The following is a 57,671-nucleotide window of genomic DNA, read 5'->3' as shown; positions in this document are numbered from 1 at the left end:
TCGCTCTGGGTCAGTGACAGTGGATGGTCCCCCAGGGACTCGGCATGCTGGTTGGTGTAGGCCACCACCGATCCCTCGCGGTAGGCCCCCAACAGCTGGATGCTGTAATGGCTGGCATTCCGCTCGGCCACCCAGCTGGCGTCTTCGATGGTCAGCACCGGGGTGGCCGGCAGGTCGGCCTCGGGCGGGCCATACACGCTCAGTTCCAGGGCGGCCACCTTGTTGGCAATGTCTTCCAGGCTGTCCGGTACTGTGCCCGCCGCCTTCAGCTCCTTCTCCAGGGTGCTGACCTGGGCCTCCAGGCCGGTCACCTTGGAGTCGAGGTCACCCACTTCGGTGGACACACTCTCCGCCGCCGCAACCCGCGGCTCAAGCGCCTCAACTTGGGACTCGATGCCCGCCACCTGGGTCTCGATGCCACCGACCTGGGCCTGCAATTGCTCGCTGGAGGCCGAAGGGGCCAGCTCCAGGTAGCTCACGGCCGCCACCAGCAGCAGAACCACCACCGCAGACACCACGGCAAAGAGGCGGTGCTGGCGCCGGTTTTCCACATGGTGGTCAGCGACCGTGGTGCCCAGTTCCGCCAGGCCTTCGCCCTGTTGATCCGCCTGCTCCTGCAGACACTCCAGATGGGTGGCCATAGCCTCCTGCCGGGTCTGATGCACCTGCTGGGTGGCAAAGAGGGTCTCACGCTCGCTCTTGCTGTGTTCGAAACCACGCTCGGTTTCCTTGGCCAGGGCGGTCAGTTCCTGTTCCAGCACCTCATCCTGGCGGGACAGCTGGTCGATGTTGCGTTGGGTGTCGGTCTCCAGGCTTTGCAGTCGATCCGCCAGGCGGGCCTGGGATTCGTCCAGTTCCGTTTTCAGGCGCCCGATGTCGTCCTGGTGTGCGTGCAACTGCTCATCCACCCCGCCAAGGCGACGGGTCAGTTCGGCCACGGAGGCCTGCAGGCGTTGATCGAGCGCAGAGAGCCGCTCGCGCTGCTCGGCGTCGGCCGTCTGCATCAGCCCGGTGACACGCTCGATCTCGCTGGTCACCAACGCGGTCTGGGATTTCACGTCGCCCATGACCCCTCTCAAGGCCTGCTGGGAACGGGTAAAGGCGTCCACCAGGAACTGGACCTGCCCCTCCACCTCGTCAATCTTGGCGTTGATGTCGCGGGCAAACCGCTTGTCTGCCACACTCTCCGAGAACGGCACCAAGGCCGCGCTTTCCGTCTTCGCCTCTTCCACCACCGACTCAAGCAGCGGGGGCTCGGCGGATGCAGAAGCCTCCTGATGGCCCATTGGCTCTTGGCCTTGCTGTTGATCGGGAACATTCGGTTGCCGGTCTTGATTCGACATTGCAGTGTCCTTCCCTAAGTTAACCGTGAAATCCTGTGACCCGCCCAGATGCGCCCGTGCGCGCCATCCGCCAGACGTCGCTCCGTCAGGGGCCCTCGCCGATTAGCGCCTTGATTCCGTGCCTGGCATTCACTCAAGTCGTAAGGGCGCTGTTACAACACGAAGCAACCCCCAAGCCAGGAAGATACGTCTTGGATATGAAGCCCCTGCGACAAAGCCGTGTCACGCACCAGGCCCTGGCGTTCACTCCAGCCCAGCCACGCCAACTTCCTTTACAATATCAATGCCTTGTGCACCCGCCTTCGGGGATGGCGCGGCGCGAAACGGGAGCGAACTTTGGCCTGAACGGCAGCGCCAGCGGCCGTGGCTGGCGGGCCCAACCGTCTGGGAAAGGGAACTGGCAAGCCGACCATAACCGCTTGGCAGCACCGTGAAGGTGCGACTCGGGTGCCCCCTTCCAGCCTGCGGGGCATAGTCGCCGGGATGACGACGGGGGTCCACGGCAAGGCGGGCCACCTTGAGATCGCGGCACAATTTTTTGCGCCGGGTCGGTTCAGGCGCGGCGCCAGCCACCCCTGCGGATGGCCCGCAAGTCGTTGATGGCGCCGTTGTAGATATAAACCCAGGCCAGGCCGACCGGCGTTTCCAATTGAACCCGACCGTACTCGCCGGCGGCGGGATTGGCCGGACGGTAGTCCTCCAGCCGGTCCAGTTGTTGCAGCGTCTCAGGGCTGACGCGATAGATCTCCACCTCCACCCCCTCGCTGGGCTCGAGCCTGGCGCCGGGATAGGGGCCCAGGTCGTACAGGGTGATCCCCCTCAGGAGACAGCGGGCAAGCCTTGGCGAGCCGGCCAGCCAGCGGTGGTTGCCCTCGCCCTGCTTGAGGGTGCCGTAGACGGCCACCAGGGTATCGCCGGCTCCGCCCATGCTAGCGTCCCGGATCAGCCTTCTGCCCGGTCGGCACCAGGCCACCCCAGAGTTTTCGGCCGATCACCGCGAAGGGCCGGAACACCAGGCTGCGCAGGGTTTGATAGCGCCGGTTCTCGGCGTCACCCACCCCAAAGGTGATCGGTTCGGGCTGGTAACTGGTGACGTAGAGGGTGCCGAACATCCAGTCCCAGATCGACAGATTGGTGCCGAAGTTCTTGTTGAAGTGCTTGGAGGCATCGCTGTGGTGAATCTGGTGCTGGGCCGGGCTGTTGATGATGTGCTCCAGGCGGGGCCCGAACGACAGCCAGATGTGGCTGTGCCGCAGGTTGGCGGCGAAGGTGTTGAAGATAAACACCAGGTAGGTGACGCCAAACAGTTTGTATCGACTGACCTCACCGCCGCACAGGTAGTAGAAGGTGCCCGCGTAGAGGCCGATCAGCACCGCGTCGGCCAGGCGTTCGACGATCTTCTCGACAAAGTGGATACGGCTGGCCGTCGGTGGCACCAGCACCGCGGCGGAATGATGGACCTTGTGGAACTCCCAGAACCAGCGGGAGTGGAACAGGCGGTGTACCCAGTAGTGGGCGAAGTCCCCCACCAGGAAGACCCCCAGGCCGTACAGCAGCATCAACCCCAAGTCTTGCCCCAACCTGGGCCGCTCGCCCCACAGGTTGGTAAAGAAACCGACCCAGTCCCCGGAGCTGAACACATAGGGGTCGACGATGGCCACCACCGGCAGCACGCACACCACCTTGAGCACGGCCCGCAGGAAATAGTACTGGTAATCCACCAGCGCCGAGCGGTGGAAGTGAACCCGGTTGCCGCCAAGAAACTGCCAGTAACTGGAAGCGTGGGTGGTGCCATCCCGTTTGCGCCGCAGGTACAACGCCAGGGCTACCAGGTAGGAAATGGCCAGGAACAGCACGCCGAAACGGCCGTTGAGATCGAAGATGCCGAGAAACTTCTTGCTGACCGGTTCGATGACCGTGGCATCCAGCACCGCGAATATTTCAACCATCAGGTCCATGACCCACACCTAACGCTGTCGCACATGAGCGGCGCCGACCGCCGGCCCCGAACTGAAATTCGCGCCAGTGTAAATAAAAATTGCTCGCACTACTATTGCTCGTTGGCCAACGTATCCGGGTTGTCAGGGCCGGCTCACCAGCCACAGGCGTGCCCTGAAATCGCTGCGCCGCCACAACACGGCCACCCACAGCGCATGGAGGTTGATCAGCAGGGCGAAGGTCCACTCAAAGGCATTCTCGATGTCGTCGTAGAGAGCGGGGACCACGCCCTGCAGGATCACCGACAGGATGCCAATGGCCAGGGTCAGCTCGCACAGCCACAGCAGCCGCTGGCCCTGGGGGTACCAATGGGCAATCGAGCGCAAGCGGCTGCTGATCAGCAACTGGGCAATGTAGGTCAGCGAGAAATACAGAATCACCCCCACACGGCGGATGGCGAAATAGGTTTCGCCGATATGCCCCAGCACCAGGGTGTAGATCACCAACCCGACGCAGGCACCGAAGCCCAGCCAGGTGAGCCAGGCCACACTCGCTCCCTGGGCCCCCAACTGGCGCAGCCAACGGCCGTTGAGCAACCAGAACAGGGCGCCGGCCACCGCCGCCGGGATCATCGCCCCCTTGAAGATAAAGTAGGACGTGCCCTGGCGGCCGGTCCGGCTGATGCTGGTGCAGCTGTCCCAATAGGGGATGCACCAGGACACATGGCCTTCCAGGGCGGAGACCAGGTAGGTGGTGTGGGTGGTCACCAGGGGAATCAGCGCTGCCGCCAACGCCACCCACCACAGGGCAATGCTGTTGGCGGCGGCTTCCCTATGCCTGTCCATCATGACGCTCGGGCCCATCGGTTCCGGGAGTTAGAAAAGAACTTCCCGAAGCTTAGCGCCTTTCACGCCAACATGCCGCTCCACGGCTAACGCGGCGGGTCCACCCGTCCGGAATGGGACGTATTGACCCGAAACCAGCCGGCAATGGAGTAACGGTCGCGGGCGGCCGGGAGCACCTCATGGGGAAACTCTTCGCTGAGAAACGCCACCACCGTGCCGAACCCCGGTGTCACCCGGATCGACGCGTCGCCCTCCTCGCCGGTGTACAACACCAGCTCGCCACCGTCATCCGGCCGCCAGCCAGGATTGAGGTAAACCACCAGCGACAGCATTCGGTTGGCCTGCCCCTTGAAGGCATCCATGTGTTTCTTGTAGAAGTCGCCGGGGGCGTAATGGGCAAAATGACTCTCGAAGGAAAACAGGCCCAGCAACAGGCGGCGGTTCAGGTAGGCCTGGAGATCGGTGCTCCATTGCAACCACTGGCGGCACGGTTCGGTCTCACCGGTGATCCAGCAGATCTCGTCGCTACGGACAAAATGGTTGAGCATATGGTCCTGCTCACGGCCAATGCCGGCCGGATCGAACGCCTGGTTGGACATCGCCTGTACATACTGCCAAAGGGACTTGGCCAGATCCTGTGGTAACGCACCCACGTTGATGCTGTAGCCGGTTTCCCGCAGATCGTTGGCAATGGTTTCGTAGAGGTGAGTACGACTTCCCTCACCGTTATCGCGTTGCGCGATGCTCAGAGCTGTCAAGGGGCCACCCTCTTCTGACCGATAGCCGCTGGCGACCGGATAGGACCTCAATAACCCGCAACCGCGGGCCTTACCGGGTGTTTAATAAGCCCATTGCGGCCGGCTGGCAAGTGTTATTTATGCTCAGCTACAATTTAACCCCAAAAAAAGGGGCGCCTTTGGCGCCCCCGTGCCGTGATTTCGCCAGACCTCAGTCCAGGTGATCCAGGGTCAGCACCAGGTCTTCCGTGGCAATGTCCAGATCCCAGATGGTGTAGGTATCACCGTCTTCATCTTCGGCACGGATATCGAAGACCGAGGAGTCCTGGTTGTTCACTGTCACGCGGACGGTCTCGCCGTTGGCAAGGATGTCGTCACCCAGGACATCTTCCTCCCAGTCGCTGCTTTCCTCATTGCTGACGTACAGGTAGAAGATGTCGTAACCGGTGTTGTTGGTGACATCCACATAGCCGTCAAAATCGCCCTGATCGTTTCCGGCGTCGAGGTGATCCAGGGTCAGCACCAGGTCTTCGGTGGCGATATCCAGTTCCCAGACGGTGTAGGTATCGCCGTCCTCGTCTTCGGCCCTGATATCGAAGACGGAGGTTTTCTGCTTATGCACTTTCACCCGTACCGTCTCACCATCCTCGAGGATGTCGTCGCCCAGCACGTCCTCTTCCCAGCTGTCGCTGCGGGCGTTACTGACATACAGGTAGTAAATGTCGTAGCCGGTGTTGTTGGTGACATCCACATAGCCATCGAAGGCGGCAGCACTGGTACTGAACAGGAATAGCACCGAGAACAGGGCCAATACTCGTTTCATGACATAACTCTCCTTTTTGTATCCGGCGATATAGAGATTCCCTATTGAGCCGTATTCATTGATTGCCTTGCCCCAGACGTGTCGACAGGGGGCCTGTCGGGTGCGGAGCGACAACCCGACGGTCAAGGCAGCGCGGAAGCGGCCCCGACGGTGCGGCGACGGAGACCGACCGTAAGATCGGTTCGATCCGATAATAATAAGATGACGTAATTGTAATCAAGTCGCGCCGGCCGATTCAGCGCTTATGGCCAGGGCTACACATTTCCTGGCCATTGCAACCAGGCCACATTATCGCAGCTCGCCAAGATTCACCCCCGGGACAGCAGTTCCCGCAAATCGATGATGGCGGCATTGGCCCGGGACAGGTAGGCCGCCATGGTCAGGGAATGGTTGGCCAACACGCCAAAGCCGCTGCCGTTCAGGATAATCGGGCTCCACATGGCGCCCTGGCTGCCTTCCAGCTCAATGATGACCTGTCGCACGCTGGCGCTGGCGTTCTTGTCGTTTAACACCTTGCGGAAGTCCACCTCGATGGCGCGGAAGATGTGTAGCAGGGCCCAGGCGGTGCCCCGTGCCTCGTAGAACGCATCGTCCAGCTGGGTCCAGGGAGTCTTGATCTGCTCGCCGTTTTCGGTGTCGGTGAGAGGGTCCTGTTCATTGTCCGTGGCCAGGGACTCGGACACCGAGGCCTTGCCGACGCTCTCGCCCAACACCCGCGACAGGCTGCCCAGCCGGGTTTCCAGATCCGCCAGCCAGTTGTTGAGGTTATCGGCACGGGCGAAGAACTGCGCTTCGGGCTGGCTGGGGTTCGACAAGCGGTCCAGGTAACGGTAGAGCGCGGTCACCCCCCGGCGGTATTCGGCCTCGGTGGAGGGGATGGCCCAACTGCCGCTGTCGAAATGGAACTGGGGCTCGGCCACCACCAGGTCCGGGTCCTCCGCGGACTGGCTCTGGGAGCGGCTGATGTCCTTGCGCATGGCCCGGGACAGGTCCCGCAACTGGACCAGGGCGCCGTATTCCCAGGCCGGCATATTGTCCAGCCACAGCCCGGGCGGGAACACGTCGTTGGAGAGGTACCCCCCAGGCTTGTCCAGCAGGGTTTCGGCGATGCGAATCATGGTGACGGTGGTGGCGAAGCCGGTCACCGGCTCCCGATTCATCTCCGCGGCCACGGTACGGGTATGCTCGCGCACCGAGAAGGTGTCCGGCTCACTGCTCCAGATCATCCCCAGCACCAGGGTGACCAACAGGTAAATCGCGATCAGCACCAGGATCCATTTGCCGAACCCGCCGGCGTAATCCTGCACATCGTCCCTACGATCCTGTAAATACTCTTTCGCTCGACTTAGCATGCCGCCCTGTTCCTTATCTTCTGTGCTTGCCGATGGCCAACCTCCCCGATAGAGGCGCCGTTGTGCATCAGTCGGTTACGATGACGGAATCCCCTCGGATCTGCAATGCTACTGTGGCCTCTGTTGCTCCGAACCGCTTGCCCGTTCCGGCCGCCCCAGATGGTAACCCATGGCGCCGTCCACGCCGATGGCCTGAAGCACCCGCCACTCGTCGGCGGTTTCCACGCCGGTGGCAAACACCTGCACTCCCAGGCTGTGGGCGATGGAGATCACCGATTCCAGGTAGAAACGGTTGTCGTCATGGGTATCCACGCCGTGGACAAAGCTGTTATCGATGCGCAGGGCGCGAATGGGGAGCCCCTGCAAATAATTGAACGGTACCCCACCCACACCGAAATGGTCCACCACCATACCAACCTTGAGCTTGCGCAGAGCCAGCGCCAGGGCCGTCGCCGGTTTGCGGTGATGATGGATGGTCTGTTCCGAGACCCCCACCAGCAGCCGCTGACGCACGTCGCTTGCCCGGCCCAGGGCGTCGATGAAGGCCTCCCGGAAGGTGGTGTCCGCCACCGAGGAATGCCCGATGGTCAGCGCCAGCTGCCGCTGGGGGTCGGCCCGTAGCCACTCCACGGCCTTGTCGGTGACCAGCAGGTCCACCTCGGACATCAATCCGAACCGTTCCGCCATGGGCACGTAGACGCCCGCCTTGACCCACTCGCCTTCACAGCGAATGCGGGAGAACACCTGATGGAACGCCGGGCCGCCGTCCCCTGGACGCATCACCGGCTGCTGCCACAGCTCCACCGCCCGGCTGTCCACGGCCTCGGTGATGAGTTCCCGCCAGGTCTCAATGCCGTGGTGACCAGCCCGGCTGGGCTCGGTGCCCTGGCACCCGGTGACGCCCTCGTCCTGGGCCCGTCGCATGGCCGCATCGGCGGCCGACAGCAGATCGTCGATGGTCATGTCCTCCACCGCCTGCGCCACGCCACCGTAGACCGCCACGTCCAGGGGGATGGCTGCGTCCGAATAGGTGCTGTCGACCGAATTCACCAGTTCCTTGGCCCAGTGCAGCATGTCCGCCATCGACACCCCGGGAATGTAGATGGCAAACTCCGCACCGATCCGCCGGCCGGCAAAGGCACCGGCGTGCTCCAGCACAAAGCCCTTGACCGCATCGGCCACCCGGGCCAGCAACCGGTCCCCGGCCTCACGGCCAAAGCGCTGGTTGAAATGTGAAAAATCCCCCAGCTGCATCAGCAGCAGCCCGCCAGGGGAGGCCCGCTCCTCCGACTCCACCTCCACCCGCAGGCGCTGATCGAAGGCCAGACGACTGGCCAGGCCGGTGATGGGATCTTCGTTGTTGATCTGGCGCAGGTGCTGGATCAGCTTGCCCTGCCCCTCGAACAGCACGCCCAGGTCGTCCGCCATCTGGTTCATGGCATGGGTCACCCGATTCAGTTCCCGGGTGGATGACAGCGGCACACGACGGCTGAAATCCCGGCGGCGCACGGCCTGGGCCTGTGCCTCCAGTTGCCTGAGCGGGCCCAGGGTCCGGGTCAGGATCAGGTACAGCACCACCAACCCCAGACCGCCCACGATGGCGTTGAGGGCGATAATTGCCAGCGTGATGTTCCACAGGTCCTGATAGGCCGCCCGGGGGTTGCTGATCACCCGGATGGTGCCAAGCAGGTTCCAGCCCCGGGTCACCTCCGCCCGTCCTTCGGTGAGCGGGATATTGGCCAGGCGGACAAACCAGCCAGGCACCCCCATGTTGCGCAACGGTACCGCCCGGCCGGCAATGATGTTCTCCTGGTTGTCGAGGTACTGAACACTGAGGTAGCGACTGCTGTCGAAGGCGGCATCGATGAGGGACGACGACGCGACCGGATCGCGGCCGTCGATGGCGTGGGACAGGGACATGCCCAGGGCTGTGGCGCCGTCCTGGGCGTGGTCGGCCAACTGGCCCGAGATGTAGTCCCGGAAGCTGTTCAGGCTCAAGGCAATGCTGGCCAGCAGCAACAGCAGGATCAGGCTGCCCGTGAAGACCAGCAACACCGCACGCAGGGTAACCGCGCCGGATTGCCGCTGAAGATCAAAGCACGTCCGCTCCATGTTTCGCTGCACCTGATCGGCAATCGTCGTTCACCGCCATTAAGGAGCTTCTGATTAACCGATGATAATAAATGACAAACGTTTACATAGCGTGACCTACGCCGACAACATTAAACACTATAGACTCTGTTATCAGACTAGTGTGCAAAAAGCGGTTCAGAATCCGGGAATTCCGTGCTCCCCGGTCGCCCATCGGCTCACCAGCAGGGCCAGATACCGGTGCCTCCAGGAGTTCCCCCGCTGGTCCTGAACCCAATAATGAAAAAAAGACAGGCCGGACCGACATGAACGATGACACCCAGAAGGAAAAGCTGCGGCAGCACTTTGCCCGGCGAGTGACCACCCAGGCCCGCGTTGTCCTGGACACCTGGCAGAAGATCCAGGCGTCCCCGGATGACGCCGGCGCCTGGTACCAGGATTTCCATACCGCCATCGACAAGTTAACCCGCTACGCCCAGCGCTTTGACATGCAAAAGCACGCCGAAGCCGGTCGGCGGCTCGCCGAGCAACTGACCCGGTGGCCCGAAGGCGCAGCGATACCGGCGGACCTCGTGCCCCAGCTCCAGGAGACCCTGGACCGGCTGTCCCAAAGCACCCTGCGCCGTACCGACCAGGACCTGGACGAACCGCCCCGCACCTTCCGCCGCACACCGGTGTACATTGCGCTGGGCAACGGCGACATCGCCAACCGGCTGATCAAGCAACTGGAGTTCTTCGGCTTCCGTGCCTCGGCGTTCGATGACGCCGCTTCCCTGCTGGAAGCCTGCGCCATGCACAAGCCGGAAACCATCCTGATGGATGTCAGCTTCGGCGGCGCCCCCTGTCAGGGTCTGGACACCATTGAGCAACTTCAGGAACGGCACGAAACCCCAATCCCGGTCATCTTCATGAGCGACGAGGACGGCAGCATCGAGACCCGGCTGCGCGCCTCCCGGTGTGGAGGCGAGGAGTATTTCTATCCAGCGGTCGATCCGGGGCAACTGATCGAGAAGATCGAAGCCTACACCCATGGCAATACCGTGGAGCCCTACAGGGTGCTGGTGCTGGACGATTCCCGGGCCCAGGCCAAGTTCATGGAAACGGTGCTGAAGAAAGCCGGCATGAAGGCCCACATCATCACCGACCCGATGCAGATCATCCACGCCCTGGAGCAGTTCTCGCCGGAGATCATCATCCTGGACATGTACATGCCCGGCTGCACCGGCATGGAGATCGCCCGGGTGATCCGCCAGCAGGACCGCTTCCACAGCGTACCGATCATCTACCTCTCCGCCGAGGACGATGTGGGCAAGCAGCTGCATGCCATGAGCCTGGGCGGTGACGACTTCCTCACCAAGCCCATCGACCCCAAGCACCTGGTGGCCACCATCCACAACCGGGGCCGTCGCGCCCGCTCGCTGCTGGCGCTGATGATCCGCGACAGCCTGACCGGGCTGTTCAACCACACCCACACCCTGCACCTGCTGGAGCAGGAAATCGTCAAGGCCCGACAGAAAGAGCAGCCACTGTGCTTCGCGATGCTCGACATCGATTACTTCAAGAAGGTCAACGACAGCTTCGGCCACCCCATCGGCGACCGCGTCTTGCGCAGCCTGTCCATGTTCCTCAAGCAACGGCTGCGCAAGACGGATCACATCGGCCGGTATGGCGGTGAGGAGTTTGCGGTGATTTTCCCCGGCACCCGCGAGAGCGACGCCCGTGCGGTACTCAATGAGATTCGTGAGCGGTTCTCGGAGCTGGGCCAGCCCGCCGGCGACCGGGAATTCCACGTCACCTTCAGTTGCGGCATCGCCAGTTGGACCGGCGACTCGGCCCAGGAGCTGTGCGAACGGGCCGACCGGGCCCTGTACCGGGCCAAGGCGGACGGCCGCAACTGTGTGCTACCGGCCCAGGACTGACCCCCTCAGAGCGGAGCCAGTCCGGCCCGGGCCTGCTTCAAGGCCTCTCCACAATGACCTCTCAATGCCCCCCGCTACCCGGGGGGGCCAGCAGCGCCCTTCATCTCCCGCCCCTCAGGACACGCCCAGTCCGGCCCTGAAGACCGCCTGCCACCGAAACCTGTCGTCCACTAGCCATCCGGTTATGAAACCAACGTCTTATGGACGCCCCGAGCCGGGCTTCCCACAATAGACACGCTGGCAGCACTGCCGGAATGGCGTGATCAAGGCATTTGGGCCTGATTGGACGGAGGGTGTCTTGGAATTGTCACAACCAGAAAGTCAAAATGTATTGAATTTAATGGTGTAGATACGCAGTATTGCTGGAAAATGTCGCGAAGTTCGGCAATCCTGTCAGAAAGCAACGGCAAGGCACGATAGATTTATGTCCACAATTCTGGTTCTCCACGGCCCCAACCTGAACATGCTCGGAACCCGGGAACCGGAGGTATACGGCCACGAAACCCTGGCCGACATCAACGACCGCCTCCACCAGCAAGCCGCGGACCAGGGCCATCACCTGATGCACCTGCAGTCCAACGCCGAGTATGAACTGATTGAACGCCTGCACGAGGCACGAACGGAAGGGGTGGATTTTGTCATCTTCAACCCCGCGGCCTTCACCCACACCAGCGTGGCGCTGCGGGATGCCATCCTGGCTTCCGGCATTCCGTTCATCGAAGTGCATCTGTCAAACGTGCATGCCCGGGAAGCCTTCCGGCATCACTCCTATTTCTCCGATATCGCCGTGGGCGTTATCTGTGGACTCGGCAGCCTGGGCTACGACCTGGCGCTCCAGGCCGCCATTCGCCGAATTCAACAATAGACCACCGAACCTAGAACGGGACTGGACTGACTATGGATATTCGCAAAATCAAAAAGTTGATTGAGCTGCTGGAAGAATCAGACGTCGAAGAGCTGGAGATTCACGAAGGCGACGACTCGGTACGGATTTCCCGCCGACGGGAGCAGCTCGGCGGCAACCCGGTGGCTCATTATGCCGCTCCGGCACCGCAACCGGCCGCTCCGGCCCCGGTGGCCAGCGAGCCCGCCGAGCCGGCCGAGAAGCCCGCCGCGCTGAACGGTCACGCCGTCAAGTCGCCCATGGTCGGCACCTTCTACCGGGCACCGTCGCCCACCGCCAAGGCCTTTGTCGAAGTCGGCCAGAGCGTCAGCGCCGGTGAGGTGATCTGCATTGTCGAAGCCATGAAGATGATGAACCAGATCGAAGCCGACAAGAGCGGGACGGTGACTGAAATCCTGGTTGAGAACGGCCAGCCGGTCGAGTTTGATCAGCCCCTGATTATCATTTCCTGATAGCGGCGAGGCGACACCATGGCCATGATTGAAAAAGTTCTGATTGCCAACCGGGGCGAGATTGCCCTTCGGATCCTCCGCGCCTGCAAGGAGCTGGACATCCGCACCGTGGCAGTCCACTCCCAGGTTGACCGGGACCTTATGCACGTTCGCCTGGCGGACGAATCGGTGTGCATCGGTCCCAACAGCCCGGTGGACAGCTACCTGAATATTCCCGCCATCATCAGCGCCGCTGAGGTGACCGATTCCGTGGGCATTCACCCCGGCTACGGTTTCCTCGCCGAGAACGCGGACTTCGCCGAGCAGGTGGAGAAGAGCGGATTCCGCTTCATCGGCCCCAACGCCGACACCATCCGCCTGATGGGCAACAAGGTCTCGGCCATCAACGCCATGACCCGTGCCGGCGTCCCCACAGTCCCCGGCTCCGACGGCCCGATCACCGATGACGACGAACGCACCCTGCAGATTGCCCGGGATATCGGCTACCCGGTCATCATCAAGGCAGCCTCCGGCGGCGGCGGCCGCGGCATGCAGGTGGTGCATTCGGAAGCCTCCCTGCTCAAAAGCATCCAGATCACCCAGTCGGAAGCCCGTAACGCCTTCGGTGACCCCACCGTGTACCTGGAAAAATACCTGGAGCGGCCCCGCCATGTGGAAGTGCAGGTACTGGCGGACACCCACGGCAACGTGATTCACCTGGGCGACCGGGACTGCTCCATGCAGCGCCGGCACCAAAAAGTGCTCGAAGAGGCGCCGGCGCCCAACATCGACCCCGAAGCCCGCGAAGTGACCCTGGCGGCCTGTGTCCAGGCCTGCAAGGAAATTGGCTACGTCGGTGCCGGCACCTTCGAGTTCCTGTACCAGGACGGCAATTTCTACTTCATCGAGATGAACACCCGGGTTCAGGTGGAGCATCCGGTGTCGGAGATGGTCACCGGGGTCGACATCGTGCGGGAACAGCTGCGCATTGCCAGCGGGCTACCGCTGCAGTATGCCCAGAGCGACATCCGGGTGTCCGGCCATGCCCTTGAGTGCCGCATCAACGCGGAGGACCCCAGGACCTTCGTCCCCAGCCCGGGCAAGGTCAAGCACTACCATGCCCCGGGAGGCAACGGCGTGCGGGTCGACTCCCATCTGTACAGCGGCTACACGGTACCACCGTTCTACGATTCGCTGGTCAGCAAGATCATCACCTGGGGGGACGATCGCGACATCGCCCGCCGGCGGATGAAGAACGCGCTGGACGAACTGGTGGTCGAGGGCATCAAGACCAATCAGCCCCTGCACCGAAAACTGGTGCGCGATGCCGGCTTTAAAAAGGTAGACTTCACCATTCACTACCTGGAGAAGCTGATTAAGAACTGAGGCTCCAATGAGCCGCTCCAGGGCCAAGCCAGAATCACAAGGGACACCACTATGCCCTGGATACAACTCCAGATCCCCGCTGACCCGGACAACGCGGATCAGTTGGAGGATCTGCTGATGGAAATGGGGGCGGATGCGGTCTCCATGGAAGACGCCGCCGACCAGCCACTCTACGAGCCGGACCCCGGGACCACGCCGCTGTGGCAACAGACCCGGGTTACCGGCCTGTTCGGCGCCGATACCGAAATCGAACAACTGCTGGCAGCCATTCGCAATGCCTGGCACCAGCAAACCCAGCAATCCCTCGCCGAGATCGAGGTCACCCTGGTGGAAGACAAGGACTGGGAGCGAGCCTGGATGGACGACTTCAAGCCCATGCAGTTCGGCCACCGGCTCTGGATTGTTCCCAGCTGGCACGACGCACCGGATCCCGCGGCGGCCAACCTGCTGCTGGACCCCGGCCTGGCCTTTGGCACCGGCACCCATCCCACCACCGCCCTGTGCCTGGAGTGGCTGGACGGCCAGGACGTCTCCGGCCAGCAGGTGATCGATTACGGCTGCGGCTCCGGCATTCTCGGCCTGGCGGCCCTGCTGCTGGGCGCCCGTCACGTCATTGGCGTGGACACCGATGCCCAGGCCCTGGAAGCCAGTCGCGACAACGCCCGGCGCAACCGGGTTGCCGACGACCGGCTGGACCTGTACGTGCCGGAGAACGAACCCGCCACCCAGGCCGACGTGCTGCTGGCCAACATTCTCGCGCAACCGCTGATCACCCTGGCGGCCCACCTGGCCAGCCGGGTCAAACCCGGTGGTCACCTGGTGCTGTCCGGCATTCTGTCCAACCAGGCCCGCGAGGTCATGGCCGCCTACGAGCCCTGGTTCACCATGGAGGAACCGGTCCAGCGGGAAGATTGGATCCGCCTCACAGGCCGGCGCCTCAACAGGTGACGAAGTCCGGGTGAACGTCTAAACTGCCCCTGTTACGGCAATACCCCTCACAGGATCGAAGGATGTCCCACAGTAGTTTGCTGACCCGCTGCCCCAACTGCCAGACCCAGTTCCGTGTGACCGAGGAGCAACTTGGCATCGCCAATGGCAAGGTAAGGTGCGGCAACTGCATGGAAATCTTCAACGCCGTTCAGCACCAGACCACTCTGCATGCCCGCCAAACGGTACCGGCGGAGCCCTCCCAGCCTTCCACGACCAGCGGCTTTGCCACTGAAGAGGAGTTCGTGTTCCAGGACAATCCCGAGGAAGACGCCACCGAGCGGGGCTACGCCGGCAGCAGCCTGACGTTTTCCGACGACGAACTCAGCGACAGCTTTCGCGAAGTCCAGGAGGGCTCCGTTACCGGATTTGAAGCCGACGAGGAGCCGGAGTCCGGCTCGGAGCTCGACGAGAGCTGGGCCGAGGCCATTCTGGAAGAGGACCCGGCCGCGCCGGCACCGGAGTCCCCCGAACCGCCGCCTGCCCCACCGGCACCGACAAGACCTACGCCTGAGCCCAAATCTGAGCCTGAGCCTCCGGGCGAGGAACCGGAAACGCCGGAACGGCGCGAGCCAACCTTCGACGAGCTCAGCCTGGAGCCCGGCCCGGAAACCACGGCCGCGGCCGCCACCGCCCGGTCCCGCCCCACCCGGACCGCCGAGGCTTCCCACGAAGCCCCGGTGAATCACGAGGGACAGGCGACAACCGAGCCGGAGCAGGCCAAGGCGGAGGCCGCCAGACCGTCCTCGCCCTTTGACGACCTGGGCCGGGAGCCAATTGCCGTGGGCCGCCAATCCCGCGCCGGGTGGCTGCGCACCACCCTGTGGACCCTGCTGGTACTCGGCCTGCTCGGCGCGTTGGGGGCCCAGGTGGGCTACTACCAGTTCGATCGCCTGGCGGCGATACCGGAACTGCGCCCCTACTACGAGCTGGCCTGCCGGTATGCCGGTTGTGAGCTGGAGCCGCTGGTGGATGTGGACCGGATCCAGAGCCGCAAACTGGTGGTGCGGACCGACCCGGACAATCGCAACGCCCTGGTGGTCGACGCCGAGATCATCAATCGTGCGCCCTTTGAGCAGCCCTTTCCGGCGATTGCCCTCACCTTCTCGAACCTGAACGGCGATGTGGTCGCACAGCGGATCTTCCCACCGGAGACCTATCTGGCGGGCCAGGCCCGGGAGATGGCCGCTATGCCCAAGGACGTTCCGGTACGGATTGCCATCCGGATTCGTGACCCCGGCCGTGATGCCGTGAACTACAATATTGTCTTTCGGCCTTACTCCCCGTAAGCACGCGCCGGACACCGGATAGACCAAAAGTCAACCAAAAAGAACGAAAAATAATCAGTTTTTTCGCCCCTTTCCCTCTTCAATAGCGGAAATCTCGGCGGTATCATTGTCGCCCTTCGGAATTCGGGCCCCGGAGCTGACCTCCTGAGCCCTCCGAACCATCTCGTGAACCCTTGTGAAACGGACTCAGATCATGCTGCCTACGGCAAACATCGGGCCGTACACATTGCCCAATCCGTTGGTGGTTGCGCCCATGGCCGGCGTGACCGATCGCCCGTTCCGCCTGCTGTGCCGGCGCCTGGGCGCGGGATTGGCGGTTTCCGAGATGGTGATCGCCGATAGCAAACTCTGGCATACGCGAAAATCCCGGCTGCGCCTCAATCACGACGGCGAACCGGAGCCCAGGTCGGTGCAGATTGCCGGTGGCGATCCCGAGATGCTCGCCAACGCCGCGCGCCTGAATGCCGAGCACGGCGCCCAGATCATCGACATCAACATGGGCTGCCCGGCCAAGAAGGTGTGCAACAAGGCGGCCGGATCGGCGCTGATGAAAGACGAGGCGCTGGTCCGCGACATATTGCAGGCCGTGGTGTCCGCGGTGGACATACCGGTAACGCTCAAGATGCGCACCGGCTGGGACCGGGAGCACCGCAACGCGCCGCTGATCGCCCGAATGGCGGAAGAAGCCGGGATCCAGGCATTGGCCGTGCACGGGCGTACTCGCGCCGACGCCTATAAAGGAAACGCCGAGTACGACACCATCGCTGAGGTCAAATCCCGGGTCGGCATCCCGGTATTTGCCAACGGTGACATAACGTCCCCCGAGAAGGCCCGGCAGGTCCTTCAACACACCGGGGCCGACGGACTCTTGATCGGACGGGCCGCTCAGGGCCACCCGTGGATCTTCCGGGAGATCTTGCACTACCTGGAGACCGGACAACATCTGCCCGCCCCGGACCTGGACGAGGTGGAGCAAATCCTGACCGATCACCTGGACGCACTGCACGATTTTTACGGCGACCGGATGGGGCCGCGAATCGCGCGCAAGCATGTGGGCTGGTACTTGCAGACCCATGATGAGAGCAAAACCTTCAGGAAACGCTTCAACACCATCGACGACCCGTTGGAGCAGAAAGACAGTATTCAACAGTATTTTGCAGGCTTACGAAATGGAGAGGTATTCGCAGCATGAGCGCTGAGACACTGGCAAACGACAACCGGATTCCTTCCGAAGGCGACGGGGTAAACCAGTTGCAGACCATCACCCACAGCGGCTCTTCCGTCACCCTGCGTGACAGCGTGGAAGTGGCCCTGAAGAACTACTTTGCCCAGCTTGATGGTGCGCCGGTCACCGACGTCTATCAACTGGTGCTGTCAGAAGTGGAAGCACCGCTGCTGGAGCAGGTGATGAAGTACACCCGCAACAACCAGACCAAGGCCTCCACCATGCTGGGGTTGAACCGCGGCACCCTGCGCAAGAAGCTAAAGCAGTACGGTCTGCTATAATCTTCCTAACTTCCATGAGGGCCTCCCGACACCAATCGCGAGGCCTTCCTTCGTTCATATCCGATGAAAAATGTGACTCATGGCTAATCAGGTAAACCCCCCCGTCCGTCGCGCGCTGATCAGCGTCTCCGATAAAACCGGCATTGTCGAATTTGCCAAGGCCCTCACCAAGCTGGGGGTGGAACTGCTGTCCACCGGCGGAACCTTCCGACTGCTGAAGGAAAACCAGATTGCAGTCACCGAAGTCAGCGATTACACCGGCTTTCCGGAAATGATGGACGGCCGCGTCAAGACCCTGCATCCGAAGATTCACGGCGGCATCCTGGGCCGTCGGGGTACCGACGACAGTGTGATGGCGCAGCACCAGATCAACCCGATCGACATGGTGGTGGTCAACCTGTACCCCTTCGAAGCCACCGTGGCCAACCCGGACTGCGACCTGGCCACCGCCATCGAAAACATCGATATTGGCGGACCGACCATGGTGCGCGCGGCGGCCAAGAACCATAACGACGTCACCATCGTGGTCAACGCCAGCGACTACGGCCGGGTGCTGGCGGAGCTGTCCGACAACGGTGGCGAGCTGAGCTACGCCACCCGTTTCGACCTCGCGGTGAAGGCCTTCGAACACACCGCCGGCTACGATGGCGCCATCGCCAACTACCTGGGCGGCCGCACCGCCGATAACGATAACGCCGACTTCCCGCGCACCTTCAACAGCCAGTTCGTCAAGGTGCAGGACATGCGCTATGGCGAGAACCCGCATCAGCGCGCCGCCTTCTACGCCGAGCGCAATCCCCAGGAGGCCAGCGTGGCCACCGCCCGGCAGTTGCAGGGCAAGGACCTGTCCTACAACAATGTCGCCGATACCGACGCCGCCCTGGAATGCGTCAAGCCCTTCGCCGATCCGGCCTGTGTCATCGTCAAGCACGCCAACCCCTGCGGTGTGGCCATCGGCGCCGACATCCGCCAGGCCTACGACCTGGCCTTCGCCACCGACCCCACCTCGGCGTTCGGCGGTATCATCGCCTTCAACCGGGAGCTGGATGCCGACACCGCCAAGGCCATCATTGACCGCCAGTTTGTGGAAGTGATCATCGCCCCGTCGGTGGCAGCCGAGGCGGCGGAGCTGGTGGCGGCGAAGAAGAACGTCCGCCTGCTGGCCTGCGGCGACTTCGATACCGAACGCGCCCGCGCCATGGACTACAAGCGGGTCACCGGCGGTCTGCTGGTACAGGATCGCGACCTGGGCATGGTATCCATGGACGACGTCAAGGTGGTCACCGAACGCCAGCCCAGTGAGGATGAACTGAACGACCTGCTGTTCGCCTGGGAAGTGGCCAAGTACGTCAAGTCCAACGCCATCGTCTACGCCAAGGCCGGTCGCACCATTGGCATCGGCGCCGGTCAGATGAGCCGGGTCTACAGCGCCAGGATTGCCGGCATCAAGGCCGCCGACGAAAACCTGGAAGTGAAAGGCTCGGTGATGGCCTCCGATGCCTTCTTCCCGTTCCGCGACGGCATCGACGCCGCGGCCGAGGCCGGCATCACCGCCGTCATCCAACCCGGCGGTTCCATGCGCGACCAGGAAGTGATCGACGCCGCCAACGAGCACGGCATTGCCATGGTCTTCACCGGCATGCGCCATTTCCGCCACTGATCTGTAAGGAATCCCATTATGAACATTCTGGTAATTGGCAGTGGCGGGCGTGAGCACGCCCTGGCCTGGAAAGCGGCCCAATCCCCCGACGCCGACAAAGTCTTCGTGGCGCCCGGCAATGCCGGTACCGCCAGGGAGCCCACCCTGGAAAACGTCGCCATCGACGTGATGGACCTGGAAGGCCTCGCCGATTTCGCCGAGCAGAACCAGGTGGGCCTCACCATTGTGGGCCCGGAAGCGCCGCTGGTGGCCGGGGTGGTGGACCTGTTCCAGAGCCGTGGCCTGAAGGTCTTCGGCCCCTCCGAAGGCGCGGCCCAGCTGGAAGGTTCTAAGGCCTTCACCAAGGACTTCCTGGCACGTCACAGCATTCCGACTGCGGCCTACGCCAACTTCACCGACGTGGACCAGGCCCTGGCCTATGTCCGCGAACAGGGCGCGCCCATTGTGGTCAAGGCCGACGGCCTGGCCGCCGGCAAGGGGGTGATTGTCGCCATGACCCTGGCAGAGGCCGAAGCCGCCATCCGCGACATGCTGGCGGACAACGCCTTTGGCGAGGCCGGCAGCCGAGTGGTGATCGAGGAGTTCCTGGAAGGCGAGGAAGCCAGCTTCATCGTCATGGTGGACGGCGAGCATGTGTTGCCGATGGCCACCTCCCAGGACCACAAACGGGTGGGCGATGGCGACACCGGCCCCAATACCGGCGGCATGGGCGCCTATTCCCCCGCCCCGGTGGTGACGGGTTCGGTTCACCAGCGCATCATGGACGAGGTGATCTACCCCACCGTGCGAGGCATGGCGGCCGAGGGTCATCCCTACACCGGCTTCCTGTACGCTGGCCTGATGATCGACGCCTCGGGCGCGCCCAAGGTCATCGAGTTCAACTGCCGCTTCGGTGACCCGGAAACCCAGCCCATCATGCTGCGCATGAAATCCGACCTGGTCACCCTGTGCGCCGCCGCCATTGACGGCAAGCTGGACCAGTGTGACTCCGAGTGGGACCCGCGTGCGGCCGTGGGCGTGGTACTGGCCGCCGGCGGTTACCCCGGCAGCTACAACAAGGGCAACGCCATTTCCGGCCTGCCGGAAACGGAATCCGAAGGCCAGAAGGTGTTCCATGCCGGCACCGCCCTCGACGGCGACCAGGTGGTCACCAGTGGCGGCCGGGTACTGTGCGCCACCGCCCTGGGCGACACCGTGACCGAAGCCCAGCAGCGGGCCTATCAACTGGCCCAGACCATCCACTGGGACGGCGCCTTCTATCGCAAGGACATCGGCTACCGGGCCATTGCCCGGGAGAGCTGATGCTCACGGCGGTCCGGTCTGCTTGTTCCGCCGATCGGACCGCACACTCGCTGCGACGATGCCCGGCTGTTGACCGGGCATTTTTTTGCGCTACTGTAAGAGCTTACGCATCAAGGATCCTCGCTGCCTCCATGGACAAACCCGCGCTTGCCATTCCCACCACCGTCCTGCCGGCCCTCACGCTGGTGGTCTTCGGTCTGCTGCTAACCGGCTGCAGCCGTCACGAACTGTTCGACGCCGCCCTCGCCTGGGAGCGCGACGCCGCCGGCCTGCAGCCCCAGGAACTCCAGACCGACGGCCTGACCATCGCCTACCTGTCCAACCAACAGGCCAACGACGGCGACACGCTGGTCATGCTGCACGGCTTCGGGGGTAACAAGGACAACTGGGTGCGCATGGCCGGCCGGCTGTCGGACGAGTTCAACATTTATGCCATCGACCTTCCCGGTCATGGCGACAGCAGCAAGGAGCTGTCTCTGGGCTATCGGCTTCAGGACCAGGTGCGGCACCTGGAGGCCATCCTCGACCACCTGGAACTGGAGCGCGTTCACCTCATGGGCAACTCCATGGGCGGCGCCATCACCGCCCTGTACGCCGCCCAGTACCCGGAGCGGGTGGAGTCCGCCCTGCTGTTCAATCCCGCCGGCGTGTTCGAGTATGAAAGCCCGTTCACGGCACAACTGAGTGAGGGCAGTAACCCGCTGATAGTCAGGGAACCGGGCGACCTGGAGCGGCTGGTGGATTTCGTGATGGAAGAGAAGCCCTTCGTGCCCTGGCCAATCTACGAGGTCCTGGAAGAGCAGGCCATTGCCAATCGCCAGGTGAACGAACACATCTTCCAGACCCTTCGGGAATCCAGCGACGATACCCACTTTCAACAGACGCTGGCCCAGATCATCGACCCGGTGCTGGTGATCTGGGGCACGAAGGATCGAGTCATCGACTACCGCAACGCGGAGGTCTTCGAAACCCGCATTCCCGCGGCCACCACGGTCCTGCTGGAGGACATCGGCCACGTGCCCATGCTTGAGGTGCCGGAGCGTTCCGCCGATCTGGTCCGAAATTTCGTGACCCAACAGACAGCAACGACGGATTCAATCTAGGCTAGATACAGTAACGGACTGCCACCAACCTTTAGGGCGCATAGCGAATGTCAGAGGCACTGTGGATTTCTTTCGCCTTCGTGCTGGGGCTTGCGGTCAAGTCCGTGGGCCTGCCACCCCTGGTGGGTTACCTTGCCGCCGGCTTTGCCCTGAGCGGGCTGGCCACCGTCACCAGTGTGGCGGTGGAAAATACCGCCGTGCTGGACCACCTGGCGCACCTGGGGGTGCTCCTGCTGCTGTTCACCGTAGGCCTCAAGCTCAAACTGCGTTCCATCCTCAGCCCCGAGGTCATTGGCGGCGGCCTGTTGCACTTCGGCATTACCTGCGCGATTTTCACCCCGGCCATCACCCTGCTGCTCGGCAGCGACTGGCTTACTGCGCTGATGCTGGCCATCTCCCTGTCCTTCTCCAGCACGGTGCTGGCCGCCAAGGTACTGGAGAGCAAACGTGAACTGCGCGCCTTCCATGGCCGGGTTGCCATCGGGATCCTGATCATGCAGGACTTGATCGCCCTCGGGGTGATGAGCCTGGCATCCGGCGAATCCCCTTCGCCCTGGTCGCTGCTCATCTTCGCCCTGCCACTGCTGCGGCCGGCCCTGTTCCGCCTGCTCGATGCCAGCGGCCACGACGAGCTGCTGGTGCTGCTGGGCCTGCTGCTGGCGTTGGTACTGGGGGGGCTGGGCTTTGAACTGCTCGGCTTGAGTTCGGAGCTGGGCGCCCTGATCTTCGGTGCCATGCTGGCCAATCACCCGCGAGCCATCGAGCTGTCCAAGTCGCTGTGGAGTGTCAAGGAAGTCTTCCTGGTGGGTTTTTTCCTGCAGATCGGCATCAACGGCCTGCCGGATCAGCAGGCCCTGGTCTTTGCCGCGGTCACCGCTCTGGTGCTTCCGCTCAAGGGCGCGCTGTTTTTCTTCCTGTTGCTGCTGTTCCGGTTACGGGCCCGCAGCAGTTTCCTGACCACCCTGTCCCTGACCAACTACAGCGAATTCGGACTGATCGTGGCCAGCGTGGCCCTGCCCCAATGGCTGGTGCCGCTGGCGATTGCCGTTTCGCTGTCGTTCGTGATCTCGGCGCCGATCAACCGCATCGCCCACAGCCTTTACGAACGTTACGCCCCCAGACTGACCCGCTTCGAGGGCCACCGGCGTCATCCCGATGAACAGCCCATTTCCCTGGGCGACACGCGGATCCTGGTGATGGGCATGGGGCGTACCGGCTCCGCGGCGTACGACCGGCTGTTCGAAACCGAACCGCGTATCATGGGCCTGGACTCCGACCCCGCCAAGGCCCGCATGCACCTCAAGGCCGGCCGCAACGTGGTGTTTGGCGATGGCGAGGACACCACCTTCTGGCAGGAACTGCACATGCCAAAACTGCAGGCGGTCATTCTCGCCATGAGCGATATCGAAGGTAAGGTGATTGCCGCCCGCATGCTCCGCCATAAGGGCTTTACCGGTTACATCATTGCCCACACCATGTTCGCGGATGAAGCCGAACAGATTCAGGAAGCCGGCGCCAATGAAGCCTACCTCACCATGAATGAAACAGGTGTGGCGCTGGCGAGTCACATCGATGACTACCTCAGCAGTACCCCGCCGTTCGAGTCGATGGGCGGCGAGGGCGCATCCGGACGCCGTTAACAACGTCAACTAACTTTACACCTCCAGAGACACGGACCCAGCCCCTCTCCGCAACTGTATCTTTTCACGGCAAGTTTTTCCGTGGCATATAACCTGCTTGACCTCTGCTGATTGATGTGCAGTGTTTGGAATCATGGGCCGACAGGCCCCGTCAGTTCTCCGCTGAGCAGCCGCAGTCCAGCCTAGACGTCAACCATTCGAATGGGGAATACACCATGGAGGCCAAAAGAACGCTGCTGTGGCTGTCACCCAAACCGAATCAGGCCCTGCCGATTGGCAACCTGGCTCCCCACTGGGAGATACACCGACTCAACCTGAACCAACCGCCTCGCCCCATTGCCCAGCCCTCGACCGGCGTACGGGTGGGGATTCTCGACCTTGAACACTACTCAACGGACAGTTTCCCCCAACTGGAGGACTGGCTGGAGTCCCTGACCCCGACTTCCTGGGTGGGCCTTACCGCGAGGTCACCGCGGGAGGACGAACGCCTGGGCTCCCTGATCGGTACCCACTGTGCCGACTACCACACGCTGCCGATGGATTCCAACCGCCTCAACACGGTGCTGGGCCACCTGTGGGGCATGGCTGACCTGCAGGCCCGGTTGGCAGACAGCCAGGAGATCCAGCTCCAGCAATACGCCCTGACTGGCGATTCCGAGGCCATTCGCCACACCCGCGCGCTGCTGCACCGGTTTGCCGAGACGATGGAGCCGGTCCTGATCTACGGAGCCAGCGGGACCGGCAAGGAAGCAGCCGCCCGCTATGTCCACGAGCACTCCCCGGTCAACCGGGGACCGTTCGTCGCCGTCAATTGCGCGGCCCTGCCACCGTCGCTCACTCAGAGCGAGCTGTTTGGCTACGAGAAGGGGGCCTTCACCAGCGCGTCCGCCAGCAAGTCCGGGCGTCTGGAAGCTGCCCATGGCGGCAGCCTGCTCTTGCTGGGCATCGATGAACTTCTGGCCGACCAGCAGTCGGCCCTGTTGCGCTTCCTTCAGGAGGGGTTGGTGGAACGCATCGGCGGCAACAGCTCACGCACCATCGAAGCCCGGGTGATTGCCACCAGTACCCATCCGCTTATGGAGCTGGTCGAGTCGGACCAGTTCCGCAGCGATGTCTACTACCGGCTGGGAGGGCTGGAGGTGGTACTGCCCCTGTTGCGTGAACGGCTGGAGGATATCCCGCACCTGATTGACCTGTTCTTCGCCTCTCTGCCGCCGCCCCATCGCAGCCATCAGGGCTGGCGCCTCAGCGAAGCCGCTATGCGGGCGCTGGTGAAGTACGACTGGCCGGGCAACCTGCGGGAACTGAACAACCGGCTGCGTCAGGCGACACTGTTGTGCGATCGACCGGTACTGACACCGGCCGATCTGGGCTTCTCCCATGTCACCAACCACACGCCCGAAGGCCTCAGCCTGGATGACTTCCGGGCCCGGGCCGAACAGCAGGCCGTGTCCTGCAGTCTGGCGCTGACCCACAACAACGTGTCGGCAGCGGCCAGACTGCTCAATATTTCGCGGGTGTCCATGTACCGCCTGATGGCGAAGTATCATACCCAGCGGGGCAATGTGGAGGCGCTATCCCCCAAATCGCCCGGGGGACGCCTGCCATGAGGCCACGGCGGAGTCTGACGCTGCTAGTGGCCGGATGTGTGGTAGCGGGCCAGGTGGTCGCCGAACCGGGATACCAAGACTATGGCACCCCAGAAAGCGATCAGGCCGCCCCGGACAAGGCGATTGAAATTGCCTCCATCACCACCGATCGGGGCATCGTGACCCGGCCAGGCCGACTCACCATTGAGCCCTCACTGTCCCACGCCTACAGCAACTCCACCACCGTGGCCATTGAAGGCTATACGGTGATTCCCGCCCTGGTGGTTGGCTTGATCAACATCTCGGAAATCCAGCGGGATATCTTTGTGGGGGCATTCACCTTCAAGTACGGATTCAGTAGCCGGCTGGAGGCAAGCCTCCGTATCCCCTACCTGGTGATTAACGAGGACCTGCGGGAACGCCAGGCTTTTCAGGGCACGCCGGTGGACAACCTGCGGGAAGCCAGCGGCCAGGGGCTGGGTGATGTGGAACTGTCTACCCGCTTCCAACTGACCGACGGCAGCGGTGGCTGGCCCTATCTGCTGGGCACCTTCCGGGTCAAGGCGCCAACCGGCGAAAGCCCCTTTGATGTCGAACGCCGGCAACTGCTCGACAACGACGGCAACCCCATCGGTATCGTGCTCGGCGAGCGTCCCACCGGGTCCGGTTTCTGGTCGTTCGAACCGGGCATTTCCTTTATCTATCCTTCCGACCCGGCCGTCCTGTTCGGCAACTTCAGTTACGTTCGTACCATGCCTGACGACAAAGGCGAGGATAACGGCGGCACCATCAAGCCGGGGGATGTCGTGCGTTTCGGGTTCGGCATGGGATTCGCGTTCAACGAACGCACCTCATTCAGCCTGGGCTATGATCATTCCGTCATTCCCAAAACCAGCGTGGAATTCGACACCAGCCTGACCGACGCCGCGTTTGACCGGGTTCAGGTGGGCTCGCTGTCCTTTGGCATGTCACAGCGGCTCACCCCCAATGCCAGTCTGGGCCTGACAGTCAGCATCGGGGTGACGGAACAGGCTCCCAACAGCGAGATAGCCCTCAGGCTACCACTCTCCTTCTAAGCCTCAGCGGGGATGGAGCGTTTGCAGGTACTGGCTGTCCAGTTGACCCGGCATCCGCGCGTTCGGATCGAAGTTGTTCAGCTCGATGTTGTACCTACGCAGGGTCTGAATCACCGTTTCATTCATCGAGTTCTGGATCTTGGTCAGTACCCCCGAGTCGTTGACCAGCCGGGTATCGATGACCGTGCCATCGCCCAGGTCCGGTACTGCCAGGGCCGTCTCCAGCTGACTGGCGATGGCAGCCTTGTCGGCACCTTGATTGAGGTTGGGTATGTGCAGGCGGCTGACCACCACGGTCTCCCCATTGACCGAGACCAACTGTTCCAGACCGATGGCGATTTCCAGGTTGCCCACCAGAAAGCCCCCGCGTTGGCTCGCCAACACTTCATCGGCCAACGGTGGTGCGCCCGGAGTCCATTCCGCCAGTGCCGGCGCAGCCAGCACCATCAGTGGCAATGCCCAGAGGAGGCCCTGTTTCGACCGCCGTGTGTCATGCCAGTTTTGGTTATAGCCCTTCATGGCGTTCACCACTCCAGGGAATGGGGCCACTGGACATAGTCCAGGCCCATGGGAATTTGGTCACCCTCAATGCCCTGCCGCAAGGGCGCTCCGGCTATCTCTGGCCACTGATCCCGTTCCCGGAAGGATGCCCGGCCCAGCTCCACGTGATTACGAATCACAAAGGCAATACCGTTCCACTGCGCCAGGAAACGGTCGTGGTCCAGGATCATCATGCCGCGGGTGGGATCACCGATTAACACCTCCCGGTCACTGATGCCCTTGACCACCACAAAATGACGATAGCCATCAATGGTCATCAACACAATCAGCGGCAGGGCCACCCGTTCCCTCAGCCCATCGATGTCGAGGCGGAAACCGTCCGCCCGGAAGCCCCTGGTCTGCAGGTACCGCTTCATATCCAGCATGGAGAAGCCCTCCTTGCGGACCTTTTCGGCATCCGCCAGGTCCAGCATCGCCAGGAATACCTCCTGTTCGGTGACCGGATGGTCGTAATGGTAGGACAGCAGGGAGGCCAGGGCCGCCGAACCGCAGCTGTAATCGTACTCCTGCCTCAGGATGGTGCTGAACTTGCGTTCCTGGAAGCTTTCCACCTCCAGCTGGATATCCCCCGCAATGCCGGGCACCAAGACCGACCCGGCATAAGCGGTGGACCAAAGCAGACCCGCTCCGATGCACACGGCAATCCAAACGTTTCTGTCCATGGTCCACCCTCCTCAGTTGTTGAACAGGATGTTGATCTGGGTGCTGTCCTGGATCACCACATGGTTTCCACTGTTCTGGATCACCGTTGCGGTCCCGCTCATGTTCTGAAAGGCGTTATCCGAGATGCTGTTGTCCCCGGTCACCACATCGCCAACCAGTACATTGTTTGCCAACACGGCATTCTGTTCGGTGTTGTTGATCTGCAACTGCACGGGAATTCCCTGGCGTCCGCTGGAGTCCGACAGTTCGGTCGACGATACCGGCGTGATGTCCAGCAAGGCGCCGTCCTCGGCCTGCACACCAGCGGCCAACAGCCAGGCGATCAATCCCACCGCAAACGCTGGACCCAGCTTGATGACGTTGTCCATGGCAGATCCTCCTGGGCTCGCCGCCCGTTGCAGGAACGGGCGGCGAGCACCAATCACTGCGCATTGGTGGTCAGGTTAGACATCACACTGACGTTCGCCTGCGTTACGTTGCCGTTGCCAGCAGACTGAGAGATTGCCCCCACACCCGTGAAGTTGGCCGAACCACCGGAAATCTCATTGTGGTTGGTCACCATGGTGTAAGCACCATCATGGTCAGCACTGCCATAGGTGGTTGCGACTCCAGAGACCGCACCGTTCAGCTCGGCTTCGTTCACGAACACATGCAGATCCAGGTCGGTGGAGCTGTTATCGGAGTTGTCCGAGTTGTCGTTGCCACTGTCTGCAATCTTGAACGAATCGTTGATGCTGTTGTCGGAGTTATCGTTACCGCTGTCGGCTACGTTGGTGCTATTGTCCGAATTGTCGTTACCGCTGTCCTTGATCTTGAACGAGTCGGTAACATCGGTGCTGTTGTCGGAGTTGTCATTGCCGCTGTCGGCAACGTGGGTGCTGTTGTCGGAGCTGTCGTTACCGCTGTCCTTGATCTTGAACGAATCGCTGACGTTGGTGCTGTTGTCATCGTTATCGTTGGCGCTATCGGCAACATTGGTGCTGTTATTGGAGCTGTCGTTGGCGCTATCGGATACGTTGGTCGAATTATCCGAATTGTCAGTCGCCGTAGCCTGGGTATTACCACTGTCAGACACGTTGGTGCTGTTGTCTGAGTTGTTGTTTTGGCTGTCAGCCAGGTTGGTGGAATTATTGGAACTGTCGTTACCGTTGTCAGACACATTGTTGTCCGACACATTGGTAGCGGTGCTGCCATCATCGGCATTGTTGTTAGGGTTCCCATCCCCCCCCAGGTCCGCCAGGACGGCTCCAGAGAAACCAAAGCTCATGGCAATGGCGATCGCTAGCAAGCTTTTTTGAGTTTTCATGATCTTCGTTCCTTTTGGCTTTTGTTGATGCAGTCCTTACTCCCAACCTGCCATCGGACGTGTGCCATCGGAGCAGGTAAGGTCCTTAAACTGCTATAGGCGATTACTGTGCCAACTCCCCAAAAAAGCATTAACCCATTGAATTAATTAAGAGATAAGAAAGACTGAATGGCTGAAGGCCGGTGCCATCCCGTCCAGGCTGTTCCATCGCTGGAACATCCGGCCCAACCCGCCAGGATGACAAACAGAAAACCCTTTTATATTCAGAATCCTGACAGCACAACGCTTGTTGGCTAAGCTGACACCGGCAGGACAGCCGGCACTCCGCTGCTGTAGCCTGTGCCACCACCATCAATCAGGACCCGCTATGAACACTGAGCAACAAGCCCGCCCGATTGCCCATTCCGCCATCGACAACCACGTCTACAAGGTTTTCCCCAACGACTTGAATTCCCACGATACGGTCTTTGGCGGCATGATCATGGCCAAGTGTGACCGGCTCGCCCTGGTGGTGGCCGAGCGCCACTCCGGCCATGTCTGCGTGACCGCGGCGGTGGATTCCATCCATTTCCGCGCGCCGGCCAAGGGCGGCGACACCCTACTGTTCAGCCTGTCACTGAACCGGGCCTGGGGCTCATCCATGGAGATCGGCGCCAAGGTCCTGGCCGAGAACAGCTATACCGGAGAAGTTCGCCACATCCTGTCGGCGTATTTCACCTTCGTGGCGCTGGATGAACGGCATCGCCCGGTGGATGTGCGTCCGGTGCTGCCGGAAACCGACACGGAGAAACGACGCTACCGGGATGCCGAGGTGCGGCGTCAGGGCAGGCTGGCAACGCGGGAGCAACTGGCGGCGTCGAGGGCATGAGTTGTTGCATGAAATGGGGACAGTGCTGAATTCTGTCCCCTGACATCACCGTCCATAACAAAAAAAGGGCAGCCCCGAAGGGCCGCCCTTTTTGGTCAACACTGGGTGTCGGTCGAGCTTAGATGTTCTCGAACTGACCCATGGTGTTGTCCTTACCACCAGCTTTCAGAGCCGCTTCACCAGCGAAGAACTCTTTGTGGTCGTCACCGATGTTGGAACCAGCCATGTCCTGGTGCTTAACGGTGGCGATACCCTGACGGATTTCCTTACGCTGAACGCCGCCAACGTAGGCCAGCATGCCTTCGTCACCGAAGTAGCCCTTGGCCAGGTTGTCGGTGGACAGGGCCGCGGTGTGGTAAGTCGGCAGGGTGATCAGGTGGTGGAAGATACCCGCTTCGCGAGACCCGTCGCGCTGGAAGTTGGCAGTCCACTCGTCTGCCACTTTCGCCAGTTCGCTGTCGTCGTACTCGGCGCTCATCAGACGGTCGCGGTCGTAGCCGGAAACGTCCTTGCCTTCTTCCTTCCAGGCGTCGAACACCTGCTGACGGAAGTTCAGGGTCCAGTTGAAGGACGGGCTGTTGTTGTAAACCAGCTTGGCGTTGGGTACCACTTCACGGATGCGGTTAACCATGCCAGCGATCTGGCCAACGTGCGGCTTCTCGGTTTCGATCCACAGCAGGTCAGCGCCGTTCTGCAGGCTGGTGATACAGTCCAGAACAACACGGTCTTCGCCAGTACCCGGACGGAACTGGAACAGGCCGGAAGCCAGACGCTTCGGCTTCAGCAGCTTGCCGTTGGACTTGATCACAACGTCGCCGTTGTTGATGTCTTCGGCAGACTCGATGTAGTCGCCGTCGAGGAAGCTGTTGTACTGGTCGCCCAGATCGCCCGGCTCGTTGGTCACGGCGATCTGCTTGGTCAGGCCAGCGCCCAGGGAGTCGGTACGGGCAACGATCACACCGTCATCCACACCCAGCTCCAGGAACGCCAGACGAACGGCGTTGATCTTGGAGATGAAGTCGGCGTGAGGAACGGTTACCTTGCCGTCCTGGTGACCACACTGCTTCTCGTCGGAAACCTGGTTCTCGATCTGGATGCAGCAGGCACCGGCTTCGATCATCTGCTTGGCCAGCAGGTAGGTCGCTTCGGCGTTACCGAAACCAGCGTCGATGTCGGCGATGATCGGCACAACGTGAGTTTCGTGGTTGTCGATCTGAGCCTCGATTTCCTTGGCCTTGGCCGCGTCGCCAGCTTCTTTGGCGGCTTCCAGGTCACGGAACAGGTGGTTCAGTTCCCAGGCGTCGGCCTGACGCAGGAAGGTGTACAGCTCTTCGATCAGACCGGAAACGGCAGTCTTCTCGTGCATGGACTGGTCAGGCAGCGGACCGAACTGGGAACGCAGGGCGGCAACCATCCAGCCAGACAGGTACAGGTAACGACGCTTGGTGCTACCGAAATGCTTCTTGATGGAGATCAGCTTCTGCTGACCGATGAAGCCGTGCCAGCAACCCAGGGACTGGGTGTACTTGGACGTGTCCTTGTCATACGCTTCCATGTCTTCACGCATGATCTTGGCGGTGTACTTGGCGATGTCCAGGCCAGTCTTGAATTTGTTCTGGGCGCGCATGCGGGCTGCGTGCTCAGGAGTGATGTTGGCCCAGTTGTTCTGCTTGACCAGTGATGCGATGGCATCAACGTCGCTTGCGTATGGCATGATCTCAGTCCTGTCTCGATAGGTTTGAGGTACTGCGTTGCGTGCCCGGCCCGAGGCCGTGGCACAAACTGTGACGACGAAACGGCCGTTCAAAAAACGAACAGTCGCTGACGTTGGCGGTTACTTTAGTAGCTCTGAATTTATAATTGAAATTTATATTATCTATTTTCGGCATTTTCTCGATGAATGGGCGCAAGGATCGCCCGATCGCCGCGCCAATCCATTGATGTGCCAGGGCCCTGGCCCTCACTCGGTCATGGCCAGCACCACCAATTGGTCACCCAACTGAAGATTCAGAGGCTCGGATCTCGGGGGATTGAGCCGCAAACGACGACCACGGATATCGACGGCCCGACGATACACCCCCAGCGCCTGCTCTCCCCGGCCGGCCACAATCTGCTCCAGTTGCTGGAAATCGGCATCCGGCGACAGCCCGTAGGCTGCCGGATCGCGAAACTGAAACTCCGCCCCACCGGCGGTAAACAGTTCATCCAATACCCAGCGTAACTCCCGTCGCAGTGCCACCTGGGCCAACACGTGACTGATCACCATGGGGCTGACCAGCATCTCGCCCTGATGGACCCCCAGCAGGTGCTGGTTGTCCGGATCGCTGAGCTCCAGGATCACCTGGGGGCGGTGTCCGGCCACCGTCAGCAGTTCCTCCAGCTGCAGGTAGCCCACGATGGCGCGCGCATCCGCTTCCTCGCCGCTGGCCAGCCGGTCGCTGCTGAGCAACAGGATGGTGTCGTAAGCCCAGGGTTTCAGCCGACGCAGGGCACCTTCGACCATGTAGTCCGCGTCCAGGTGCCGGACCTGGACCCGGTCCAGGTCACCCACGTCCCGCTGGATGGCCTGTTCCCGCTCCGCGGCAGGCACCACCGACACCACATCCAGGTCAAACTGCCGGCCACTGTAGCAGTTGTATTCGGCCAGCATCGCGGGCACCTTCCGGCTCCACCCCAGCATCAGAACCTTGCGCCGGCCAGACGGGGCGAGCGCCGGGACCACCGCGGCCCGCACCACCACATCCAGGGGCGGCCGTTCCTGCCTCGCTTCGGTAGCGTCGTAGCTGCGGGCCAGGATGACCAATCGGTCGGCCGGCGCGATGGTCAGTCCCGGCGACGCCAGCAGGTGGGATTCCCACCCCTTGCCGATCGGCCGCACCAACCCCAACACGATGGCCTCGGGCCTCTGGCGGGCCACTTCCCCCAGGGTCTGGCCGGCCAGCGCCTCCCCGCTGCGAATGTAGAGTTCGTTGCCCTCACCGGCGGTCAGCAGTTCGTTGAACAGCTCCGACAGTCCCCGGTGCAGGGTGTTCTGGACCAGCAGCCGGCTGATCAGGTTGTCACCGGCCACCACCTCAACGGCGCCCGGATAAGCCCGCTCAATGACCGTACGCTTGCGAAGATCCTGGATCTCGGCGACCACAAACGGTAAGGGCGCATCGAGTTGCCGGGCCTGGGTGGCAATGGAGAGCAGCGCCTTGACCGTTTCCACGTCGGAGGAAACCAGGCTGTCCGAGCCGTGGGCGGTACTGGGAATGATCACCGCAGCCGCCTGCAGGCAAGCCACCCGCTTCAGGGCATCCGGCTGAATGGCCAGGCCGGAACGCAGGATAATCTGACGGGCCTTGCTGCCGATGCCAGGCTCGTTGCGCAGAGCCAGCATTTGCGCGGCCGAGACCTCCTGGGCCAACACCACCAGCCGCAACCGTCGGGCATCGTGCCGTTCCAGGAATCGCCGCATGCGCTGGGAAGAACCCAACAGCTCTGACAACAACGGCAGGGTCAGCGATGTCCAGCCCAGCACCACCACATGGTGTTTGAGCGACACCGGAGTCAGGCCCCGCTCCAGATCGTTCATCACCGCAATCAACCAGCGGGTCAGGATGGCGACCAACGCGCCGAGAAACACCACGTAGCCGCTGACGGTCAGGATCGTGGAAACAAAACGCTGCCAGTTGCCGGTATCGTCCCCCAGGTAACCGGGGTCGGTGAGACGCAGGAAAGCCCACCAGATGGCAGAGCCAAAATCGTCAAAAGGTTCCCCCAGCGGCGCCACCAGCAGGCCACCAACCACGGAGATCAAGCCGATCAGCAGGGCGACCACCAGCAGTTGAAACGCGGCTCCCTTGACGAACTGGCGTTCAACGAAGAACTTGAGGCGATCGACGAAGCGTAAGGGCAGCATGCAGGTTCCACTCCCGGGTGTCCCAACGGGTCAATTCATGGATCGACGGCATCCCCGAAGGCCTCGACAGCGAGGCCGAATGAGGGCCGTGGCCGACCATGGATGGCCGACGACCCCGTATCCAATGTAGCACGCCGCCGCGAGGGCGGATCAGTAAATGGCGGCCGCCCCGGCCGGCCGGGTCTTGAAGCGTTTGTGCAACCACAGGTACTGGTCCGGATACGCACGCACCGTTTCCTCGATGAAACCATTCCAGCTCAAGGCATCCTGCCGGGGGCAGTCGCCAAAGTTCTCGAGGATTGGAGAGAACGCGACCCGGTAGCGGCCGCAGGGCATGCGTACATGGCTGACGCACAGCACACTGGCGCCGGACTCCCGGGCAATGTAGGTCGGCGTGCTGATGCAGCCGGTGTCGACGCCGAAAAAGGGCGCAAATACATCGGTCTTGCGGCCGAAATCCTGGTCACAGCCGTACCAGACCTGCCCTCCCTGTTTCAGAAAGCCGATCATGTCCTTGAGCTGGCGTTTGCTGAAGGGCCTGATATTGAAGTGCCTGCGACGCCCCTGTTCAATCATCCGGTCGATCACCGGGTTGTCATTGGGACGATACATATACCCCGGCTTGGTAAGGTGACGGCCCACCAGCGGCAACGCCAGGTCCAGGATGCTGTAGTGGCCGCCGATCATCAGTACGCCCCGGTTACGATCAATCGCTTCCTGCAGGTGCTCCATTCCCTCCACCCGGGATTCCTCCTGCCAGGTATCTGTGTCTCCCCACCAACACTGCAAGCTTTCGAACAGGCCCCGGGTGCAGGAGACAAAGCTACTCTCCACCAGCGCTGCCCGCTCGTCATCCGACAGCTCCGGCATACAGGCCCGCAGGTTGGCATCGACCACCCGGGCCCGGGATGAAAGACGTTGGCTCAACCAGCGCCCTAGCCCCTGACTCCAGCGGCGCTTGATTGATTCCGGCAACTTCGCGAGGGCATATAGCAGGAACACCACACACCAGGAAGGCCAATAGGCCGGATGCCAGAGAGGACGACGGGACTGCTGTTTCCGTTTGCTCATTGAACGACTGCCTGTAAAACTTCATGTATCGACCGCTTGCAACCGAAGTGATATCCAGCGGTGACAGGAGCGTGACACAAAAGCCGGGTCAAAGGTAGCCGTCACGGAACACCGGCCCGACCCTTCTGACGAGGCATGACATGACCCGACTGATTCCGTTGTTGCTACTGGCCCTGTCCGGCTGCAGCTGGACACCAACCACGCCGGACCTGGAACTCACCGCTCCCGACAACCTCTACGACACCCGTCTGTTCGACCCGACCCGCCAACGCCCCATCAGCTTTGAGCAACTGACCCGACGACTGGCGGACAGCGACGTAGTGGTGATCGGGGAATACCACGGTCATCATGGCGCTCACCTGCTTCAGGCCCGCCTGCAACAGGCGCTGTTCCGCCAGCAGCCCAATCAGGTCCTGACCATGGAGCAATTCACGGTGGCGGATCAGGCGGCTCTGGACCGGTACCTGAAAAATGAAACCGGCGAGGCAGAGATGATTGAGGACGCCAACGCCTGGGACAACTATCGGGCCTCCTACCGGCCTCTGGTCGAGTTTGCCAAACAACATCAACGTCCGGTGGTGGCCACCAACGCGCCCCAGCCGCTGGTTCGTTGCATCGCCAGGCTTGGCCTGGACTTCTTCTCGCAACTGCCCGCCAACCGGCGTGACCGTCTCCTCGAATTGCCGCTCATTGGCAGCGAGGCCTACCGCAAGCGCTTCGAACAGGCCGTCGGCGGCAGCCATCACGGCCGCAGCAATTCCGACGTCCTGCAGAACAGCTACACGGCGCAGCTGGTGCGCGACAACACCATGGCAACCCAGATCGCCCGCGCGCTGGATCGCCACCCCGGGGCGCAGGTGTTGCACACCACGGGCGCCTTTCACAGCGATTTCCATCAGGGCACGGTGGCGGCCCTGAAGACGCTTCGGCCGGATCTCCGCGTGTCGGTAATCAGCCCGGAGTTTTGGCCCCTTGAGGACGATCAACGGCCCCTCGAAGCCTCCCCACCGCGAGGTGACATCCTGTACTTTATCCTGCAGCTACCCACGGAATACCGTGACCCTGAGCGGCAACGGCAGGCGATGATCCAGCAATTCGGTCACCCCGCGCCGGCGTGCGAGGAGTCGGCCGGATAGCGGCAAGCCTGCGCAGCAAGGCATGACCCTTTTGTTGCCGGTCGGGAGCAACGCCGGTCAATGCCCACGGCTCGATGGTCGCGTAGCTTAGATATAAACGGAGGCCCAAGGGCCTGGTGACGTCAGCCCAGAACGCTCCCCAGGCACCAAAGCGGTCGTCACACAGCCTTCGCTAACCATAAAAAGGGGCTAACCATGAGCGAACAACATTTTGATGTCCTGATCATTGGCGCCGGTGTTTCCGGAGTCGGTATGGCCTGCCACCTGACCAAGGACTGCCCCGGCAAGAGCTACGCCATTCTGGAACGTCGCCACGACCTGGGCGGCACCTGGGACCTGTTCCGTTACCCGGGCATCCGCTCCGATTCCGACATGTACACCTTTGGCTACAACTTCCGCCCTTGGACCGGTGGCAAGGTGCTGGCCGATGGTCCGGCGATCAAGAACTACGTACGAGAAACCGCCGAGGAGTACGGCGTCACCCGCAACATCCGCTTCGGCACCGCGGTCAAGGAGGCCAACTGGTCCAGCGACGACAAGCAATGGCACGTGACTGCCGAGAACGAGGACACCGGCGAGAAGCTGACGTTTACCTCCAAGTACCTGATCGGCTGCACCGGCTACTACAACTACGACGCCGGTTACAAACCGCAGTTCAAGGACGAGGACAAGTTCAAGGGCCAGGTGGTGCATCCCCAGCACTGGCCGGAAAATCTGGACTACGAAGGCAAGCGCATTGTGGTGATCGGCAGCGGCGCCACCGCCATTACCCTGGTGCCCACCATGGCGGAGAAGGCCGGCCACGTCACTATGCTGCAACGCTCCCCCAGCTATCTGATGCCGCTGCCGTCCACCGACCTGGTGACCGTGGGGCTGCAGAAAGTGCTGCCGAACAAGCTGGCTTACAAGATCACCCGCGGCCGCAACATCACCATTGCCCGCGCCCTGTTCGAACGTTCCCGCCGCAGCCCGAAGGCGATGCGCCGGCTGCTGCTGAGCATCGTGCGTCAGCAGGTGGGCAAGAACGTCGACATGCGCCACTTCTCTCCCAACTACAACCCCTGGGACCAGCGCCTGTGCGTGGTAAAAGATGGCGACCTGTTCAAGGCGGTGAAATCCGGCAAGGCATCCATGGCGACCGACCACATTGATCGCTTCACCGAGAACGGCATCCTGCTGAAATCCGGCCAGGAGCTGGAGGCGGACATCATCATCACCGCCACCGGCCTGGACATCCAGATGCTCGGCGGCCTGGAGGCGAAGGTCGACGGTGAGCCGGTGGTAATGCGCGACAAGGTGATCTACAAGAACGTGATGGTGGACGATGTGCCCAACGCCGCCATGATCTTCGGTTACACCAACATTTCCTGGACCCTCAAGGCGGATATCGCCGCTGAGTACTTCTGCCGTCTGATCAACCACATGGACAAGAAGGGTTACGACGTGGCGGTGCCCCGGGACACCGAGGACAGCGCCACCGAAGACACCATGCTCGGTTCCCTGGACTCCGGCTACATCCTGCGGGCCAACGACCGACTGCCCCGCCAGGGCAGCCATGGCCCCTGGAAGAGCAATCAGAACTACCTGGAAGACGTGAAGATCCTGCGTTTCGACCCAATCGAGGACGGATACCTGGAATTCGACGGTATCCGCCGGGTGGGCAAGGCAGCCCGCAAGGCCGGTCTGATGGCACCACTGCGCTCGGCCCTGTTCGGCGCCTGAGCCATCACGCAACTGTGGACCGGGACTCTGTCCCGGTTCCGACTCCTACCGCTCCGCTCCCACACTGACCCGAACCGCCGGCTTGCCTGCGATCACCAGTGCGATGCCTCCCAGAATGGCGCTTCCGGCCGCAACCAGCCTCAGGGTTAACGGTTCGCCCAACAGCACAATGCCGCCAACGGCTGCAAGAACCGGCACGCTTAGCTGAACCGTAGCCGCAGTGGTCGCTTGCAACCATGGTAGTGCCGAATACCAGATGGCGTAGCCAACCCCCGACGCCAGGGCCCCGGAAGTAACGGCAAGTACAGTCCCCGGCCAGTCCAGGCGAACGTCCGACAAGAAGACAACACTGACCACCAGGGTCAAGGGCACGGCTCTCAGAAAATTGCCAGCCGTCGCCTGCAACGGATCGCCGGCGCCCTTGGCCCGCAGCGAGTACCCCCCCCAGGCCACCCCAGCAGCCAGCATCAAGGCGGCGCTCAGTGACGGCGGCGCCGAGAGCCCCGGCAACAGCAACCCCACCAGCCCGACAAAGGCCACGAAAATGCCCAGCCACTGCCAGCTAACGGGACGCTCGCCACGAGCCATGCCGATGCCAATCATCGACGCCTGGACGGCGCCAAACAGCAGCAGCGCCCCCATCGCCGTCGTCAGCCCAGCGTAGGCAAAGGAGAACGCCACGGCATAGACGAACAACGCCAGGGCTGACCACCAGGAACCGGCTCGCCGCTCGTCGGCGCCTTGCCGCAGCCGAACCAACAACGCCAGCATGACGGCGCCGGAAACAATCCGGATTAGCGTAAAACTGGCCGCGTCGATGTCGGTATCCCGCAAGGCGGCCCGGCACAACAGGGAATTGCCGGCAAAGGCGATCATCGCCAGCGTGGTGAGCAGAGTGGCGCGTAGATTGATCAAGACAGAACCATCCCTATCCGGTTGCAATGGTAGCGGGAGTTTACCCGCCCTCGCCGGTCGATCGCCTCCTTCTACCGAACCATGTCCGGAAGACCTTAGTCGTAACCGGACGCCTCCAGAGCCCGCTGAAACACCTCCCGGTCACTGTCACTGAACAGCACAAACCGCACCAGGGCCACGGAGTTCAAGGCCGCCCCTTCATCGACCACCGCGGCCACAGCGACGGCCGCTGCCTCCTTGATGGGGTACCCGAACACGCCGGTGGATATGGCGGGGAACGCCACGGACCTGAGACCGTGCTCGTCCGCCAGCCCCAGGGCGTGACGAAAACAGTTGCCGAGCAGTTGATCCGAGGGTTCATCCTGGCCATAGACCGGGCCCAGACAGTGGATCACGTAACGGTTGGGCAGGGCATGGCCACCGCTGATCACCGCCTGTCCGGGCCGGATGGGAGCCAGAGCCTGACATTCCTGAGCCAGTCCCGGCCCCGCTGCCTGGTGAATGGCCCCGGCCACGCCACCGCCTGGCATCAGCCTGGCGTTGGCGGCATTCACCACCGCATCCATATCCGGCTGCTGGGTAATGTCGCCCTGAACACACTCAACACGTAGCTTGGTCATAGCCACCTCCCGGTTGCCCGACTGTCCTTTTCCCCAAAGCATGGCACACGTGGCCGAACTTGCCGCCGTCGTTCCCGCCATGCCGCCATTGCCGACACTTGACGGCACTCCCCAACTGGGCAAGGTTGTTGGATAACGCGCCACGGAACAGGACCCAACCATGAAACTGCTGCCGACTGTCATTCTCGCCCTCGCCCTGATTGTTTCCGCCTGTCTGATCATGGAGGGCCTGACCGGGCTGCGCACCGCCGATCGTTTCGTCACGGTCAAGGGGGTGGCCGAGCGGGAGGTGCCGGCGGACCTGGCCCTGTGGCCCTTGCGTTTCATCGCCACCGGCAACACCCTGGTCGAGGCCCAGCAGGCCGCCAACGCCAGTCGCGAAGCCATCATGGCGTTCCTCAAGCTTCAGGCCATCGACACCGACCGGGTCGAGCTGCAACGGCTGCACGTCACCGACACCCAGGCCAACCCTTATCAGAACAACACCGGCAACCCGCGCTATGTCATTCACCAGACCCTGATGGTTCGCAGCGGCAACATCGACCGGATCCAACAGGCCGCCCGGGCCGTCAGCGACCTGGTGGACTCCGGGGTGGTGCTGTCGGCGGATTACGGCCCCAGTGGCCCCACCTACCTGTTCAACAAGCTCAATGAAATCAAGCCTGCGATGATCGCCGAAGCCACCGCGGCCGCCCGGGAAGCCGCACAGCAGTTTGCCCAGGACGCCGACACCCGCCTGGGGCCCCTCAGGCGGGCAAACCAGGGGGTCTTCCAGATCCTGCCGCGGGACCAGGCGCCGGGCGTGCAAGAGGGGCAGCAGCCGGTCAAGACGGTGCGGGTGGTGTCCACGGTGGAGTATTACCTCGATTGAGCAGGGCCCCTCCTGCCATCCGGTTAACCAGATGCCCCCCCCCCCGGCTTACGGGGACAGGGCTTCCTGCTGACGCAACCAGTGATCCAGGTTGGCCAGGAATCCGGAGTACTCCTCCCGCAAGGACTGCCACTGCGTTGCCAGCGCCTCCTCGTTGCCGTCCTCCAGGGATTTTTCCATGTCCTGGCTTAAGGAGGTGATCGCCTTGGCTCCGATGCTGCCCAGCAGCCCCCGGAGATTGTGCAACGCCATGGCGGACTCGGTCCGCCGACCGCTCTGCCAGTCCAGAAACGCCTGCTCCACCGGTGTCGCCCCCCGCTCCAGGATGTTCCGCACAATCAGCAACACCGCCTTGCGTGGCCCCTCCTGATCCCCCACCGAGGCCATCAGGCGTTCCAGCGGCGCCAGCGCGTCTTCCTCGCCAGACTGGCCCAGACTGGGCGCAGCCGCTTGGGGCCGATCACGGCGCTTGGTCAGGTGGCGTTTGATGGTGTCCAGCATCTGGGCCTGGACAATGGGCTTGGCAATGAAGTCGTCCATCCCGGCCTGCAGACACCGCTCCCGCTCCGATTCCAACACCCCCGCCGTCATGGCGAGTACCGGCAGGTGCAGCTGCAATTCCTCTCGCACCAGGCGGGTCGCAGTCAGGCCATCCATCACCGGCATCTGCACGTCCATCAACACCAGATCAAACTGGCCGTCCCCTGCCCGCAGCAGGTCCAGCGCCTGCTTGCCATTCTCCGCCACCACCACCTCGGCCCCAGCGCTGTCGAGGAAACTCTTGGCGACAATTTGATTGAGTTCATTGTCCTCCACCAGCAACAGGCAGGCTCCGTTGAGCGGCAGCGCCGAGGGCTCCTCACCGAGATCGGCCTCCGCCCCCTCGGCCCCCGCATGCAATACCTCATGGAGCTTGTCGAACAGGCGCGAGCTGGTCACCGGCTTGACCATCACCGCATCGACGCCTTCCGGCGGTTCGGCTTCCTCCTCCGGATCATGCTCATGGGGGGCCAGCATGGCCACTACCATCAGTTCGGCATTGCCGGAGTGGGCACGGAGTTGGTGTAGCAGGTCGTGCTGCTGCGGAGTCGCCGGCAGCCAGTCCATCAGCACCAGGTCATACGGCTCTGCAGACCCGCCAGCCTGTTGAATCCGGCGCGACGCCTGGTTGACCGAGGCAGCGGTATCCAGGCGCCAGCCCCAGCCCTGTAAGGTCCGCGCCAGGTAATCCCGGCTGGTGTCATTCTCGTCCAGCAGCAACACCTTGAGGTTTTCGAGGCTGCGGGCCAGCGGTCTCGGTGCTTCCTGCGCCTGAACCTCCAGCGGCAGCTGGATGGTGAAACAGCTGCCCCGCCCCGGTTCGCTATCCACCTCGATGGTACCCCCCATCAGGGTGACCAGCTGCCGAGATATGGCGAGTCCCAGGCCGGTGCCACCAAACCGCCGGGTCATCGAGGAATCCGCCTGGGTGAAAGCGGTGAACAGGGACTTTTTCTGCTCCTCGGTCATGCCAATGCCGGAGTCCTTGACGCTGATTCGCAGGGTCACAGCCTGTCCGCGGCGCTCGCAGGCCTCGATCAGCATCGCCACTTCGCCCTCTTCGGTGAACTTGATGGCATTGGAAACCAGGTTGAGCAGCACCTGCCGGATGCGCAGCTCATCGCCGAACAGATCCCGGGGCACATCGGCGTCAACGCCAATGGAGGGCTCCAGCGCCTTCTTGCTGGCCCCGATCATCATCACGGTCGCCAGGCCATTGACCAGCTCATCCAGGTCGAAAGGCACCGGCTCGATCTCCAGGCGCCCCGCCTCGATTTTGGAGAAATCGAGGATGTCATTGATGATATCCATCAGCGAGCGCCCCGCGGACTGGATCATGTCCAGGTACTGCCGCTGATCGCCGGACATGGGGGTTCTGGACAGGATCTGGGTCATCCCCAGAACCGCGTTCATGGGGGTGCGGATCTCATGACTCATGTTGGCCACGAAATCACTCTTCGAGCGGCTGGCCTGTTCCGCCTCTTCCCGGGCCTGCCGCAACCGTTCCTCCGCCAGCCGGTGCTCGGTGATGTCCCGCAGGATCACCCCCACACAGTCCTCGCCATCCGAGGACCAGTGCGACAGCGAATACTCGGCGGGAAACATCCGGCCCTCACAGTCCAGGCATTCGGTCTGCGCACTTTCCATCCGGCTGACCGGATTCCGCCGGCTGAGGATGGAGGCCAGCGCATCCAGTACCGCCCGACGATGAACCGGGGCAAACAGGCTCTCAATGCGGCTGCCCACCAGCTCGGCCTCACTCAGGCCAAAATACTCGCTGGCCGCCGGATTGGCCGAGGTAATGCGGCCTTCGGCATCGATGATGAAAATAGCCTCATTGGCGTTGCTGGCCAGGGACGAGAATTTCTGCTCGGATCGACGCAGCGCCGAGGTCAACTCCTCTGCCAGCGACAGCGCCCGCGACCGGGTCAGTACCAGCGCCCGGATAAAGGAGAACAGCAGGAAACTGATCATCACGCCGCTGACCAGAATAATCTGCGACTTCTGCTGGTCCAGGGCATCGGTAAACGCCGGCAACGACTCGATCTGTATGGTCCAGGTGTGGTCAATGATCTCCACCGGCAGGGTGGCCACGAACGGCTCAATGAGATGCGGTGTATCGGACTGGCGCACGTGGGTCTGGTACATTTCGGCGTCGGGAGACGCCGATTCGCCGTCATAGATCGTCAATGCCACCTGGGGAAACTGGTCGCCCAGGATCCCGGCCATCAGGTCATCCATCCGGAACGGGCTGTACACCACCCCACGCATCCGCTCCCGCCTCTCGGCTACGGTCTCCGGCACCTGCCCCCCGTCAAACAGAGGCAGATACATCAGGAACCCCGCCTGAACCCCGATACTGGTTTCCTGAACCAGGGTGATCTTGCCGGACACCGCGGTGCGCCCGGTATCCCGGGCCTTGGCAATGGCCTTCCGGCGCAGGGATTCGGAAAACATGTCATAGCCGTGGGCACGCCGATTGCGCCAGTCAAACGGCTCCAGGTACGCGATCGCCACATAGGCCTCCCGCTGCCCACCGGGCTTCACGGCGAAGTCTTCGAAGCCATCGTTGCGGATTGCCCTCTCGAACCGGCGCTTTTCGGCCTCAGTGTCCAGGTAACGGGCGAAGCCTACCCCCTGGATGCCCGGGTAGTTCTCCGCCAGCGCCAGTTCCTCGACGAATCGCTGCCACTGGCCACGGGTCACGTCGTCGGACGCCTTGAACAGGCCGACGCCACCCCGCAACACCTGCTGGTAGTCCCGCATCCGCTCTGCAATGCGGCTGCGAATGGTCTCCGCCAGATACTGGAACTGTTCGACCCCCTTCTGCTGGGCCGAATCCAGCGCCGCCCGCCACATCAGGGTGGTCACCCCCAGGGCACACACCAGCACCGCCCAGGGCACCACGGTCTCCCAGCGCCGCAACCCCCCCTCCCGGCTCCGCTCCTGCAGGTCCGCGGCCAGTACCAGGCCGCTACACACCCACAGCGCGATGAAGGCATCCAGGGCCACCAGCGAGGCATTGACGCTGCCAAAAACGAACGGACCACCCCCACCGATGGTGGCGGCAATGGCGATGGTGACCACAGCCAGGCTGCAGGCGGTCACCCCATGCAGGCCGAACAGGTAGGCGGCATAGGCCAGCAGCGGCACAAACAGAAACGTCAGCAGACGGGCGTCCAATACATCGCCGCGGGGGTATGCGAACACCAGGAACGACAGCAGGCCGACTGCAGCCACCAGCAGCCCCACATGAAGCCCGGGGCGATGGCTGTCAGGCGTGGACGGACGGGCGCGCCATACCAGTATCGTCGGCGTTACCACCAGCATGCCCACGCAGTCCCCCAGCCACCAGGTGCTGAAGATGCTGCCCAGGGCGGTTGCCGGAGCAACCTCGAACCCCACCAGGGTTGCCGTGCCCAGGCCGGCACTGAGCGTGCAGGCCAGCGCAACCGCCAGCAGGAACCGGAAGACGCCGGTAATGCGAACAAAGCTGGTGTGCGGCCCCAGCGATTTTCGAACCAGGAAAGCCCCGGCCAGCGCTTCCAGGGTTATGCCGGTGGCGATGACCAGTGAGGCCAGGCCATACCGTTGCCAGGTGTCCGCATCCACCCCAAAGCTGACAAAGTTGACCAGGATCGCGCCGACGGTGATGGCCGGCCACATTCTCAAGCCACCCAGCAACAACGCCGCCAGGGCAATCCCCGAGGCCGGCCACACCGGCGACACATTGGTGGTTTCGAATGCCAGTTTCAAACCGAAGTAGCCGGCAACGAAGTAGATCAGGGCAATCCCAGTCCCAATCAGAAGGGCCCTGCCGGCTCCCCCCGGGGAGGTGTGCTCACGACCGCATGTCAGCGCGTCCATAGTTCATCGATCCTTGGCCGTTACTCATGCCTGGAACCCTGTCCTGGCCGATTACTGGGTCTGCACCATGTCGTCGGTGACCTGGTAATGGCCGGCCAACCAGGCAACCACTTCCCTGGCAGCGGGATGGTCAAACGTCTGATAGCGGCGCTGTAGCTCCGCGAGCTTCTCTCTCGACAGACGGCCCAGGCCACTGTCTTCTAAAAGTAGCAGGTCTCGCTGAATCTGTGTGGCGAGGGCATCTCCCAGTGTTGCCCTGGCGGCGGAGACGAACGCAGCTCCGTATTGATAACCCTTACCCTGGCGATAGCAGGCCACCAGGGTAAGGGCCGGTATCTGGCTCAGGGTCGGCTGCAGGGCGGGGTTGATGCCATGGCCGGCCAGATGCCGGGCGTTGTCCGCCGGCCGGCCGGTAAAGGCGCGCAAGTGCAGGTGTCGGGACATGCGGTCGCCGTCGTTGACCGGGTAGTTGTCCCAGAGAAAGGGCCGGCGCCGGAGCTGACCGGTGACCCGGGCCAGGTGGCCGGGGGAGATTTCCCGGGCGCAGACCTCCTCTCCGGTCCAGAACACCTGGATTGCGGGGTCCAGCAACCGTCCGAGGTCCTCCAGGTAGTTCGCCGGTCGCTCACCGAACACCCGGTCCAGTACGCTGTCGTCGGAATAGTAACTGGGGCAGACAAACAGGCGGTCAACAGCACTCCGCTCGGCCACCCAGTGCACGATATCCGCCTGGGTAGCGGCCAGGGCACTGGTATCACTGCGCATGTCGTCGAACAGGATCGCCAGGTCCCGGATCCCCAGCCGATCCAGCCAGGCCAACTTGGCGGCCAGAGCGGCCCGGGCGTCATCGTCAAAGTGGTTGAAGATCTCGAACGGGCTCAGGCCGATGCCGAAACGCACTCCCAGCGACTGGCAATGGCGGGCGAAACCGGCAATGGCATCCGCGTCGGCTTCGGGGTGGGGTTCTGCCCAGCGTCGTCGCAGGAAAGGATCGGCCTTGGGTGCGTACAGGTAGAAGCGATAGCCCTCCGGAGCCAGCGCCTCGACCAGTTGCGTCCGTTCCTGCCAGCTCCACAGGGGACCGTAAAATCCTTCGATTATACCGAGTTCGGGTAACATCCATCGCGCCCTGGTTGGGGATGAAGGGGGCCGTGGGCCTGGAGCCCAAGCTTACCTGACTCCGGCGAAGGATCGCCAGCACGAGGAGCGAGTCAAGGGTCCTCCGGCCCAACCCAGGCAAAGGGGTTGTGGGCAATCTCCCACAGATGGCCGTCCGGATCGGCAAAGTAGCCGGAATAGCCGCCCCAGAAGACCGTCTGGGGCTTTTTCACCAACGTGGCGCCGGCGGCCAGGGCTTCCTCCATTAACCGGTCGACCGCCTCCTCGGAGGGCAGGTTGTGGGCGATGGTCACCCCCCGAAACCCCTGACCGTCGTCCGGCACCCCGACATCTTCCGCCAGATCCTGGCGACCATACAGCCCGAGCCAGGTGCCGTTGAGGGGGAAAAAGGCCACCGACGGCGGGGAGTCCAGTTGGGGCAGGCCCAGGCCATCGCGGTAGAACCGGACCGAGCGCTCCAGGTCACTCACCCCCAGGGTGATCATGCTCATGCGTGGATTCATCTGCAGCTCCCTCAGTTTTCTGCCAATGACTTCGCCCCGGTGATGTTGCCCTCGGGCTGGAGTTCCCGCACCGGCCGCACCTCCACACTGCCGAAACGCAGGGGCGGAATCTTGCTCACCAACTGAATGGCCTCGTTCAGGTCCCGCGCCTGCAACAGATAGAAGCCGGCCAGCTGTTCCTTGGTCTCGGCAAAGGGACCGTCGGTGGTGCTCAGTCTGCCATCCCGCAGCCGCACCGTGGTCGCGGTTTCCGTGGTCTGCAGGGCATGACCGTCAACGAAATGCCCGCTGGCACTCAGCCCCTCGACACAGGCCATGCATTCCCGGTTCAGCGCATCCCATTCCTGCTGGGACATCGCCCGGATGATGTCTTCGTTGTAATACACCAACGCCAGGTAGTTCATCGGTACTCTCCTTCTGTGATGTGTCGACACGTCCAGGGCGTGTTCCGCCACCGCGGATGACTCCCCCTGTCTGGTCGAATTCGGCCCGGTGATTTCGACCATCACACCGGGCCGGCGTCCATCCCTGCCAACCGGCGCTGCAGGAATCGTCGTTCCGGCTCCTGCCCGCACAGCGTCAGGGCCCGCTGGTAGGCCTGCCGGGCTTCATCCCATCGCTCCAGCCGCCGCAACAGGTCCGCCTTGGCGGCATGGAACGGGTGATAACCGGCAAGCCGGCCGTCGGCCTCAAGGGCCTCAAGCAGGGCCAGCCCGTCCGCGGCTCCGTGTTTCATGGCCACCGCCACCGCCCGGTTGAGCGCCACCACCGGGGAAGGCGCAATGCCGTGCAGCACCGTATACAGTCCGGCGATCTGTCCCCAATCGGTGTCTTCGAACCGCTCCGCCTCGGCATGCACCGCCGCGATGGCGGCCTGAAGGGTATAGGCGCCGTAACCGCGGCCCGTCATTACCCTTAGCACCAGATTCCGGCCTTCCTCGATCTGGTCCTGCCGCCAGCGGTTACGATCCTGTTCCTCCAGGGGTACCAGGTCGCCGTTGGCATCGATGCGGGCATCACGCCGGGCATCGTGCAACAACATCAGGGCCAGCAGACCGAACGCTTCCGGCTCCGGCAGCAGTTCACACAGCAGTCGGGCCAGGCGAATGGCCTCGTCCACCAGGGCGCGACGGAGCAACTGCTCCCCGGAGCGCGCCGAGTAGCCTTCGTTGAACATCAGATAAATGGTGCCCAGCACCGATTCCAGACGCGGCGCCAGGGCCTCACCCTCGGGCACCTCGTAAGGAATGCCCGCATCGCGGATCTTGGCCTTGGCCCGCACGATCCGCTGGGCAATGGTGGTGGGCCGCGCCAGGAAGGCCCGGGCCACCTCTTCGGTGGTGAGTCCCCCCACCTCCCGCAGGGTCAGGGCCAGTTGGGCATCGGTGGACAGAGCGGGGTGGCAGCAGGTGAAGATCAACCGCAGACGGTCGTCTTCGATGGACTCCGGCGGTTCTTCGTTGGTAACCGTGTCCAGCTGCTCGGCGAGCTGGGCCAGGATGGCATCGTGACGGGCCCGGCGGCGAATCTGGTCGATCGCCCGAAAGCGGCCGGTGGACACCAGCCAGGCCCGGGGGTTGGCGGGAATGCCTTCCTGCGGCCATTGCTTCATGGCCGCCACGAACGCCTCGTGCAGCGCCTCCTCGGCGAGGTCGAAATCCCCCAGCAGCCGTATCAGGGTCGCCAGCACCCGACGGGATTCCTGTTGGTAGAACCGGTCAAGCCATGCCTTCACACATCCCTCCTTCGATTCTCGATCTTCCCTGACCAGCGACGAACGGGCACCGTACCCGGAGCATAGACCGGACTGGCGGGGTCGACTGTGACGCCGTCCCCGGATCCGGTTAATTGGGGCTCAGGCCGGCCGTCATGTCACTGAGACGGGTCTTCTGGGCCCCCTCTGGGCCGAAGTTCTCCGGAGCCAGCCAGCGTTCGAACACCGGCTCCAGTTCTCGCCAGTCGGCGTCGGTGATGGCAAACCAGGCGGTATCCCGGGAGCGCCCCTTGTACACCACGTGCTGGCGAAACGTGCCTTCGTAGTGAAAGCCCAGTCGCTGCGCCGCCGCCCGGGAGGGTGCATTGAGGGCGTCACACTTCCATTCGTAGCGGCGATACCCCAGCGAAAAGGCCTGACGCATCATCAGCACCATGGCCTCGGTGGTGACCGGCGATCGCTGGATGCGCCGGGAAAAGTGCAGGTGACCCACCTCGACCACGCCGTGCCTCGGGGTGATCCGCAAATAGCTGGCCACCCCCACCGCCTGGCCGTTCTGCGGCTCCACGATGGCGAAGAACAGCGGATCGTCACCGCAGCAGGTGTCCAGCAGCCACTGCCGGAACGACAGTTCGTCCGCAAAGGGGCCATAGGGCATGTAGGTCCAGCCGCGGCCCTCGGCATCCTCGGCAAACACCGTCCACAGATCGGACCCATGGCGCTCGGGATCGAGCGGCTCGAGCCTGCAGTAACGCCCTTTCAGGACGGTGCGCGGGGGCCAGGGCGGTGGCTGCCAGTCCCCCACCGACGGTCCAATGGGCTGGCCCAGCGGGTTCACTCGCGGCGGCGTCACCACGGCAGCACCTCGCCATTGCTGTGCCAGAACGTGCCGGTATTGTCCAGGTTGAGTTCCGCGATCCGCTGGGCCAGGCCGGCCGCGGACTCCTCCGGTGTGATCAGCCCGCCGAAATTCACCATGCGGGTCTTCACAAAGCCCGGATGCAGCAGCGCCACGGCAATGCCCCGGGGCTTGAGGTCCACTGCCAGCGACTTGCCGAAGGCATTCAGTGCCGCCTTGGAGGCGCGATAGCCGTAACGGCCGCCGGAGTCGTTATCGGCAATGGAGCCCATGCGACTGGTGATGTTGGCCACCTTGCTGCCGTCGCGCAGGTTGACCAGCAACGCCTCGGTCACCCGCAACGGTGCATAGGCGTTGATTTCCATCTGACGGCGAATGGAATCGAAATCGATGCTGCCCAGCTGTTCATCCTGCAACAGGCCGGCGTTGTTGATCAGCAAGTCCAGGGGCTGATCCCCCAGCTCGGTGGTGACACGGGCGATCCCCGCGTCCTGGGTCACGTCAACACCGTCGATAACCTGACCGGCCACCGCCCGCAACTCCTCGGACGACTGCCGGCAAACGCCAATCACACACCAGCCTTCCGCGGCATAGTGACGAGCCAGTTCGAGCCCAATTCCCCGGTTGGCACCGGTAATCAATACCTGTTTCACTGCCTTCTCCCTGTCGCTCGTTGGTAATTCGGTTCCTTCATGCTAACGCAATCCGGGAGAGGTTTAAGCCACGGCGGCGACATCCTCCCCGAAACATAAGTAACCCGAGGTTATTTACTATCCCGGGCAACCAGTGTAAGTTAAGTGACCGTCGTTTACTTAACAGGAGAAGTGGATCATGGCGTATGTCGTTCTGACCGGTGCAAGCGCCGGCATTGGCGAAGTGTTTGCTCACCAGTTGGCCAGCCAGCACCAGGACCTGATTCTGGTGGCCCGCCGCGAGGAGCGTCTGCAGGCCCTGGCCGGCGAGCTGGCCGAGCGTTACGGCGTCACCGCCCAGGTGGTCAAGGCCGACCTGGCAGACGCGGACGGGGCCAGCGAGCTGGCCCGCACCATCAAGGCGGCCGGCTGGGCCGTGTGCGGTCTGGTCAACAACGCCGGCTTCGGCGACCGGGGTGAGTTCGACCAGCTGCCGCTGGAGCGCCAACTGGCGATGATTCAGGTCAATGTCTCCTCTCTGGTCGCCCTGACCTGGCACCTGCTGCCCCTGCTGAAGGCGCAAGCGGGGAGTTTTGTCATCAACGTGGCCTCCACCGCGGCCTTCCAGGCGGGGCCCAAGATGGCCATCTACTACGCCAGCAAGGCCTTTGTGCTGTCGTTCTCCGAGGCCCTCCACGAGGAACTGAAGGACGCCGGCGTGGCGGTCAGTGCCCTGTGCCCCGGCGCCACTGAATCGGAGTTTGCCAGCGAAGCCAATTTGACCGGCACCAAGCTGTTCAGCGGCTCGGTCATGCCCGCCGAACAGGTGGTGCGCAAATCCCTGGCCCGGCGCCGGAGTGCCATCGTCATTCCGGGGTTGATGAACCTGTTGATGGTCTGGTCTGGTAAACTGTCGCCCCGATGGATCACCCGCCGGATTGCGGGTTGGCTACAGGCGTGAGGCATGAATGAAAGGCAGGTTGTGTGGCGGTCGCCAGAGAGCGCGCAGTGAACAGGAGAAAGCCCAGCGGGAAACCCAGATTCTGGACGCGGCGGAGGCGCTGTTCAGCGAACGGGGCCTGGACCGGCTGACCCTGGCGGATGTAGCGGCGGCCACCGGCCTCACCAAGGCCGCGCTGTACCGTTACTTCCGCAGCAAGGAGCTGCTGTTCCTCGCGGTGTACCGGCGCGCCCTGACCGCCTTCGTCGACGACCTGACGTCGCAGGGGAGCGAATCCTTTCCCGAGGGAATGATTCACACCCTGCTCGCCCACCCGGTCTATTGCCGGCTCACCGCCATCCTGCACGTGGCGTTGGAAACCGGACTGAGCACCGAGGAAGCCCGGGAGTTCAAGCGCTACCTGCTGGGACAGCTGAACCGGCTGCTGGCCCAAGTTCAGTCAGCCACCGGACGCCATGAGGCCGCCTGCCTTCACTACCTGTTGCAGTGCCAGCAGGCGCTGATCGGTTGCTGGCACATGACGCACCCCACCGACACGGTGCGTGACGCCCTGGCCTCTGGGCCGTTGCAGGTGTTCCAACTGGACTTCGCCCAGACCCTTGAGCGCCACCTGACGGTGCTGACCGATGCCTTCCTGAAGCAGCCGCAATCCCGACTCAACTGACGGGGGCCGCCGCGGGTTCGTCCAACGACCGGCGCTGCCGGTCCGCCAATGCCCGGCCCAGCCACTGGGCCTCCACCAAGCGGGTAAAGGCCGCCAACTCGGGAACCTGCTGACAACGGTCGCGACGGGTCACCAGGTACAACGACAGGGTGGCCGCAGTCTGCGGAAACACCCGGATCTCGTTGCGGGCGGCCGCCATATCCGCCAGGTGCTCCGCCACCAGGCCGATCCCCAGGCCGGCCTTGACCATGGCAATGGTGGAGTATTCGTCGTCTGAGGTGGTGGCGACGTTGGCGGCGGGATAGTGCACGCCCAAACGTTCCCGCAGCAGATCGATGTAGGGACAGCTGGGCGACGGTGCGACCCAGGGCAAACAGGCCAGGTCACTGGCGCTGTCGGGCAGCCGGTCCAGCCCCCGGTTCAGCGGCGCGATGGTCACCACCCGGATATGCCCGAGCACCCGTCGTTTGAGCGTCTCCGCCTCATGGCCACCGTAGACAAACCCCACATCCAGCTCTCCGTCGAGCACCGCCCGCTGGATGTCCACGGAATTGCTCGATTTGACCACCAGGGACACCTCCGGCAAATCCCGGGCGGTGGTTTCCAGCACCGACTCGATCCGCAGCAGCTCCGGCAAGGCATTGAGCCCCAGCAACAGCTCGCTGCGGCGGTTGCCAGCGATGGCCCGGGCGGTGGTTTCCAGCTCGGCCAGATTGCCCAGTATGCGATACGCCAGGGGCAACACCTTCAGGCCGGCCTCGGTCAGCACCATGCCCTTGCTGGTCCGCTCGAACAGCTGGAGATTCAGGGCCTCCTCCAACTGACGCAACTGGGTGCTGACCGCGGCCGGCGTCGAATGCCGACGCTGCGCCGCACGAGTCAGGTTCTTCTCTTCCGCGATCAACACAAATGAGCGCAGTTTTTCCAGTTGTATGTGCATGCTCTCTTCCTTTGCCAACAAGCCAGACGGGACCGCGATATTACCCGGGCTTACCAGCATACACCCTGAATCCGGGCTCAGACAGGGTCATAGGGCGTTCGCTTTTCACTAACACCGCATCAAATTAAATTTGATTCCGTCGGCGCCCCGGCGCTCCTACCATCAATGAACAGCCATTGGCAGGGAGATTGCGCCATGAACCACCCTCAGACCGTTTATTCGCCGGTCACCGACCGCGCCCATCCGGTACAGCTGGTGCGCACCTGGATCTGGCGATCCAACCGTCGTCGTGCGTTGCGTCGGGAGTTCTCTCACGCCAGCCCGGAATGGCTGGCCTGGATCGAGCAGGATATCGGCCTGCAGCCGGGGGACCTGCTGCGGGAAATGCACAAGCCGTTCTGGTCACACTGAACATTGGGCGACGGCCCCGCGACCCCGGGGACCGTCCCCTAAAGCCCCTATCCCTGGGGGCAGGGCCGACGCGCCACCGGCCTGGATTTATCCGTCCCGTTTTGTTTACCGGCCCGACGCTGCGCCAGCCACGCCCGGCTCTTCTGCCACAACTTTCTGGCCGCCTCAACCCGGGCCCGACGGCTGGGGTCCTGTGGTGTGCCCTGATTCATCATCAACCGATTCAGTGAAGGCTGTTCGTTCCGAGTCATGGTTGCTTCTCCCTCCGGGGTAGTGAGTCTTCATTACACCCCCCGATACCGGGCGACATCCATCGAATCTTTGTTGACGACGGCGTTTAACTTTTATGAATCCTCAGGGGCGTTCCCTCGCAATCGGAGCGCTGGGATCTATACTGAATGGTGAAGCCTACGCCGTTTGCCAGGATGCTTAGCAACCAGGGAAGGCCAGAAAGATGCTGCTCTGTGCGACTCCGAACCACTCCCGCTCCTTGTATGGTACCCCTGCCATCGCGCCGCTCCTGTGGAGCAGGCGCGGAGGTGCGTAACCATGCCCCGGAAACTGCCAACGGTTGAAGCGGAAACCCTCTACGATGCGCTGATGAACGCCGCCGCCGACGCCATCGTGGTGATCGACGAGACCGGTATCATCCGCCACTTTTCCGATTCCGCCCAGGAGCTGTTCGAATACGCCGCCGACGAGTGCATCGGCCAGAACATTCGCAAGCTGATGCCGGAACCCTACCGCAGCCAGCATGACAAATACCTGCGCAACTACCGCAACAGCGGCCAGGCCCAAATCATCGGCATTGGCCGGGATGTGTTCGGGTTGAAGAAGTCCGGCCGCAGTTTCCCCATGCACCTGTCCGTGGGCGAGGCCTGGGTCCAGGGTCAGCGACTGTTCGTCGGCATCTGCCATGACCTCACCACCTACCGCACCACGCTCGCGGAGCGCGCTTCCCTCGAGAAGCTGCAGCATGCCCTGCTGGATGCCGCGGTCGATGGCATCATCACCATCAATGACAGGGGCCTGATCACCAGTTTCAATGCCGCCGCCGAACAGCTGTTCCAATACAGCCGCGACGAGGTACTCGGCGAGAACGTCAAGATACTGATGCCCGAGCGTTACGCCCAAGAGCACGATGACTACATCCGCAACTACCTGAACACGGGGCAGGCGGGCATCATCGGCATTGGCCGGGACGTCACCGGGCGACGCAAGGACGGCAGTGACTTTCCCATGCACCTGTCGGTGGGCGAATCGGAACAGGATGGCCGCAAACTGTTCGTCGGCATCTGTCACGACCTCAGTGAGTACAAGTCGGTACTGGTGCGCCTGGGCCGCGCCGAGCGTCGTTACAAGGACATAGTCCAGAGCCAGAAACAGCTGATCTGCCGGCTCGACAGTCAGATGCGCCTGACCTTCGCCAACGCGTCGTTCAGCGACCTGCTGGGCATTCAGCAGAAGGAGCTGATCGGCATGCCGCTCAGTGCCACGCTGGAGGATGAACAGCGGTCTCCCCGCGGCACCCTGGAAGCGCTGTTTGCCGAGCCGCCGGAGCAGGACGCGGTCAACCTCAAGCTGGCCATGAAGACCAGGGACCGGGAAACCCTGGTGGACTGGTCGTTCCGGCGATTGCCGGACAGCGAGGAATACGGCCGGGAACTCCAGGGCTTTGGCATCGATGTCTCGGAGATGGAAGCGGCGCTGTCCCAGGCTCGCTTCCTGCGCAGCCACGACCAGCTCACCGGCCTGCTCAACAAACGCGCCTTCCTCAAGGCACTGCGGCAACTGCCGGAAACTCACGACCAGTTCGCCATGCTCCACTTCGACTGTGAACGGTTTGCCTCCATCAACCAGCGCTACGGCTACAACGTGGGCGACCTGGTAATCATCGAGATGGCGCAACGGATTCGCAACTGTCTGCCCAATGGAGGGCTCAGCGCCAGGGTTGGCGGTGACGAGTTCCTCATGGCGCTGCCGGTCTCCGCCGCCAAGGACGTGTCCTCGGTGGCCCAACAGCTGCTCAACAGCCTGCAGCAACCGGTACAGGTGCAGGACCACAGCATTCCATTGAGCGGTTCCATCGGGGTGGTGCTGTACCCCAAGGACTGCGACCAATCGGAGGAACTGTCGGAACTGGCCGAAGCCGCCACCCGGCGGGCCAAGGCGCGCAATGAGCTGATTGCCTTCTACAACCCCCACGACCACGCCCTGATGCAGCAGGAACTGGAACTGGAGCAGGGCCTCAAGTCCGCGCTGCTCAACGACGAACTGGATATTTACCTGCAACCCAAGGTACGCCTGGATTCCGGCCAGGTGATCAGCTACGAAGCGCTGGTGCGCTGGCCCCACCCGGTGAACGGCTTCATCGCCCCGGCGCAGTTTGTCCCCATTGCCGAGCGCAGCACCCTGGGCCAGCGTCTCGATCGTTACGTGATCCGCCAGGTGGCCGCGCTCATCGCCGACGCCCGGGGCCAGGGTCGGGAGGTGCCCCCGATTGCCATCAACATCACCGCCAGCCACTTCGCCAGCCTGGATCTGGTGGATTTCCTGACCCATACCCTGAACACCCACCAACTGCCCACCACCGCCATCGAGCTGGAAATCACTGAAGGCGTGGTGATCGAGATGAGCCGCGCGGTCTCCGCCAACCTGGACCGTCTGCTGCAACTGGGCATCCGCATCAGCCTGGATGACTTCGGCACCGGTTACTCGTCGCTCAGCTACCTGAAGAACCTGACGGTGGACGAACTGAAGATCGACAAGTCGTTTATCGATGAGCTGCAGTCCAGCAAAGGCACCGTGTTGGTGAGCTCCATCATCGCCATTGCCACAGCCTTCGACATTGACGTCACCGCCGAAGGCATCGAACGCCAGGACCAGCACGAGCTCCTGATGCAGATGGGCTGCAATATCGGGCAGGGCTACTTCCTGGGTCGGCCCATGCCCGCCCGGGAATACCTGTTTGACCAGTTAGTTCAGAACGACTGACCGGGTGCCCCGATGGGGCACTTGCGCCATACTGCGCACTACGACGTTCGGCTAACTATAACTCCAGGAATCATCTAGCATAATGACCGATGGGTTTGTGTCCGGGCAGCCCGGCCCAAATCCGGAGTCCCGACGGAACTCACGGGATTGCCCACGACTCCGCGCACAACAACGACAAAAGAGGATGGAAGCGCCATGAAATTACGTTCTGCTCTGACCGCTGTAGCCCTGGTTCTGGCCACAGGCCTGGCAGCCAGCCAGGTGGCCGCCCAGGATCGCTTTACCCTGCGCCTGGCCGAAACCTGGGGCCCCAATTTCCCGATCTTTGGCGACGCCACCAAGAACATGGCCAAAATGGCCGAGGAGATGTCCGACGGACGGCTGCGAATCCGCATCGACTCGGCCAACAAACACAAGGCGCCATTCGGCATCTTCGACATGGTCAAGGCCGGCCAGTACGACCTGGGCCATTCCGCGTCCTATTACTGGAAGGGCAAGGTGCCCAACACCCTGTTCTTCACCAGCATGCCCTTCGGCATGACCGCCCTGGAACAATACGCCTGGTTCTACTACGGCGACGGCATGGAGCTGATGCAGGAAGTCTACGAGCCCCACAACATGCTGTCGTTTCCCGGTGGCAACACCGGCATCCAGATGGGCGGCTGGTTCCGGGATGAGATCAACTCCCTGGAAGACCTCCAGGGGCTGAAAATGCGGATTCCGGGCTTTGCCGGTGAGGTGTTTGCCGAAGTCGGCGTCAACCCCACCAACATCGCCCCGGGCGAGCTCTATACCGCCCTGGAGCGTGGCACCATCGACGCCACCGAATGGGTTGGCCCGGCCCTGGACCTGCGCCTGGGCTTCCAGCAGATTGCCGACTACTACTACACCGGTTGGCACGAGCCGGCGACCGAGTTGCAGTTCCTGGTGAACCAGGACACCTGGGAGAAACTGCCGGACGACCTGCGGGAGATCCTGCGCATTGCCATGCGCACCGCCGCCTACGACATGCTGGTTCACTCCATGCATGAGAACGCACGCGCCTGGGCGTCCATCAAGCAGGAGCACCCGAACATCGAGGTGCGCACCTTCCCGGACGAGGTGATCCAGGCCATGTACGCGGCCAACCAGAAGCTGCTGGCCGAAGCCGCCGAAGGGGACGAGCTGGCCAAGCGCATCGTCGATTCCCAGGCCCAGTACCTGGAACAGGCCCGCGCCTACACCGAGATCTCCGACCGCGCCTACCTCAACACCATGGCGGAACTGGAGTAAGATCCCCTGCATGATACCGCCGGAGCTGCTCCCTGGAACAGCTCCGGCGTTTTGGTATAAACCATCATAAACCGCCGGCGCGGTTTGCCGGTTATAGGAATGATCATGCGCTGGATTATCTCGCTGGATAAGGGCCTGGCCCGCTTATCCTACCTCTGTGGCTGGGTGGCCTGCCTGGCCTTGATCCTCATGCTCCTCAACGTCTTCTACGACGTCATCACCCGCTACATCTTCAACGATGTCTCCATCGGTATGCAGGAGCTGGAGTGGCACTTTTACTCGGTGGTGTTCCTGCTGGGGATTCCCTACGCCCTGCGCACCGACGGTCACGTGCGGGTGGACGTGATCTACGCCGGCCGCAGCAACCAGTTCAAGGCCTGGGTCAACCTGGTGGGCGCTGTTGCCTTCGTTATCCCCTTCGCCTTCCTGATCGGCTATTACGGCTACGACTTCGCGCTGGAATCCTACCGCCTCGGCGAGAGCAGCGGCGATCCCGGTGGGCTGCCGTATCGCTGGATCATCAAGGCGCTGATTCCGTTCTCGGCGGTGTTCACCGCCACCAGCGGCCTGGGCATGGCGACCTACGCCATCCGGGTGCTGAAGGGCGACGAGACCTACCACGATGAGAACAGCAAGGAGGGCCTGGCATGATCGGCATCATCATGTTTGCGGTATGCCTGGTCATGCTGCTGTGGGGCTTCCCGGTGGCCTTCACCTTCGGCGGTGTCGCCCTGGTGTTCGGCCTGATTAGCTTAGGACCCGAAGTCTTTTCCTTCATGCCCTTCCGCATCATGAGCGTGATGCAGAACACGGTGATGATGGCCATTCCCCTGTTCATCTTCATGGGGGTGGTGCTGCAGCGCACCAAGCTGGCGGAGCAGCTGCTGACCTCCATGGGCCGGCTGTTCGGCGGGCTGCCCGGCGGGCTGGCCATCTCCACGATTCTGGTGGGTGCGCTGCTGGCCGCCTCCACCGGCGTGGTCGGCGCCAGTGTGGTGGCCATGGGGCTGATCTCCCTGCCGGTGATGTTGGCCCACAAGTACGACACCCGCCTCAGTTGCGGCACCATTTGCGCGGCCGGCACCCTGGGCCAGATCGTGCCGCCGTCGATCATCCTGATCATTCTCGGCGACGTGCTGGGCCTGCCGGTCGGCGACCTGTTCAAGGCCGCGGTGATCCCCGGCGTGGTGCTGGTGGGCCTGTATATCGTCTACATTCTGGTGCTGACCCGATTCAAGCCGGAAACCGCCCCGGCCATGCCGGACGATTCCGGCCTCACCCGTCGCCAGGAGGTTGTCAGCGCGCTGATCGCCATCATCCCGCCACTGGCACTGATCGTGATCGTGCTCGGCTCCATCTTTACCGGCATTGCCACCCCCACCGAGTCCTCTGCCCTGGGCGGGGTCGGCGCCGTTGTGCTCGCGATTGCCTATCGCCAGTTTTCGTTCCGGATGATCTGGGACAGTGCCCGCGACACGGTCAAGGTGACGGCCATGGTGTTTGCCATCCTGATCGGCGCCACCGCCTTCTCCATGGTGTTCAGTTACACCGGCGGCGACTACCTGCTGGAGGAGTGGATGCTGGAACTGCCCGGCGAGAAGTGGGGCTTTTTGATCCTGTCCATGCTGGTGATCCTG

50 protein-coding genes (1 of these 50 running past the window's edge) are annotated in these 57,671 nt (G+C 62.7%); 25 read left to right on the top strand and 25 right to left on the bottom strand.

Annotation, left to right across the window (positions count from 1 at the left end; all coding sequences use genetic code 11):
- The 8 genes from R3175_RS14315 to R3175_RS14280 all read right to left on the bottom strand — a co-directional run.
- Nucleotides 1-1,343: the 5' portion of an SPOR domain-containing protein gene (locus R3175_RS14315; RefSeq protein WP_318944999.1), read on the bottom strand. 154 nt of this gene lie to the left of the window's left edge; 1,343 of the gene's 1,497 nt are visible here — the first part of the coding sequence; it begins with the start codon at nt 1,341-1,343; the stop codon falls past the left edge of the window.
- Between the two features lie 553 nt (nt 1,344-1,896).
- The gene (locus R3175_RS14310; protein WP_318944998.1) at nt 1,897-2,271 is read right to left on the bottom strand and encodes a gamma-glutamylcyclotransferase family protein; all 375 of its coding nucleotides are present in this window, start codon (nt 2,269-2,271) and stop codon (nt 1,897-1,899) included.
- 1 nt (nt 2,272) lies between these two features.
- Nucleotides 2,273-3,301, bottom strand: a complete 1,029-nt coding sequence (locus R3175_RS14305; RefSeq protein WP_318944997.1) for a sterol desaturase family protein — start codon at nt 3,299-3,301, stop codon at nt 2,273-2,275.
- 123 nt (nt 3,302-3,424) lie between these two features.
- Nucleotides 3,425-4,129 carry a hypothetical protein gene (locus tag R3175_RS14300; protein WP_318944996.1) on the bottom strand — a complete coding sequence of 235 codons (705 nt, stop codon included), beginning with the start codon at nt 4,127-4,129 and terminating at the stop codon, nt 3,425-3,427.
- A gap of 83 nt (nt 4,130-4,212) precedes the next feature.
- Entirely contained in the window at nt 4,213-4,884 is a 672-nt protein-coding gene (locus tag R3175_RS14295) for a 2OG-Fe(II) oxygenase (RefSeq protein ID WP_318944995.1), read from the bottom strand.
- A 190-nt stretch (nt 4,885-5,074) separates the two neighbouring features.
- Complete coding sequence (locus R3175_RS14290; RefSeq protein ID WP_318944994.1) at nt 5,075-5,686, bottom strand: hypothetical protein; 612 nt, start codon at nt 5,684-5,686, stop codon at nt 5,075-5,077.
- 308 nt (nt 5,687-5,994) lie between these two features.
- A complete protein-coding gene (locus tag R3175_RS14285) occupies nt 5,995-7,038 on the bottom strand; it encodes a DUF2333 family protein (RefSeq protein ID WP_318944993.1) in 1,044 nt (347 codons plus the stop codon).
- A 108-nt stretch (nt 7,039-7,146) separates the two neighbouring features.
- The gene (locus R3175_RS14280) at nt 7,147-9,150 is read right to left on the bottom strand and encodes an EAL domain-containing protein (RefSeq protein WP_318944992.1); all 2,004 of its coding nucleotides are present in this window, start codon (nt 9,148-9,150) and stop codon (nt 7,147-7,149) included.
- Nucleotides 9,151-9,434: 284 nt separating this feature from the next.
- Here R3175_RS14280 and R3175_RS14275 point away from each other — a divergent pair, with 284 nt between their 5' ends.
- From R3175_RS14275 to R3175_RS14210, 14 genes are all read left to right on the top strand, one after another.
- On the top strand, nt 9,435-11,048 hold the full coding sequence (locus R3175_RS14275; RefSeq protein WP_318944991.1) for a diguanylate cyclase: 1,614 nt from the start codon (nt 9,435-9,437) through the stop codon (nt 11,046-11,048).
- A 424-nt stretch (nt 11,049-11,472) separates the two neighbouring features.
- Nucleotides 11,473-11,913, top strand: a complete 441-nt coding sequence (aroQ, locus tag R3175_RS14270) for a type II 3-dehydroquinate dehydratase (protein WP_318944990.1) — start codon at nt 11,473-11,475, stop codon at nt 11,911-11,913.
- A 32-nt stretch (nt 11,914-11,945) separates the two neighbouring features.
- The gene (gene accB / locus R3175_RS14265; RefSeq protein ID WP_318944989.1) at nt 11,946-12,404 is read left to right on the top strand and encodes an acetyl-CoA carboxylase biotin carboxyl carrier protein; all 459 of its coding nucleotides are present in this window, start codon (nt 11,946-11,948) and stop codon (nt 12,402-12,404) included.
- A gap of 24 nt (nt 12,405-12,428) precedes the next feature.
- Complete coding sequence (gene accC, locus R3175_RS14260; RefSeq protein WP_318944988.1) at nt 12,429-13,769, top strand: acetyl-CoA carboxylase biotin carboxylase subunit; 1,341 nt, start codon at nt 12,429-12,431, stop codon at nt 13,767-13,769.
- A gap of 51 nt (nt 13,770-13,820) precedes the next feature.
- On the top strand, nt 13,821-14,717 hold the full coding sequence (gene prmA / locus R3175_RS14255; protein ID WP_318944987.1) for a 50S ribosomal protein L11 methyltransferase: 897 nt from the start codon (nt 13,821-13,823) through the stop codon (nt 14,715-14,717).
- 62 nt (nt 14,718-14,779) lie between these two features.
- Nucleotides 14,780-16,045, top strand: a complete 1,266-nt coding sequence (locus tag R3175_RS14250; protein WP_318944986.1) for a DUF3426 domain-containing protein — start codon at nt 14,780-14,782, stop codon at nt 16,043-16,045.
- Between the two features lie 193 nt (nt 16,046-16,238).
- Nucleotides 16,239-17,237 carry a tRNA dihydrouridine synthase DusB gene (dusB, locus tag R3175_RS14245; protein WP_318944985.1) on the top strand — a complete coding sequence of 333 codons (999 nt, stop codon included), beginning with the start codon at nt 16,239-16,241 and terminating at the stop codon, nt 17,235-17,237.
- A complete protein-coding gene (gene fis, locus R3175_RS14240) occupies nt 17,234-17,551 on the top strand; it encodes a DNA-binding transcriptional regulator Fis (RefSeq protein WP_318944984.1) in 318 nt (105 codons plus the stop codon). The genes dusB and fis overlap by 4 nt, the downstream gene beginning before the upstream one ends.
- A 79-nt stretch (nt 17,552-17,630) precedes the next feature.
- A complete protein-coding gene (gene purH / locus R3175_RS14235) occupies nt 17,631-19,211 on the top strand; it encodes a bifunctional phosphoribosylaminoimidazolecarboxamide formyltransferase/IMP cyclohydrolase (protein WP_318944983.1) in 1,581 nt (526 codons plus the stop codon).
- A gap of 18 nt (nt 19,212-19,229) precedes the next feature.
- A complete protein-coding gene (gene purD, locus R3175_RS14230; protein WP_318944982.1) occupies nt 19,230-20,513 on the top strand; it encodes a phosphoribosylamine--glycine ligase in 1,284 nt (427 codons plus the stop codon).
- 131 nt (nt 20,514-20,644) lie between these two features.
- Entirely contained in the window at nt 20,645-21,616 is a 972-nt protein-coding gene (locus R3175_RS14225) for an alpha/beta fold hydrolase (protein ID WP_318944981.1), read from the top strand.
- A gap of 47 nt (nt 21,617-21,663) precedes the next feature.
- Entirely contained in the window at nt 21,664-23,256 is a 1,593-nt protein-coding gene (locus tag R3175_RS14220; protein ID WP_318944980.1) for a cation:proton antiporter family protein, read from the top strand.
- A 215-nt stretch (nt 23,257-23,471) separates the two neighbouring features.
- On the top strand, nt 23,472-24,866 hold the full coding sequence (locus R3175_RS14215; protein ID WP_318944979.1) for a sigma-54 dependent transcriptional regulator: 1,395 nt from the start codon (nt 23,472-23,474) through the stop codon (nt 24,864-24,866).
- Complete coding sequence (locus tag R3175_RS14210; protein WP_318944978.1) at nt 24,863-25,921, top strand: transporter; 1,059 nt, start codon at nt 24,863-24,865, stop codon at nt 25,919-25,921. Before R3175_RS14215 ends, R3175_RS14210 begins: the two co-directional genes overlap by 4 nt.
- Before the next feature lie 3 nt (nt 25,922-25,924).
- Here the strand turns inward: R3175_RS14210 and R3175_RS14205 are convergent, their stop codons facing one another.
- Genes R3175_RS14205 through R3175_RS14190 form a run of 4 tightly spaced genes read right to left on the bottom strand, consistent with a single transcriptional unit; the run spans nt 25,925 to nt 28,451 of the window.
- A complete protein-coding gene (locus tag R3175_RS14205) occupies nt 25,925-26,440 on the bottom strand; it encodes a hypothetical protein (RefSeq protein WP_318944977.1) in 516 nt (171 codons plus the stop codon).
- A gap of 5 nt (nt 26,441-26,445) precedes the next feature.
- On the bottom strand, nt 26,446-27,144 hold the full coding sequence (locus tag R3175_RS14200; protein ID WP_318944976.1) for a C39 family peptidase: 699 nt from the start codon (nt 27,142-27,144) through the stop codon (nt 26,446-26,448).
- Nucleotides 27,145-27,156: 12 nt separating this feature from the next.
- Nucleotides 27,157-27,513, bottom strand: coding sequence for a hypothetical protein (locus R3175_RS14195; protein ID WP_318944975.1), 357 nt, complete (start codon nt 27,511-27,513; stop codon nt 27,157-27,159).
- 53 nt (nt 27,514-27,566) lie between these two features.
- Complete coding sequence (locus R3175_RS14190) at nt 27,567-28,451, bottom strand: dentin sialophosphoprotein (protein WP_318944974.1); 885 nt, start codon at nt 28,449-28,451, stop codon at nt 27,567-27,569.
- A 367-nt stretch (nt 28,452-28,818) separates the two neighbouring features.
- On the opposite strand from R3175_RS14190, the gene R3175_RS14185 reads away from it, so the two are divergent.
- Nucleotides 28,819-29,319: an acyl-CoA thioesterase gene (locus tag R3175_RS14185; protein WP_318944973.1), complete on the top strand. Its 501-nt coding sequence runs from the start codon at nt 28,819-28,821 to the stop codon at nt 29,317-29,319.
- 118 nt (nt 29,320-29,437) lie between these two features.
- Here R3175_RS14185 and R3175_RS14180 read toward each other — a convergent pair whose 3' ends face one another.
- The 3 genes from R3175_RS14180 to R3175_RS14170 all read right to left on the bottom strand — a co-directional run bounded on the left by R3175_RS14180 (nt 29,438) and on the right by R3175_RS14170 (nt 34,294).
- On the bottom strand, nt 29,438-31,033 hold the full coding sequence (locus R3175_RS14180) for an isocitrate lyase (protein ID WP_413231777.1): 1,596 nt from the start codon (nt 31,031-31,033) through the stop codon (nt 29,438-29,440).
- A 246-nt stretch (nt 31,034-31,279) separates the two neighbouring features.
- Complete coding sequence (locus tag R3175_RS14175; RefSeq protein ID WP_318944972.1) at nt 31,280-33,223, bottom strand: CASTOR/POLLUX-related putative ion channel; 1,944 nt, start codon at nt 33,221-33,223, stop codon at nt 31,280-31,282.
- 150 nt (nt 33,224-33,373) lie between these two features.
- The gene (locus tag R3175_RS14170; protein ID WP_318944971.1) at nt 33,374-34,294 is read right to left on the bottom strand and encodes a lysophospholipid acyltransferase family protein; all 921 of its coding nucleotides are present in this window, start codon (nt 34,292-34,294) and stop codon (nt 33,374-33,376) included.
- Between the two features lie 140 nt (nt 34,295-34,434).
- On the opposite strand from R3175_RS14170, the gene R3175_RS14165 reads away from it, so the two are divergent.
- Together R3175_RS14165 and R3175_RS14160 are read left to right on the top strand one after the other, a co-directional pair.
- Nucleotides 34,435-35,430, top strand: coding sequence for a ChaN family lipoprotein (locus tag R3175_RS14165; RefSeq protein WP_318944970.1), 996 nt, complete (start codon nt 34,435-34,437; stop codon nt 35,428-35,430).
- A 195-nt stretch (nt 35,431-35,625) separates the two neighbouring features.
- Nucleotides 35,626-37,152 (top strand): NAD(P)/FAD-dependent oxidoreductase, encoded by a 1,527-nt coding sequence (locus R3175_RS14160; protein WP_318944969.1) that lies wholly within the window; start codon nt 35,626-35,628, stop codon nt 37,150-37,152.
- 45 nt (nt 37,153-37,197) lie between these two features.
- Here the strand turns inward: R3175_RS14160 and R3175_RS14155 are convergent, their stop codons facing one another.
- A complete protein-coding gene (locus R3175_RS14155; RefSeq protein ID WP_413231778.1) occupies nt 37,198-38,064 on the bottom strand; it encodes a DMT family transporter in 867 nt (288 codons plus the stop codon).
- Between the two features lie 98 nt (nt 38,065-38,162).
- A complete protein-coding gene (locus tag R3175_RS14150; RefSeq protein ID WP_318944968.1) occupies nt 38,163-38,687 on the bottom strand; it encodes a macro domain-containing protein in 525 nt (174 codons plus the stop codon).
- A 160-nt stretch (nt 38,688-38,847) separates the two neighbouring features.
- On the opposite strand from R3175_RS14150, the gene R3175_RS14145 reads away from it, so the two are divergent.
- On the top strand, nt 38,848-39,558 hold the full coding sequence (locus R3175_RS14145; RefSeq protein WP_318944967.1) for an SIMPL domain-containing protein: 711 nt from the start codon (nt 38,848-38,850) through the stop codon (nt 39,556-39,558).
- 48 nt (nt 39,559-39,606) lie between these two features.
- Here R3175_RS14145 and R3175_RS14140 read toward each other — a convergent pair whose 3' ends face one another.
- The 7 genes from R3175_RS14140 to R3175_RS14110 form a co-directional block, all read right to left on the bottom strand.
- Nucleotides 39,607-43,965: a CHASE domain-containing protein gene (locus R3175_RS14140; protein ID WP_318944966.1), complete on the bottom strand. Its 4,359-nt coding sequence runs from the start codon at nt 43,963-43,965 to the stop codon at nt 39,607-39,609.
- A 51-nt stretch (nt 43,966-44,016) separates the two neighbouring features.
- Nucleotides 44,017-45,084 (bottom strand): beta-N-acetylglucosaminidase domain-containing protein, encoded by a 1,068-nt coding sequence (locus R3175_RS14135; RefSeq protein WP_318944965.1) that lies wholly within the window; start codon nt 45,082-45,084, stop codon nt 44,017-44,019.
- 92 nt (nt 45,085-45,176) lie between these two features.
- Complete coding sequence (locus tag R3175_RS14130; protein WP_318944964.1) at nt 45,177-45,587, bottom strand: VOC family protein; 411 nt, start codon at nt 45,585-45,587, stop codon at nt 45,177-45,179.
- 11 nt (nt 45,588-45,598) lie between these two features.
- Nucleotides 45,599-45,991, bottom strand: coding sequence for a YciI family protein (locus R3175_RS14125; protein WP_318944963.1), 393 nt, complete (start codon nt 45,989-45,991; stop codon nt 45,599-45,601).
- Nucleotides 45,992-46,092: 101 nt separating this feature from the next.
- A complete protein-coding gene (locus R3175_RS14120; RefSeq protein ID WP_318944962.1) occupies nt 46,093-47,322 on the bottom strand; it encodes an RNA polymerase sigma factor in 1,230 nt (409 codons plus the stop codon).
- 109 nt (nt 47,323-47,431) lie between these two features.
- Nucleotides 47,432-48,154, bottom strand: a complete 723-nt coding sequence (locus tag R3175_RS14115) for a GNAT family protein (protein ID WP_318944961.1) — start codon at nt 48,152-48,154, stop codon at nt 47,432-47,434.
- Entirely contained in the window at nt 48,151-48,813 is a 663-nt protein-coding gene (locus R3175_RS14110) for an SDR family oxidoreductase (RefSeq protein WP_318944960.1), read from the bottom strand. Before R3175_RS14110 ends, R3175_RS14115 begins: the two co-directional genes overlap by 4 nt.
- Nucleotides 48,814-48,991: 178 nt before the next feature.
- Between R3175_RS14110 and R3175_RS14105 the strand changes: the two genes are divergently transcribed.
- Together R3175_RS14105 and R3175_RS14100 are read left to right on the top strand one after the other, a co-directional pair.
- On the top strand, nt 48,992-49,753 hold the full coding sequence (locus R3175_RS14105) for an SDR family oxidoreductase (protein ID WP_318944959.1): 762 nt from the start codon (nt 48,992-48,994) through the stop codon (nt 49,751-49,753).
- Between the two features lie 7 nt (nt 49,754-49,760).
- Nucleotides 49,761-50,417, top strand: coding sequence for a TetR family transcriptional regulator (locus R3175_RS14100; protein WP_318944958.1), 657 nt, complete (start codon nt 49,761-49,763; stop codon nt 50,415-50,417).
- Here the strand turns inward: R3175_RS14100 and R3175_RS14095 are convergent.
- The gene (locus R3175_RS14095) at nt 50,410-51,357 is read right to left on the bottom strand and encodes a LysR family transcriptional regulator (protein ID WP_318944957.1); all 948 of its coding nucleotides are present in this window, start codon (nt 51,355-51,357) and stop codon (nt 50,410-50,412) included. The genes R3175_RS14100 and R3175_RS14095 overlap by 8 nt on opposite strands.
- Nucleotides 51,358-51,552: 195 nt before the next feature.
- Between R3175_RS14095 and R3175_RS14090 the strand changes: the two genes are divergently transcribed.
- The 5 genes from R3175_RS14090 to R3175_RS14070 all read left to right on the top strand — a co-directional run.
- A complete protein-coding gene (locus tag R3175_RS14090) occupies nt 51,553-51,768 on the top strand; it encodes a hypothetical protein (protein ID WP_318944956.1) in 216 nt (71 codons plus the stop codon).
- Nucleotides 51,769-52,317: 549 nt separating this feature from the next.
- Complete coding sequence (locus R3175_RS14085) at nt 52,318-54,762, top strand: EAL domain-containing protein (RefSeq protein WP_318944955.1); 2,445 nt, start codon at nt 52,318-52,320, stop codon at nt 54,760-54,762.
- A 195-nt stretch (nt 54,763-54,957) separates the two neighbouring features.
- The gene (locus R3175_RS14080; RefSeq protein WP_318944954.1) at nt 54,958-56,034 is read left to right on the top strand and encodes a TRAP transporter substrate-binding protein; all 1,077 of its coding nucleotides are present in this window, start codon (nt 54,958-54,960) and stop codon (nt 56,032-56,034) included.
- Between the two features lie 105 nt (nt 56,035-56,139).
- Nucleotides 56,140-56,685 (top strand): TRAP transporter small permease subunit, encoded by a 546-nt coding sequence (locus R3175_RS14075; RefSeq protein ID WP_318944953.1) that lies wholly within the window; start codon nt 56,140-56,142, stop codon nt 56,683-56,685.
- A partial coding sequence (locus R3175_RS14070) for a TRAP transporter large permease (protein WP_318944952.1) occupies nt 56,682-57,671 on the top strand: 990 nt, incomplete at its 3' end. The genes R3175_RS14075 and R3175_RS14070, both read left to right, overlap by 4 nt.

This window comes from Marinobacter sp. (assembly GCF_033722735.1).
GTDB lineage: Bacteria > Pseudomonadota > Gammaproteobacteria > Pseudomonadales > Oleiphilaceae > Marinobacter.
The sequence above is the reverse complement of the archived record's forward strand: the minus strand, read 5'-3'. Positions and strand labels throughout refer to the sequence as shown.

Coding starts and splice junctions, on each gene's coding strand:
- R3175_RS14310 (WP_318944998.1), bottom strand. CDS start 2,271: ATGGGCGGAGCCGGCGATACCCTGGTGGCCGTCTACGGCACCCTCAAG.
- R3175_RS14305 (WP_318944997.1), bottom strand. CDS start 3,301: ATGGACCTGATGGTTGAAATATTCGCGGTGCTGGATGCCACGGTCATC.
- R3175_RS14300 (WP_318944996.1), bottom strand. CDS start 4,129: ATGATGGACAGGCATAGGGAAGCCGCCGCCAACAGCATTGCCCTGTGG.
- R3175_RS14290 (WP_318944994.1), bottom strand. CDS start 5,686: ATGAAACGAGTATTGGCCCTGTTCTCGGTGCTATTCCTGTTCAGTACC.
- R3175_RS14285 (WP_318944993.1), bottom strand. CDS start 7,038: ATGCTAAGTCGAGCGAAAGAGTATTTACAGGATCGTAGGGACGATGTG.
- R3175_RS14280 (WP_318944992.1), bottom strand. CDS start 9,150: ATGGAGCGGACGTGCTTTGATCTTCAGCGGCAATCCGGCGCGGTTACC.
- R3175_RS14275 (WP_318944991.1), top strand. CDS start 9,435: ATGAACGATGACACCCAGAAGGAAAAGCTGCGGCAGCACTTTGCCCGG.
- aroQ (WP_318944990.1), top strand. CDS start 11,473: ATGTCCACAATTCTGGTTCTCCACGGCCCCAACCTGAACATGCTCGGA.
- accB (WP_318944989.1), top strand. CDS start 11,946: ATGGATATTCGCAAAATCAAAAAGTTGATTGAGCTGCTGGAAGAATCA.
- accC (WP_318944988.1), top strand. CDS start 12,429: ATGATTGAAAAAGTTCTGATTGCCAACCGGGGCGAGATTGCCCTTCGG.
- prmA (WP_318944987.1), top strand. CDS start 13,821: ATGCCCTGGATACAACTCCAGATCCCCGCTGACCCGGACAACGCGGAT.
- R3175_RS14250 (WP_318944986.1), top strand. CDS start 14,780: ATGTCCCACAGTAGTTTGCTGACCCGCTGCCCCAACTGCCAGACCCAG.
- dusB (WP_318944985.1), top strand. CDS start 16,239: ATGCTGCCTACGGCAAACATCGGGCCGTACACATTGCCCAATCCGTTG.
- fis (WP_318944984.1), top strand. CDS start 17,234: ATGAGCGCTGAGACACTGGCAAACGACAACCGGATTCCTTCCGAAGGC.
- purH (WP_318944983.1), top strand. CDS start 17,631: ATGGCTAATCAGGTAAACCCCCCCGTCCGTCGCGCGCTGATCAGCGTC.
- purD (WP_318944982.1), top strand. CDS start 19,230: ATGAACATTCTGGTAATTGGCAGTGGCGGGCGTGAGCACGCCCTGGCC.
- R3175_RS14225 (WP_318944981.1), top strand. CDS start 20,645: ATGGACAAACCCGCGCTTGCCATTCCCACCACCGTCCTGCCGGCCCTC.
- R3175_RS14220 (WP_318944980.1), top strand. CDS start 21,664: ATGTCAGAGGCACTGTGGATTTCTTTCGCCTTCGTGCTGGGGCTTGCG.
- R3175_RS14215 (WP_318944979.1), top strand. CDS start 23,472: ATGGAGGCCAAAAGAACGCTGCTGTGGCTGTCACCCAAACCGAATCAG.
- R3175_RS14210 (WP_318944978.1), top strand. CDS start 24,863: ATGAGGCCACGGCGGAGTCTGACGCTGCTAGTGGCCGGATGTGTGGTA.
- R3175_RS14205 (WP_318944977.1), bottom strand. CDS start 26,440: ATGAAGGGCTATAACCAAAACTGGCATGACACACGGCGGTCGAAACAG.
- R3175_RS14200 (WP_318944976.1), bottom strand. CDS start 27,144: ATGGACAGAAACGTTTGGATTGCCGTGTGCATCGGAGCGGGTCTGCTT.
- R3175_RS14195 (WP_318944975.1), bottom strand. CDS start 27,513: ATGGACAACGTCATCAAGCTGGGTCCAGCGTTTGCGGTGGGATTGATC.
- R3175_RS14190 (WP_318944974.1), bottom strand. CDS start 28,451: ATGAAAACTCAAAAAAGCTTGCTAGCGATCGCCATTGCCATGAGCTTT.
- R3175_RS14185 (WP_318944973.1), top strand. CDS start 28,819: ATGAACACTGAGCAACAAGCCCGCCCGATTGCCCATTCCGCCATCGAC.
- R3175_RS14180 (WP_413231777.1), bottom strand. CDS start 31,033: ATGCCATACGCAAGCGACGTTGATGCCATCGCATCACTGGTCAAGCAG.
- R3175_RS14175 (WP_318944972.1), bottom strand. CDS start 33,223: ATGCTGCCCTTACGCTTCGTCGATCGCCTCAAGTTCTTCGTTGAACGC.
- R3175_RS14170 (WP_318944971.1), bottom strand. CDS start 34,294: ATGAGCAAACGGAAACAGCAGTCCCGTCGTCCTCTCTGGCATCCGGCC.
- R3175_RS14165 (WP_318944970.1), top strand. CDS start 34,435: ATGACCCGACTGATTCCGTTGTTGCTACTGGCCCTGTCCGGCTGCAGC.
- R3175_RS14160 (WP_318944969.1), top strand. CDS start 35,626: ATGAGCGAACAACATTTTGATGTCCTGATCATTGGCGCCGGTGTTTCC.
- R3175_RS14150 (WP_318944968.1), bottom strand. CDS start 38,687: ATGACCAAGCTACGTGTTGAGTGTGTTCAGGGCGACATTACCCAGCAG.
- R3175_RS14145 (WP_318944967.1), top strand. CDS start 38,848: ATGAAACTGCTGCCGACTGTCATTCTCGCCCTCGCCCTGATTGTTTCC.
- R3175_RS14140 (WP_318944966.1), bottom strand. CDS start 43,965: ATGGACGCGCTGACATGCGGTCGTGAGCACACCTCCCCGGGGGGAGCC.
- R3175_RS14135 (WP_318944965.1), bottom strand. CDS start 45,084: ATGTTACCCGAACTCGGTATAATCGAAGGATTTTACGGTCCCCTGTGG.
- R3175_RS14130 (WP_318944964.1), bottom strand. CDS start 45,587: ATGAATCCACGCATGAGCATGATCACCCTGGGGGTGAGTGACCTGGAG.
- R3175_RS14125 (WP_318944963.1), bottom strand. CDS start 45,991: ATGAACTACCTGGCGTTGGTGTATTACAACGAAGACATCATCCGGGCG.
- R3175_RS14105 (WP_318944959.1), top strand. CDS start 48,992: ATGGCGTATGTCGTTCTGACCGGTGCAAGCGCCGGCATTGGCGAAGTG.
- R3175_RS14100 (WP_318944958.1), top strand. CDS start 49,761: ATGAAAGGCAGGTTGTGTGGCGGTCGCCAGAGAGCGCGCAGTGAACAG.
- R3175_RS14095 (WP_318944957.1), bottom strand. CDS start 51,357: ATGCACATACAACTGGAAAAACTGCGCTCATTTGTGTTGATCGCGGAA.
- R3175_RS14090 (WP_318944956.1), top strand. CDS start 51,553: ATGAACCACCCTCAGACCGTTTATTCGCCGGTCACCGACCGCGCCCAT.
- R3175_RS14085 (WP_318944955.1), top strand. CDS start 52,318: ATGCCCCGGAAACTGCCAACGGTTGAAGCGGAAACCCTCTACGATGCG.
- R3175_RS14080 (WP_318944954.1), top strand. CDS start 54,958: ATGAAATTACGTTCTGCTCTGACCGCTGTAGCCCTGGTTCTGGCCACA.
- R3175_RS14075 (WP_318944953.1), top strand. CDS start 56,140: ATGCGCTGGATTATCTCGCTGGATAAGGGCCTGGCCCGCTTATCCTAC.